The sequence below is a fragment of the Falsiroseomonas selenitidurans genome (genome assembly GCF_012103215.1).
GTDB lineage: Bacteria > Pseudomonadota > Alphaproteobacteria > Acetobacterales > Acetobacteraceae > Falsiroseomonas > Falsiroseomonas selenitidurans.
In genome coordinates this window covers 54342-111497 of sequence record NZ_JAAVNE010000014.1, presented here as the reverse complement: position 1 = coordinate 111497, position 57156 = coordinate 54342, and the positions used below count along the sequence as shown (strand labels likewise).

50 protein-coding genes and 3 tRNA genes (2 of these 53 running past the window's edge) are annotated in these 57156 nt (G+C 69.9%); 9 read left to right on the top strand and 44 right to left on the bottom strand.

The window, feature by feature from the left end; genetic code table 11:
* Positions 1–338: the 5' portion of a beta-1,6-N-acetylglucosaminyltransferase gene (locus HEQ75_RS10950; protein WP_168030268.1), read on the bottom strand. 544 nt of this gene lie to the left of the window's left edge; 338 of the gene's 882 nt are visible here — the first part of the coding sequence; the start codon lies at positions 336–338; the stop codon falls past the left edge of the window.
* Between the two features lie 64 nt (positions 339–402).
* Positions 403–1260 (bottom strand): polysaccharide pyruvyl transferase family protein, encoded by an 858-nt coding sequence (locus HEQ75_RS10945; protein WP_168030266.1) that lies wholly within the window; start codon positions 1258–1260, stop codon positions 403–405.
* 215 nt (positions 1261–1475) lie between these two features.
* On the opposite strand from HEQ75_RS10945, the gene HEQ75_RS10940 reads away from it, so the two are divergent.
* From HEQ75_RS10940 to HEQ75_RS10925, 4 genes are read left to right on the top strand one after another with little or no spacing between them, the layout of a single operon-like run.
* Positions 1476–2993 (top strand): hypothetical protein, encoded by a 1518-nt coding sequence (locus tag HEQ75_RS10940; protein ID WP_168030264.1) that lies wholly within the window; start codon positions 1476–1478, stop codon positions 2991–2993.
* A complete protein-coding gene (locus tag HEQ75_RS10935; RefSeq protein ID WP_168030262.1) occupies positions 2986–4260 on the top strand; it encodes a glycosyltransferase in 1275 nt (424 codons plus the stop codon). Before HEQ75_RS10940 ends, HEQ75_RS10935 begins: the two co-directional genes overlap by 8 nt.
* 21 nt (positions 4261–4281) lie before the next feature.
* Entirely contained in the window at positions 4282–5313 is a 1032-nt protein-coding gene (locus HEQ75_RS10930) for a glycosyltransferase (protein WP_168030260.1), read from the top strand.
* Positions 5314–5360: 47 nt separating this feature from the next.
* Positions 5361–6311, top strand: a complete 951-nt coding sequence (locus HEQ75_RS10925; RefSeq protein ID WP_168030256.1) for an alpha/beta fold hydrolase — start codon at positions 5361–5363, stop codon at positions 6309–6311.
* A 22-nt stretch (positions 6312–6333) separates the two neighbouring features.
* Here HEQ75_RS10925 and HEQ75_RS10920 read toward each other — a convergent pair whose 3' ends face one another.
* The 3 genes from HEQ75_RS10920 to dnaE all read right to left on the bottom strand — a co-directional run bounded on the left by HEQ75_RS10920 (position 6334) and on the right by dnaE (position 11749).
* Entirely contained in the window at positions 6334–7488 is a 1155-nt protein-coding gene (locus tag HEQ75_RS10920) for a hypothetical protein (RefSeq protein ID WP_168030254.1), read from the bottom strand.
* Between the two features lie 2 nt (positions 7489–7490).
* Positions 7491–8225, bottom strand: a complete 735-nt coding sequence (locus HEQ75_RS10915; protein WP_168030251.1) for a hypothetical protein — start codon at positions 8223–8225, stop codon at positions 7491–7493.
* Positions 8226–8311: 86 nt separating this feature from the next.
* On the bottom strand, positions 8312–11749 hold the full coding sequence (gene dnaE / locus HEQ75_RS10910; protein ID WP_168030248.1) for a DNA polymerase III subunit alpha: 3438 nt from the start codon (positions 11747–11749) through the stop codon (positions 8312–8314).
* A 33-nt stretch (positions 11750–11782) separates the two neighbouring features.
* Here dnaE and HEQ75_RS10905 point away from each other — a divergent pair, with 33 nt between their 5' ends.
* Complete coding sequence (locus HEQ75_RS10905; RefSeq protein WP_168030245.1) at positions 11783–12250, top strand: nucleoside deaminase; 468 nt, start codon at positions 11783–11785, stop codon at positions 12248–12250.
* Positions 12251–12257: 7 nt separating this feature from the next.
* Here the strand turns inward: HEQ75_RS10905 and HEQ75_RS10900 are convergent, their stop codons facing one another.
* From HEQ75_RS10900 to HEQ75_RS10735, 34 genes are all read right to left on the bottom strand, one after another.
* Complete coding sequence (locus HEQ75_RS10900; RefSeq protein ID WP_168030243.1) at positions 12258–12941, bottom strand: ABC transporter ATP-binding protein; 684 nt, start codon at positions 12939–12941, stop codon at positions 12258–12260.
* A complete protein-coding gene (locus tag HEQ75_RS10895) occupies positions 12934–14184 on the bottom strand; it encodes a lipoprotein-releasing ABC transporter permease subunit (protein WP_168030240.1) in 1251 nt (416 codons plus the stop codon). Before HEQ75_RS10895 ends, HEQ75_RS10900 begins: the two co-directional genes overlap by 8 nt.
* Before the next feature lie 2 nt (positions 14185–14186).
* A complete protein-coding gene (proS, locus tag HEQ75_RS10890; RefSeq protein WP_168030238.1) occupies positions 14187–15491 on the bottom strand; it encodes a proline--tRNA ligase in 1305 nt (434 codons plus the stop codon).
* A gap of 462 nt (positions 15492–15953) precedes the next feature.
* Complete coding sequence (locus HEQ75_RS10885) at positions 15954–16262, bottom strand: DUF1467 family protein (RefSeq protein WP_168030235.1); 309 nt, start codon at positions 16260–16262, stop codon at positions 15954–15956.
* A gap of 26 nt (positions 16263–16288) precedes the next feature.
* Positions 16289–17926: a ribonuclease J gene (locus HEQ75_RS10880; RefSeq protein WP_168030233.1), complete on the bottom strand. Its 1638-nt coding sequence runs from the start codon at positions 17924–17926 to the stop codon at positions 16289–16291.
* A 106-nt stretch (positions 17927–18032) separates the two neighbouring features.
* Positions 18033–18848 carry a type III pantothenate kinase gene (locus HEQ75_RS10875; RefSeq protein WP_168030231.1) on the bottom strand — a complete coding sequence of 272 codons (816 nt, stop codon included), beginning with the start codon at positions 18846–18848 and terminating at the stop codon, positions 18033–18035.
* Positions 18849–18854: 6 nt separating this feature from the next.
* Complete coding sequence (locus HEQ75_RS10870; RefSeq protein ID WP_168030228.1) at positions 18855–19592, bottom strand: biotin--[acetyl-CoA-carboxylase] ligase; 738 nt, start codon at positions 19590–19592, stop codon at positions 18855–18857.
* A gap of 4 nt (positions 19593–19596) precedes the next feature.
* On the bottom strand, positions 19597–21018 hold the full coding sequence (nuoN, locus tag HEQ75_RS10865; RefSeq protein WP_168030226.1) for an NADH-quinone oxidoreductase subunit NuoN: 1422 nt from the start codon (positions 21016–21018) through the stop codon (positions 19597–19599).
* A 5-nt stretch (positions 21019–21023) separates the two neighbouring features.
* Positions 21024–22535 carry an NADH-quinone oxidoreductase subunit M gene (locus HEQ75_RS10860; RefSeq protein ID WP_168030223.1) on the bottom strand — a complete coding sequence of 504 codons (1512 nt, stop codon included), beginning with the start codon at positions 22533–22535 and terminating at the stop codon, positions 21024–21026.
* The gene (nuoL, locus tag HEQ75_RS10855) at positions 22532–24448 is read right to left on the bottom strand and encodes an NADH-quinone oxidoreductase subunit L (protein ID WP_168030221.1); all 1917 of its coding nucleotides are present in this window, start codon (positions 24446–24448) and stop codon (positions 22532–22534) included. Before nuoL ends, HEQ75_RS10860 begins: the two co-directional genes overlap by 4 nt.
* 4 nt (positions 24449–24452) lie before the next feature.
* Positions 24453–24764 (bottom strand): NADH-quinone oxidoreductase subunit NuoK, encoded by a 312-nt coding sequence (gene nuoK / locus HEQ75_RS10850; protein WP_209318486.1) that lies wholly within the window; start codon positions 24762–24764, stop codon positions 24453–24455.
* Complete coding sequence (locus tag HEQ75_RS10845; RefSeq protein WP_168030218.1) at positions 24764–25444, bottom strand: NADH-quinone oxidoreductase subunit J; 681 nt, start codon at positions 25442–25444, stop codon at positions 24764–24766. The genes nuoK and HEQ75_RS10845 overlap by 1 nt, the downstream gene beginning before the upstream one ends.
* Positions 25445–25455: 11 nt before the next feature.
* A complete protein-coding gene (nuoI, locus tag HEQ75_RS10840; protein ID WP_168030215.1) occupies positions 25456–25944 on the bottom strand; it encodes an NADH-quinone oxidoreductase subunit NuoI in 489 nt (162 codons plus the stop codon).
* A gap of 3 nt (positions 25945–25947) precedes the next feature.
* The gene (gene nuoH, locus HEQ75_RS10835; RefSeq protein ID WP_168030212.1) at positions 25948–26955 is read right to left on the bottom strand and encodes an NADH-quinone oxidoreductase subunit NuoH; all 1008 of its coding nucleotides are present in this window, start codon (positions 26953–26955) and stop codon (positions 25948–25950) included.
* Positions 26956–26961: 6 nt separating this feature from the next.
* Positions 26962–29019, bottom strand: coding sequence for an NADH-quinone oxidoreductase subunit NuoG (nuoG, locus tag HEQ75_RS10830; protein WP_168030209.1), 2058 nt, complete (start codon positions 29017–29019; stop codon positions 26962–26964).
* Entirely contained in the window at positions 29019–29288 is a 270-nt protein-coding gene (locus tag HEQ75_RS10825) for a pentapeptide repeat-containing protein (RefSeq protein ID WP_168030207.1), read from the bottom strand. Before HEQ75_RS10825 ends, nuoG begins: the two co-directional genes overlap by 1 nt.
* Positions 29288–30598, bottom strand: a complete 1311-nt coding sequence (gene nuoF / locus HEQ75_RS10820; RefSeq protein ID WP_168030205.1) for an NADH-quinone oxidoreductase subunit NuoF — start codon at positions 30596–30598, stop codon at positions 29288–29290. Before nuoF ends, HEQ75_RS10825 begins: the two co-directional genes overlap by 1 nt.
* 3 nt (positions 30599–30601) lie before the next feature.
* Positions 30602–31210, bottom strand: coding sequence for a complex I 24 kDa subunit family protein (locus HEQ75_RS10815; protein ID WP_168030203.1), 609 nt, complete (start codon positions 31208–31210; stop codon positions 30602–30604).
* Positions 31207–32412: an NADH-quinone oxidoreductase subunit D gene (locus HEQ75_RS10810; RefSeq protein WP_209318488.1), complete on the bottom strand. Its 1206-nt coding sequence runs from the start codon at positions 32410–32412 to the stop codon at positions 31207–31209. The genes HEQ75_RS10815 and HEQ75_RS10810 overlap by 4 nt, the downstream gene beginning before the upstream one ends.
* Positions 32413–32441: 29 nt before the next feature.
* Complete coding sequence (locus HEQ75_RS10805; protein ID WP_328733529.1) at positions 32442–33089, bottom strand: NADH-quinone oxidoreductase subunit C; 648 nt, start codon at positions 33087–33089, stop codon at positions 32442–32444.
* On the bottom strand, positions 33082–33642 hold the full coding sequence (locus HEQ75_RS10800; protein WP_168030199.1) for a NuoB/complex I 20 kDa subunit family protein: 561 nt from the start codon (positions 33640–33642) through the stop codon (positions 33082–33084). The genes HEQ75_RS10805 and HEQ75_RS10800 overlap by 8 nt, the downstream gene beginning before the upstream one ends.
* Positions 33643–33682: 40 nt before the next feature.
* Positions 33683–34051 (bottom strand): NADH-quinone oxidoreductase subunit A, encoded by a 369-nt coding sequence (locus HEQ75_RS10795; protein WP_168030197.1) that lies wholly within the window; start codon positions 34049–34051, stop codon positions 33683–33685.
* Between the two features lie 285 nt (positions 34052–34336).
* Positions 34337–34413, bottom strand: a tRNA-Asp gene (locus HEQ75_RS10790).
* A gap of 51 nt (positions 34414–34464) precedes the next feature.
* Positions 34465–35427 carry a tetratricopeptide repeat protein gene (locus tag HEQ75_RS10785; protein ID WP_168030195.1) on the bottom strand — a complete coding sequence of 321 codons (963 nt, stop codon included), beginning with the start codon at positions 35425–35427 and terminating at the stop codon, positions 34465–34467.
* Positions 35427–36263, bottom strand: a complete 837-nt coding sequence (locus HEQ75_RS10780; protein WP_235961492.1) for a penicillin-binding protein activator LpoB — start codon at positions 36261–36263, stop codon at positions 35427–35429. Before HEQ75_RS10780 ends, HEQ75_RS10785 begins: the two co-directional genes overlap by 1 nt.
* A 391-nt stretch (positions 36264–36654) precedes the next feature.
* Positions 36655–36726, bottom strand: a tRNA-Val gene (locus tag HEQ75_RS10775).
* Between the two features lie 110 nt (positions 36727–36836).
* Positions 36837–37109: an HU family DNA-binding protein gene (locus HEQ75_RS10770; protein ID WP_168030193.1), complete on the bottom strand. Its 273-nt coding sequence runs from the start codon at positions 37107–37109 to the stop codon at positions 36837–36839.
* A gap of 277 nt (positions 37110–37386) precedes the next feature.
* Entirely contained in the window at positions 37387–39807 is a 2421-nt protein-coding gene (gene lon, locus HEQ75_RS10765; protein WP_168030191.1) for an endopeptidase La, read from the bottom strand.
* Between the two features lie 192 nt (positions 39808–39999).
* Positions 40000–41256, bottom strand: a complete 1257-nt coding sequence (gene clpX / locus HEQ75_RS10760) for an ATP-dependent Clp protease ATP-binding subunit ClpX (RefSeq protein WP_168030189.1) — start codon at positions 41254–41256, stop codon at positions 40000–40002.
* Positions 41257–41479: 223 nt separating this feature from the next.
* On the bottom strand, positions 41480–42124 hold the full coding sequence (gene clpP, locus HEQ75_RS10755) for an ATP-dependent Clp endopeptidase proteolytic subunit ClpP (RefSeq protein WP_168030187.1): 645 nt from the start codon (positions 42122–42124) through the stop codon (positions 41480–41482).
* A gap of 311 nt (positions 42125–42435) precedes the next feature.
* Positions 42436–43776 (bottom strand): trigger factor, encoded by a 1341-nt coding sequence (gene tig, locus HEQ75_RS10750; RefSeq protein ID WP_168030185.1) that lies wholly within the window; start codon positions 43774–43776, stop codon positions 42436–42438.
* Positions 43777–43918: 142 nt separating this feature from the next.
* Positions 43919–43999, bottom strand: a tRNA-Leu gene (locus tag HEQ75_RS10745).
* Positions 44000–44045: 46 nt separating this feature from the next.
* The gene (locus HEQ75_RS10740; protein WP_168030183.1) at positions 44046–45074 is read right to left on the bottom strand and encodes a class I SAM-dependent methyltransferase; all 1029 of its coding nucleotides are present in this window, start codon (positions 45072–45074) and stop codon (positions 44046–44048) included.
* Positions 45071–47464, bottom strand: coding sequence for a 1-deoxy-D-xylulose-5-phosphate synthase N-terminal domain-containing protein (locus HEQ75_RS10735; RefSeq protein ID WP_168030181.1), 2394 nt, complete (start codon positions 47462–47464; stop codon positions 45071–45073). The genes HEQ75_RS10740 and HEQ75_RS10735 overlap by 4 nt, the downstream gene beginning before the upstream one ends.
* Before the next feature lie 200 nt (positions 47465–47664).
* Between HEQ75_RS10735 and HEQ75_RS10730 the strand changes: the two genes are divergently transcribed.
* Genes HEQ75_RS10730 through HEQ75_RS10720 form a run of 3 tightly spaced genes read left to right on the top strand, consistent with a single transcriptional unit; the run spans position 47665 to position 50650 of the window.
* On the top strand, positions 47665–49179 hold the full coding sequence (locus HEQ75_RS10730; protein WP_168030179.1) for a sensor histidine kinase: 1515 nt from the start codon (positions 47665–47667) through the stop codon (positions 49177–49179).
* A complete protein-coding gene (locus tag HEQ75_RS10725; protein WP_168030177.1) occupies positions 49176–49613 on the top strand; it encodes a response regulator in 438 nt (145 codons plus the stop codon). The genes HEQ75_RS10730 and HEQ75_RS10725 overlap by 4 nt, the downstream gene beginning before the upstream one ends.
* Entirely contained in the window at positions 49610–50650 is a 1041-nt protein-coding gene (locus tag HEQ75_RS10720; RefSeq protein WP_168030175.1) for a sensor histidine kinase, read from the top strand. The genes HEQ75_RS10725 and HEQ75_RS10720 overlap by 4 nt, the downstream gene beginning before the upstream one ends.
* A gap of 30 nt (positions 50651–50680) precedes the next feature.
* Here HEQ75_RS10720 and HEQ75_RS10715 read toward each other — a convergent pair whose 3' ends face one another.
* The 5 genes from HEQ75_RS10715 to HEQ75_RS10695 form a co-directional block, all read right to left on the bottom strand.
* Complete coding sequence (locus HEQ75_RS10715; protein ID WP_168030173.1) at positions 50681–51670, bottom strand: isopenicillin N synthase family dioxygenase; 990 nt, start codon at positions 51668–51670, stop codon at positions 50681–50683.
* A gap of 63 nt (positions 51671–51733) precedes the next feature.
* Entirely contained in the window at positions 51734–52705 is a 972-nt protein-coding gene (locus HEQ75_RS10710; protein WP_168030171.1) for a tripartite tricarboxylate transporter substrate binding protein, read from the bottom strand.
* 76 nt (positions 52706–52781) lie between these two features.
* On the bottom strand, positions 52782–53978 hold the full coding sequence (locus tag HEQ75_RS10705; RefSeq protein WP_168030169.1) for an MFS transporter: 1197 nt from the start codon (positions 53976–53978) through the stop codon (positions 52782–52784).
* A 78-nt stretch (positions 53979–54056) separates the two neighbouring features.
* Positions 54057–55514 carry a malonyl-CoA decarboxylase gene (locus tag HEQ75_RS10700; RefSeq protein ID WP_328733515.1) on the bottom strand — a complete coding sequence of 486 codons (1458 nt, stop codon included), beginning with the start codon at positions 55512–55514 and terminating at the stop codon, positions 54057–54059.
* Positions 55515–55517: 3 nt separating this feature from the next.
* Entirely contained in the window at positions 55518–56972 is a 1455-nt protein-coding gene (locus HEQ75_RS10695; RefSeq protein ID WP_168030167.1) for an NAD(P)H-hydrate dehydratase, read from the bottom strand.
* Between the two features lie 82 nt (positions 56973–57054).
* Between HEQ75_RS10695 and HEQ75_RS10690 the strand changes: the two genes are divergently transcribed.
* Positions 57055–57156: the beginning of a hypothetical protein gene (locus HEQ75_RS10690; RefSeq protein WP_168030165.1), read on the top strand. Its footprint extends 264 nt past the window's final position; only the first 102 of its 366 coding nucleotides appear in the window; it begins with the start codon at positions 57055–57057; its stop codon lies beyond the right edge, outside the window.

The window sequence follows — 57156 nt, the reverse complement described above, 5'->3', positions numbered from 1 at the left end:
AGCATGGCGTGGATGGCGGCATCCGGCTGCACCGGGTAGCTGTCGCCGGACAGCAGCGTGAAGCGCGCATAGGGCTCGGCGTGCTGCGCATCCTCCAGCAGGTCCAGCGTCGCCTGGACCATGGCGAAGGAACCCCAGCGGATATCGGCGCGGCGGTTGGCCAGAAAAACCTCGCCCAGCCCCTCGGCCACGTCCTCCGGCGGCGGGGCGAAGGGTTCGGCCGCCACCTTCTGGTCGACATGGAGATAGACGTCGCCCATCGGCCGCAGCCGGCCGATCAGGCGCCGGCACAGCGCCGGCGCACGATGCGCCAGCACCAGAAAGGCGTTGCGCTTCAAGCCGTGATTCCTCCCCTGGGGGCCGACGCCCTGGGGCAGCCGCGCCGCACCTGGTTCATTGCGTTCAGGTCTTCGCCTTGAAGGCGACATGCGGGAAATGGTGACGAAGGCTGTGCCGCCAAACCCCCGCATTCTTCCCATAGTTGTTGTCGTGCAGGACGCAGTCCTTGCCCAGCAGGGCGGCGCCGATGCCGACATGCAGCCGGTCCGTCTCGATCGGCGGGGAGGTGCGGATCATTTCCAGCAGCGCCCAGGCGGCACCCTGCGCCTTGCCCGGCCAGGTGCCGAAGGCGAAGATCTGCGAGATGTCGGCGTCCGCGCCGCCGATACGCCCGGCGCTTTCGCCGTCGTGCCGGGCATAGAAGACCCGCGCCTTGCGCTGCAGCGCGGGCAGGTCGACCTTGGCCTTCTCCAGCGCCTCCACGAAGGCGGGCTGGTAGCTGGCGGCCGCCTCGGTCGAATCGAGCAGGCGCGGCAGGTCGGTGTGGAAGGCCATGTCATGGCCCAGCAGGACCAGCGCCTGCGCCGCATGGGTCGCCGCGTGCTGATAGCTTTCGACGTCGCGGCAGATCAACGTCACGTTCCGGCCCATCCGCGCCAGCAAATCCTCGTTGCCGCGCACCGTGTGCGGCAGCAGGATGATCTCCTTCGCCTTGTCGAGGAAATCGGTGAAGGCATTGCGAATCGTGGCATAGGCCGGGATGAAGTTGCCGCCGCCGCCCAGCAGCACCGTCCGCCCGGCGACGTTGGCGCCGACGCCCACCGCCTCGAACCGGATGCCGAGCCGGTCAAAGCAGTGCAGCGTGGCCAGGTTGATCAGCGAATCGCCCGCATTGCCCGAATTCGGCAGGAAACAGACCGAGCGGTTCCGCAACGGGCGGAGCACCTCCTCGACGAGCATCCGGTGGTAGGGCAGGGTCATTCCGGGTCCAATCTGGGTTCAGGCCCGTCCGGCGGGCCCGCGCGCCACGCCGGGAAGGGTCCCGGCGCGACGCGGAAAGGCTATCCCTTTATCCTGCCGGCGCGGCGATAGGCAATCGGCCGGGCGACGGCATCGGCTCCGGTTGACTCGCCGCCGCTTAGCACGTTTCAGAGGCCGCGGGCGGGCCGCACGGCCCGGGGACAGGAGGCTGCCGCTTGGCCGTCGCGGATGAGACGCTGCAACTGGGCCTGGATTGCGTGGCGGAGCTGCCGGGACGGCGCGTGCTGGCGCTGGGCTGGGCGATCGCCCGGGCCGGCGAAGCCGCCGAGCTCTCGGTCCAGGCCGGCGAGATCGCCCTCCCCATCCTGCATTGCGGCTTCCACCCGCGGTCGAACCTGGCGGCCGGGCCCGACGCGGTGGCGCATGGCTTCGTCCTGCTGCTGGCAGAGCCTGAAGCCGCCGAAGGCAACTCGGCCGGGCCCTCCGGCCCGGCCACCGCGCCGGAGGTGAGGCTCGCCACCGGGCCGGCGCTGCGGCGCAGCCGGCTGCGCGACACCGATTTGCCGGGCGACCTGCCGCGGGCGCTGGCCGAAGCGCCGGAGGCGGCCTTCGCCCTGCTGCGCGACGCCGGCGCCAACCCGGAGCTGGACGCCCTGCTGCAGGCCGGCGCGCCGCCCTTCGGCGCCTTCGCGGAGGTGCTGGCCCGGCTGCCGGCGGTGCGCGGCCGCGCCGTGGAGGGCGCGCCGCCGCTAGAGGAGCTGGAGGTGCTGACCTCCGCCGCCGGGGAGCTGCTGGTGGTGCTGCGTGCCGGCGCGCCGCTGCCGCCGGAGGCGCGGCTGGAGGTGGCGTTGCTGGGCCTGGGCGGCGCCCGCGCCGTGGCGGTGCCGCTGCCGCCGATGCGGACCAGCCTGCTGCCCCAGGCCCTGGTCGCCTATGGCCGCTTCGACCCTGCCTGGCTGGACCGGCTGGTGGCGATGGAGCTGGTGGCGATGGTGCAGCCGGCCGCGGGTGAAAGGCTGCATCTGCGCGCCCGCCCCCGCCCGGCCGCGACGCCGGATTTCCTGGACGCGATCTGCCGCGCCGCGCCCTTCGCGGAGGCCGCCACCAGTGCCGGCCTGGCCGTGCTGCGCCAGGTGATCGCCTGGCGGGAGGCGAGCTTCCTGCCCACCCTGGCCTCGCTGGCGGTGGCGCCGGGCCCGGCGGGGGCGGATCGCCTGCCGCGCATCGGCCTGCTGCTGGGCGCCGACGAAGCCCTCGCCGCACGGCTGTTCCAGGTGACGGCGGCGGAGTTCGAGCGGCGCTGCGAGCAGCTGCTGATCCTGGGCGAGGCAGCGGAGGAGGTGGCGCAGCCCTTCCTGCGGCGCGGCCGCCTGCCGGTGCTGCTGGGGGCGGAGGCGCTGGCGGCCCTGCGGGAGGCAGCCGGCCGCGCCGGCATCCTGGCGGTGGATGCCGCCGGCTTCGCCGAGGCGGTGGGCCGCAACCGGCCGGAGGATGCCTTCGCCCAGAGTCTCGGCGCGCCGGAGCTGGCGCTGCTGCTGGCGCTGCACGCCACGGCGGGGGCGGAGACGGCGCTGGCGGACACGCTGGCCCGGCTGCTGCGGCAGCGCCGCGCGGCGCCGGGCACGGGTGGCTTCCAGCCGGTGCAGCGCGGCTGGTCCAGCCCGCATGCCGCGGCGGCGGTGAACGAACATCTGGCGCGGCTCTGGGCCGCCGGAGCTGGTGCGCATGGCTGAGACCCGGGGCGGCGTCTGCATCGTCGTCCATTCGCATCCCGATTTCTCCAAGGGCGGCGGCGAGCTGGCGGCATGGCGGCAGTTCGAGGCGATGCGCGCGGCCGGCCGCCGGGTGACCTTCGTCGGCGCCTGCGAGGTCGGCAGCCTCTATGCCGAGACGCGGCCGATGGAGACGGTGGTGCCCTTCGGCGCCGATGAATACGTGTTCTCCTTCGCCGGCATGACGGAGGACCGGCTGGCCTGGGAGGATCCGTTCCGGCGCGACACGCTGGTGCAGTTCCTGGCCGGTCTCGATTGCGAGGTCTATCACTTCCACCACTACTGGCGGCTGGGCGTCGACCTGATCGACGCGCTGATGGAAGCAAGGCCGGATGCACGCTTCGTGCTGACGCTGCACGAGATGCTGGCGATCTGCTTGCATCATGGCCAGATGGTGAAGACGCGGTCGCGCGAATTGTGCCGGCGCGAATCGCCACTGCGCTGCCTGGCCTGCTTCCCCGACCAGACGCTGGAGCGCTTCGCCTATCGCAAGGCGACGCTGATGGCGGTGCTGTCGCGCTTCGACAGCGTGATCCACCCCAGCGACTTCATCCGCGACCGCTACCGCGACTGGGGCCTGACCACGCCGCGCGACCCGGTGATCGAGAACTACCTGGGCGACGCCATGCTGGCGCAACCCCGCATCCCGGGGGACCCGGCGGCCATGGCCTCCCGCTTCGGGTTCTTCGGCCAGCCGACCAGCTTCAAGGGGCTGGACGTGTTGCTGCGCGCGCTGCCCATGGCGCTGCGCGGCAACCCGGATATCGTGCTGACCATCTTCGGCGCGGAGCGGGAGGATGCGCTGCGCCTGTTCCCGACGCTGGAGCCGATGATCGAGGCCGCCGGCCCCAGCCTGACCTTCGCCGGCCGCTACGACCCGCTGGACGCGGTGGAGTTGATGCGCAGCGTCGGCTGGGTGGTGGTGCCCTCCATCTGGTGGGAGAATTCGCCGGTGGTGATCCAGGAGGCACGGCGCGCCGGCACGCCGCTGATCGTCTCCGACATCGGCGGCATGGCGGAGAAGGTGTTGCGGGATGTGGACGGGCTGCATTTCAAGCGCGCCGCGCCGGTGGACCTGGCCCGGGTGATGAACCAGGCGGCGCGGCCGGAGGTGCGGGCGGCACTCGGCGCCAGCGTGCGGGACGTGATGGGCCGGGAGGAATTCCTGGCGGCGCTGGACGCCGCCTATGCGCCGCGCCCGCCCAGGCTGGCCGGCGCGGCGGAGTGACGTGAGCGCGGCCTGTCGGGCATGAAGCCGCCGCGCATCGCGGTGGTGATCGCCCATGCCGGGCGCGGCATGGCCGGGCCGCTGCGTGACGTGAAGCTCGCCGCGGCGCTGCGGGCGCTGGGCGCGACGGTCTGCCTGTTCCGCCTGCAGCCGGACCCGGGCACCGAACGGCTGGTGCTGGAGGGCGACGTGCCCGCGGTGCTCTGCGGCGCCGACAACCCGGCCGAGATCCCGCACCGGCAGGTGGCGGCGGCGCTGCGGGCGGAGGTCGCCGCCTTCGCGCCGGAGGTGCTGCTGTGCAAGGGCCTCGGCTACCGGGTGAATGCCGACCTGCTGGCGGCCCTGCCGGCCGCCACCCGCCTGGTGCTGGCGATCGGCGGCGGGGTGACGGACCCCGTGGTGGCGCGGGCGGAGGCGGTGCTGGCGGAATATGCCGAACAGGGCGCCCGGCACTTCCCCGCCCTGGCCGAAGCCGGGCGGGTGCTGGTGCTGCCGAAGCACCTGGACCTCGCCCGCCTGGGTCCCGGCATCCCGGTGGCGGCGGAGGAGGCCGCCTTCGACATCGCCAATGTCGGCAATTTCGTCGAGCCGCGGAAGAACCAGGCGGCGCTGCTCGGCCTGGCGGCGCGGCACCGCGTGGTGTGCATCGGCGACGGCCCGCTGCTGGCCGGGCTGCGCGCCGCGGCGCCCGCCGGCGCGCGCCTGACACTGCCGGGGCGGCTGCCCCATCCGCAGGTCTTCGCGCATCTCCGCCGCAGCCGGATCATGGTCCATCCGGCGACGGCGGAGGGCCTGCCGCGCGCGATGGTGGAGGCGATGGGCTGCGGCCTGCCGGTGCTGGCAGCGCGGGAGGTCATCCTCGGCGGCATCCCGCCGGAAGCCGGGCTGCTGGTGCCGATGGCGGCGCTGGAGGACGCGGCGGAGGCCCTGCTGGCCGACGATGCGCGGCGCCTGGCGATGGGCCGCGCCGCCCGCGCCCATGCAGAGGCCACCCACGGCCCGGCCGGGCTGGCGGCCTGCGCCGCGGCGCTGCTGCGCCTGCTGGCGGCTTGACCCACCGTTCCGCCCGGCGAACCCTGCCGGCCGGAGGACAACGCCCCATGACCGAGACCCGACCCGAGTCGCAGCCGCCCAGCGCGGTGGCGGCCGCCCTGCTGCCCGGCTTCCGCCACACCCGCATCACCACCTCCGGCACCGAGATCCTGGCCGCCATCGGCGGGTCCGGCCCGCCGCTGCTGCTGATCCACGGCAACCCGCTGACGCATGTGAGCTGGCACCGCGTGGCGCCACAGCTGGCCGAGCGCTTCACCGTCGTTGCCATCGACCTGCGCGGCTATGGCGACAGCGGCAAGCCGGAGGGCGGCGAGGACCACGCCGCCTATTCCTTCCGCGCCATGGCGCTGGACGGGGTGGAGGTAATGCAGGCGCTGGGCTTCGCCCGCTTCGGCGTCGCCGGCCATGACCGCGGCGCACGCGTCGCCTTCCGCATGGCGCTGGACCATCCGGAGAAGGTCACCGCGCTGGCCTCGTTGGACATCGTGCCGACCTACCACCTGCTGTCCAACATCACGCTGGGCTGGGGGCTGGAGAGCTACCACTGGTTCTTCATGGCGCAGAAGGCGCCCTTCCCGGAGCGGCTGCTCTGTGCCGACCTCGACTATTACATCAACTACAAGCTGAACAAGAAAGGCGTCGGGCTTTCGATCTTCTCGCCCGAGGCCTTCTCCGAATACGCGCGCTGCACCACGCCGGCGCAGATCCATGCGGTGTGCGAAGACTACCGCGCCACCGTCTCCCTCGATCTGGCGATGGACCGGGAGGATTTTGGCCGCAAGCGCATCGCCTGCCCGGTGCTGGCGCTGTGGGGCAGCAACAGCCATGTCGGCCGGCACCTGGCGGTGATGGAGGCCTGGGCCCCCTGGGCGCCGGATCTGCGCGGCTGGGCGATCCCGACCGGCCACTACCCCTCCGAACAGCGCCCCGACCTGGTGCTGGAGGCCTTCCTGCCCTTCTTCAGCGGCGACGAGCCGAAGCCCTACGCGGCAGGCTGAGCGGCGGCCGGCCGGGCGGGCTTCAGCCCGCCCGTTCGCGCACCCGGGTCTGCGCCAGATCCCAGGGCAGCTGGAAGAAGATCTCGTCCCAGCCCCAGAACTGCCGCAGCGAGGTGCGCAGCGCGTTCGGCGGCAGCACCGGGCGGCGGCCGTCGCGCGCCGTCACGGCCAGCACCGGCGCCAGCAGGTCGCGCCAGAAATCAGCAGACAGCCAGGCATCCACCACGCTGGCGTGCAGCCCCGGCCGCAGCGCGGCGCGGCTAGGGGCGATGCGCATCGGCGGCGTGCCGAGGAAGACGCCCTCCTTGCCGAAGAAGCGCGCCTCCGCCACGACCGAGGAGGAGACGCCGAGCACGCGGCGGATGCCCGGCTGCGCCAGCAGCACATAGACATTCTCCCGCGTCTCCCGGATCCGGGAAAGGCGCAGGCCGACATGGTGCAGGCCGAAGCCGTCGGCATTGTAGGGGTGCGGCTTGTACAGCACCGTCGCCTCCGGCCCGATCGCGCCATGCAGCGCGGCGCCGAAATGCGACAGGTCCAGCAACCGGCCGTCGCGGATCAGCGCGCGGTCCACTTGCGTCTGGCCGACCAGCAGCACCGCCTCCTCCACCGGGCGGCGCGGCGGCATCTTGACCGCGGTCGCCGCCAACAGGTCCGCCCAGGGCTCGAAATCCGCATCCTCGGCATGGTGCGGCAGCAGACGGGCCAGGATTTCCGGATGGTCCGTGGCGATGGCGAACAGCACGTCCGGGCCGAAGCGATAGGGGTGGATGTTCACATCCACCCAGGGCACGCCGACCAGTGTCAACAGCCGCTTCTGCAACTCCGTCAGCTCGAACCCCACCACCGCGGCGCATTCCCGGAACGGCGCGGCCAGGGCGGCGGCGGCGTCGCGCGGCAGATCAAGGGCATCGAACAGGCCGATCCAGCCCTCGATATCCGGCTGCGCGCCGGCGGCGGCATAGAAGGCCGGCGTGTCGAAGCCCTGCACATCCCCGCCCGGCGGCGCCAGCCCCGGCTCGTCCCAGAGCAGCGCCTCCACCGGCAGGCCGCTGGCCGCGGTGAGCGGCCGGCGCACCAGCCGGTGGAACCACTGGATGTTGCCGTTCTGCGAGGGCTTGAAGACCTTGTCCTGCGGCCGCAGCAGGTCGCCGGTGACGAGGATGCGTCGCGCCATCCTCAGGCCGCGCGCTCGATCCGTACCCAGCCGAGCCCGAGCCCGAGCTGGCGCGTGTCGCGCAGCGGACCGGTGGCGGGGTCGGCGTAGCGCGCGCCCTGCAGCAGCAGCGCGACGCGGGAGCCCGCCGGCAGCGGCCCCAGGATGGCGGTGCCGCGGCAGACGGAAACCGGGCCGTCGCGGGACAGCACCTCCAGCTCCAGCTTCATGCCGTCGAGGAAGACATCCTGCTCGCCGAGGTCCAGTTCCACGCCGAAGGGCGCGCGCAGCGCCAGGGTGACGGCAAGCTGGCCGCCGCCCAGGCCCGGCAGCTGCACCGTGGCGCAACGCCCGGCACCCGACCAGCGCAGCGCGCCGGCATCGGTCGGCTCCGCCGGATACCAGCCGAAGCCGATGAAATCCTCGGACGCCACATCGGCCGCGAAGGGCCCGGATTCGGGCTGCGGCGCCGGGCCGGCGGCGGCATCCTGCCGCGCGGCGGGGATGAAGGGCAGCGGATCGATCCGCAGCCGCTCGGCGCGCGACAGCGCCTCCGCCTGCTGCAACTGCGCCATCGCCTGTACCTCGGCGGAGAGACGGGCGATCTCCTCCACCAGGTATTCGCCGAACAGCCGGCTATCGGCATCGAGCCGCGCCAGGAAGGGGCCGGCGGCTTCCCGCATCCGGGCGGCCTGCGCGTGCTGCAGCCCGGCCTCGGCCAGCGTGGCGGCCAGGCGGTCGGGAGAGAGGTCGAGCAAGGGGTGATGGCCGTGCGACAGGACAAGCCTCCTCCTGAAGGCGCAACAGAATTAGCCGAGGCCGCGGGGCCAGGCGAGAGGCGGGATCAGAGTTCCGCCACCTCCGACACGCCCGGCAGCACCTTCATCGCCTGCATCAGCCGGGGCGAGACGTTGAACCGGCCGGGCAGGATGATCTCCACCTCCTGCCCCGGGCCGGTGATGGGCACCAGTCGCACCTCGCCGCGGCCGCCGCCTTCGCGCGCCAGCACCTGGCGGATGTGGTCCACCGCCGCGGTCTGGTCCAGCCATAGCCGGATGCCCTGGCCGATGCCCTGCGCCACCTTGTCCAGCGCCTCCACCTCCTGCGCCGTCAGGCGCACGGTGTCGCCATCCAGCCGCACCTCCGTGGTCACCAGCAGCGCGGTGCCTTCCGCCAGCAGGCCGTCGGCGCGGGCCAGGGTCTCGCTGAAGAAGGTGACCTCGAAGCTGCCCTCGGCGTCGGAGAAGCGGACCCAGGCCATCTTGTTGCCCGACTTGGTGCGGCCGGATTTCACCGCCACCACCGTGCCGGCCAGCTTCATCCGCCCCGCCCCGGCGCGGGCGCGTTCCTCGATGCGGGCGGAGGAGACCGCCTGGAGCTTGGCCAGCGCGCTCCTGTAGGTGTCCAGCGGATGCGCCGAGAGGTGGAAGCCCACCGCCTCCGCCTCGAAGGACAGCTTCTCGAGTTCCGGCCAGTCCTGCACCTCCGGCAGGCGCAGCGGCGGCGGGGCGGTCTCGGCGCCGAACATGTCGCGCGTCGGGTTGGCGCGGCGCTCCGCGGCTTCCTGCGCCGCGCGCAGCACCTGCTCCACCCCCTGCACCATGCGGGCGCGGTTGCCCTCCAGGCTGTCGAAGGCGCCGGCGCGGGCCAGGTTTTCCAGCTGCATCTTGTTCAGCAGCTTCGGATCGACGCGCCCGGCGAAATCCGACAGCGAGGCGAAGGGCGCGGAGGCATCGCGCGCCGCGACCAGATCCTGCATCGCCGCCAGGCCCACGCGCTTCACCGCGGCCAGGGCGAAGCGGATGGCCGGCGTGCCGTCCTGCTTCGCCTCGATGCTGAACGCCGCGGCGCTGCGGTTGATGTCCGGCGGCAGCACGGGAATGCCGAGGCGCGACGCCTCCTGCATGTGGCCCGCCAGCTTGTCCGTGTTGCCGAGGTCGAGCGACATGGAGGCGGCGAGGAAGGCGACGGGATAATTCGCCTTCAGCCAGGCGGTCTGGTAGCTGACCAGCGCATAGGCGGCGGCGTGCGACTTGTTGAAGCCGTATTCCGCGAACTTCTCCATCAGGTCGAAGATCTCGCCGGCCTTGGCATCCGGCACGCCGTTCCTGGTGGCGCCCTCCACGAAGATCTTGCGCTGCGCCTCCATCTCGGAGCGGATCTTCTTGCCCATGGCGCGGCGCAGCAGGTCGGCGCCGCCCAGCGTGTAGCCGGCCAGCTCCTGGCTGATCTGCATGACCTGCTCCTGGTAGACCAGGATGCCGTAGGTCTCCTCCACGATCGCCGCCATCTTCGGGTGCGGCGCCGCCCAGGGCTCGCCATGCTTGCGCTGGCAATAGGCGGGGATGTTCGCCATCGGGCCCGGCCGGTACAGCGACACCGCCGCGATCAGATCCTCGAACCGGTCGGGGCGCATCATGCGCAGGCAGTCGCGCATGCCCTGGCCTTCGAACTGGAACACCCCCGCCGCATCGCCGCGCGCCAGCATGGCGTAGGTCTTGGCGTCATCCAGCGGGATGCGGTCCAGCGCGATCGTCACCCCCTGCCCGGCCAGCAGCTGTACGGCGCGCTGCAGCACCGTGAGGGTTTTCAGGCCCAGGAAGTCGAACTTCACCAGGCTCGCCTGCTCCACGTATTTCATGGAGTACTGGGTGATGAGCGAGGGGCTGCGCGGGTCGCGGTACAGCGGCACGATATCCACCAGCGGCCGCCGGCCGATCACTACGCCAGCGGCGTGGGTGGAGGCGTTGCGGTACAGCCCCTCCAGCTCCTGCGCCACTTCCAGCAGGCGGTGCACCTGTTCGTCGCCGCGCTGCATCTCCTGCAGCTTCGGCTCGCCCGCGATGGCCTGGCCCAGGGTCACCGGCTTGGCCGGGTTGAAGGGGATCAGGCTGGCGATTCGGTCCACCTGGCCATAGGGCAGGCCCATCACGCGGCCGACGTCGCGCACCGCCGCCTTGGCCTGCAGCTTGCCGAAGGTGATGATCTGCGCCACGCGATCGGCGCCGTATTCGCGCTTCACGTAGTCGATCACCTCGTCCCGCCGGTCCTGGCAGAAGTCGATGTCGAAATCCGGCATGGACACGCGCTCGGGGTTCAGGAAGCGCTCGAACAGCAGGCCCCAGCGCATCGGGTCCAGGTCGGTGATGAGCAGCGCCCAGGCGGCGACGGACCCGGCGCCGGAACCGCGCCCCGGCCCCACCGGGATGTCCTGCGCCTTCGCCCATTGGATGAAGTCGGCGACGATCAGGAAATAGCCGGAAAAGCCCATGCTCTCGATGACGGTGAGCTCATAGGCCAGGCGGTCGCGGTAGGCGGCGCGGTCGGCCTCAGCCACGCCCAGCGCGTCCAGCCTCCCCTCCAGCCCGGTGCGGGCCATCTGGGCGACGGTCTCGGCCTCCGTCATGCCGGGCATGACCTTGGGGCAGACGGGCAGTTCGGGCTTCTTCGATTCCGCCATCACGGCGCAGCGTTGCGCGATCGCCAGCGTGTTGTCGCAGGCCTCCGGCAGGTCCGCGAACAGCGCCCGCATCGCCTCCGTCGGTTTGAAGAAATGTTCGGCGGTGACGCGGCGGCGGTCCGGCTCCGCGATCACGCGGCCCTCGGCGATGCACAGCAGCGCATCATGCGCGGCATGCATCGCGGCTTCGGCGAAATACACGTCGTTGGTGGCGACGATGGGCAGGCCGGCCTCCTCGGCCAGGGCCAGCAGCCCGGCCTCCACCACCTTTTCCTGCGCCAGGCCATGGCGCTGCAATTCCACCACCAGGTCGTCCGGCCCGAAGATCTCTCGCAACTGCGCCAGCAGGCGGGAGGCCGCGTCGCGGCGGCCCTCGGCCAGCAGGCGGCCGACCGGGCCCAGCGTCCCGCCGGTCAGCAGGATCAGCCCGGCCGCATGGGCGCCCAGCGTCTCCAGCCCGATGCAGGGCAGGCCGGAGATGTCGGCGCCGAGGAACCCGGCGGAGGACAGGCGCTGCAGGTTGTCGAAGCCCGTCGCATCCCGCGCCAGGGCCACGATGGGGTCCGGCCGCTGCCGCGCCGGGTCCCGCCCCTGGTCATCCGCCGCGCGGCCGAGGAAGAACTGGCAGCCCAGGATCGGCTGGATGCCTTTGCCCGTGCAGGCCTGGGAGAATTCCAGCGCGCCGAACAGATTCCCCGAATCGGTCAGCGCCACCGCCGGCATGCCGGCGGCCCGCGCCAGAGCGGGCAGCTTCTCCGCCTTGATCGCCCCCTCGCTGAGCGAGTAGGCGGAATGGGTGTGCAGGTGGATGAAGGGGCGCATGGCCCGGTCCTACCATGCGCGGAGGGGCATGGCATGGCGGATGACGAAACCCTGCTGCGACGGGCGATTGCGCTGGCCGGGGAAGCCCGTGCGGCGGGCCAGCACCCCTTCGCCGCGCTGCTGGCCGATTCGGACGGGCGCGTGCTGATGGAGCAGGGCAACGGCTTTGCCCCGCACGGCGACGGCACCGCCCATGCCGAGCGCCTGATCGCCACCCGCGCCTGCCTGGAATTGTCGCCGGACCAACGCGCCGCCGCCACCCTGTTCACCAGCGCCGAGCCCTGCGCCATGTGCGCCGGCGCGATCTACTGGGCCGGGATCGGAAGGGTGGTGTTCGGGCTTTCAGAGCGCCGCCTGAAGGCGCTGATCGGCCCGCACCCGGAGAATCTGACCCTGGACCTGCCCTGCCGGGAGGTTTTTGCCGCCGGCCAGCGGCAGATCGCGGTGGTGGGGCCGATGCTGGAGGAGGAGGCAGAGGTGGCGCATCGGGGGGCGTGGTAGGCGCTGCCTAGCCAGCCACCACTTTCCCTTCGGACAAGGTCACCACCCGGTCCATGCGCCGCGCCAGGTCCGGATTGTGCGTGGCGATCAGCGCCGCCATCCCCTGCCCGCGCACGGCTTCCAGCAATTCGGCGAAGACGCGGTCCGAGGTGCCGACATCGAGGTTGCCGGTGGGCTCGTCCGCCAGCAGCACGCGCGGGCGGTTGGCGAGCGCGCGGGCGATGGCCACCCGCTGCTGCTCGCCACCCGAAAGCCTGCCGGGGCGATGCGCCTCCCGCCCCGCCAGGCCGAAATCGGCCAGCAGGCTGCGGGCACGGGCATCGGCGGCCGATTTCGCCACGCCGGCCGCCATCTGCGGCAGGGCGATGTTCTCCAGCGCGGAGAATTCGGGCAGCAGGTGGTGGAACTGGTAGACGAAGCCGATGCCGGTGCGGCGGATGGCGGTGCGCGCATCGTCGCCCAGCGTGCCGGCGGGCTGGCCGGCGAAGAACACCTCGCCCGCATCCGGCCGTTCCAGCAGCCCGGCCAGGTGCAGCAGGGTGGATTTGCCGGTGCCGGAGGGCGCAACCAGCGCCACGATCTCACCGGCCGCCAGGGTGAGGTCGGCGCCGGTCAGCACCTCCAGCGCGCCGGCTTCGGTCTTGAAGCGGCGCGTGACGGCGCGCAATTCGAGAGGGGCCGGGTCACTCATTGCGCAGCGCCACCACCGGATCCGTCTTCGCCGCGCGCCAGCTGGGATAGATTGTCGCCAGCAGCGACAGGCCGAGGCCCATGCCCACCACCTGCGCGACCTCCTTCGGGTCCACCACCGCCGGGAGGCGGGTCAGGAAATAGACCTCGGCGTTGAACAGCTCGGTGCCCGACAGCGACTGGATCGCCTGGCGGATGGCCTCGATGTTCAGGCAGAAGACCAGGCCGACGGTGAAGCCGATCACCGTGCCCAGCACGCCGACGGAAGCGCCGCACAGCAGGAAGACGCGCAGGATGGACCCGCGCGTGGCGCCCATGGTGCGCAGCACCGCGATGTCCCGCCCCTTGTCCTTCACCAGCATGATGAGCGAGGAGACGATGTTGAAGGCGGCGACGATGATGATCAGCGTCAGGATCAGGAACATCACGTTCCGTTCCACCTGCACCGCAGCGAAGAAGCTGGAATTCGCGTCCTGCCAGTCCAGGATGCGCACCGGCGTGCCGGACAGCGCCGCGCGGATCTCCCGCGTCACGGCGCGCACCGCGGTGGGGTCGCTGACGAAGACCTCCACCTGCGTCGCGGCATCGCCGGTCTGGAAGAACAGCTGCGCCGCCGGCATGGGCAGGAAGACGAAGCTGCTGTCGTATTCCTGCATCCCCACCTGGAACAGCGCCACCACCGTATAGGCGCGCACCCGCGGCACCGTGCCGAACACCGTGGTGCGGCCCTGCGGCGAGACCAGCGTGATGCGATCCCCCACCGTGATGCGCAGCCGCTGCGCCAGGCGCGTGCCGATGACGATGGAATCCTCGCCCTCGAAGCGGTCCAGCGAGCCGGCCTGGATGTTCTCCGCCACCAGGCCACGGGCGCGCAGATCCGCGGGCTTGATGCCGCGGGCCAGGCCGCCGGCGGCGCCGCCCTGCTCGCTGGTCAGCAGCACCTGGCCTTCGACGATGGGGGTGGCGGAGACCACGCCGGGCAGGGCGCGGATGCGGCCGGCCACCGCATCATAGTCACTGATCGGCCGTTCGATCCCATGCACGCCGAGATGGCCGTTCAGCCCGAGGATTCGACCCAGCAATTCGATGCGAAATCCGTTCATCACGGACATCACGATGATCAGCGTGGCGACGCCGAGCGCGATGCCGACGAGCGAGAAGATCGCGATGACCGAGACGAAGCGCTCGCCCTTGCGGGCGCGCAGGTAGCGGAAGGCGATGGCGCGTTCGAAGGCGTTGAACATGCTCAGCCGAGGATTTTTGCCAGAGCATCCTCGGGGGAGACTTCCATCTTTTCCCCCGTGGCACGGCGCTTGAGCTCGACCACGCCATTCGCAGCGCCACGGGGGCCGACCACCACCTGCCAGGGATGGCCCATCAGGTCCGCATCGGCGAATTTCGGGCCGGCGCGCTCGGCGCGGTCGTCATACAGCGCCTCGGGGATCGCGGCGTACATCCGCTCGCTCAGCGCGTCGCAGGCGGCGTCACCCTGCTTCAGGTTGATCACCACCGCCTTGAAGGGCGCGACGGCGTCCGGCCATTTGATGCCGGCCTCGTCGTGGTTCGCCTCGATGGTGGCGCCGACCAGGCGGGAGACGCCGATGCCGTAGCTGCCCATCTCCGGCACCACCGGCTTGCCATCGGCGCCCTGCACCGACAGGCCCATGGTCGCGGAGTATTTGGTGCCGAAATAGAAGATGTGGCCGACCTCGATGCCGCGCGCGGAGACCCGCTTGGCTTCCGGCACCTGTTCCCAGGCGGCGGGGTCGTGCATTTCCTCGGTGGCGGCGTAGTGGCTGGTCCAGGCATCCACCGCCGGGGCCAGGTCGGCTTGGTAGTCCGGCGCGCCTTCCAGCGCGTTCATGTCGAGCAGATCCTGGCTGACGAAGACCTGGGACTCGCCGGTCTCGGCCAGGATGATGAATTCATGGGACAGGTTTCCGCCGATCGGGCCGGTGTCGGCGCGCATCGGCACCGCCTTCAGCCCCATCCGGGCGAAGGTGCGGAGATAGGCCAGGAACATCTGGCGGTAGCTGTGCTGGGCGCCTTCCTTGGTGACGTCGAAGGAATAGGCGTCCTTCATCAGGAATTCGCGCCCGCGCATCACGCCGAAGCGGGGCCGCACCTCGTCCCGGAACTTCCACTGGATATGGTAGAGATTCCGGGGAAGATCGCGGTAGCTCTTCGCGAAGCCGCGGAAGATGTCGGTGACCATCTCCTCATTGGTCGGGCCGAACAGCATCTCCCGGTCGTGCCGGTCGCGCAGGCGCAGCATCTCCGGCCCATAGGCGTCGTAGCGGCCGGACTGGCGCCACAGCTCGGCAGACTGGATGGTCGGCATCAGGATTTCCTGCGCGCCGGCGCGGTCCTGCTCCTCCCGCACGATCTGCTCGATCTTCTGCAGCACGCGCCAGCCGAGCGGCAGCCAGGCATAGATGCCGGCGGAGGTCTGCCGCACCAGCCCGGCGCGGAGCATGAGGCGGTGCGAGGCGATGGTCGCCTCGGCCGGGGTTTCCTTCAGGGTCGGCAGGAACGCACGGGAGAGGCGCAAGACGCGGCTCCTCAAAGGGATAGGGTGAGGGAACCTAGTGCCCGGCCGGCGCCGACGCCAGGGATGGCGTGGCGGCATTCTCCCGCCCGCGGCGGGCCGGTGGCGCGGCGCGCGATCTGCGCCCTGGGGCGGGTGCTGCACCGCAGCAACAAAACTGCGCAGACCCCGCCATTCGGGCAAGGAAAGAGCGAAAATTCGCCCCGCCCATTAAGAAAACGCTTGCAAGACCGTGCCGAGCGGTTAAAAAAGAAGGGCCGCACCCGCAAGGGTACGGCCCAAGTTTAGGGAGGAAACGCCAGTCACACGGCAGAAAGAGGATCAACCTCTCTCTGGAACCTAGATTGGCCTCGGCACCCAAGGCGGCACAACAGCAAACGCCGCTGCCGGAAGCCAAAAAACAGGCTTCCAAAACTGATGTGGCTGTTTTTAGGGCGGCACCCGCGGGGAGGCGGGTTTGCCGCCCTAATTTTGTGCAGGCGAAGCGGAGAGCCCCGGCAAGGGCGCCGCGCTGCCCGGGCCGGTATAGGCCCACCAGCCATCCCGGAAGCTGATCCAGCCGCTCTCCACCACCCCCCAGACCCCAAGCCAGAGAATCGCCGCCAGCACCGTGGTGCCGATCAGCTTGCGGCCGAGCAGCGGCTTCTCCGGCGCGCCGCGCCAGCCGCCATCCTCCACCGCCGCATCCACCGGCCGCGTGCCGATGGGCAGCACGATGAACAGCGCCGTCCACCAGATCAGCAGGTAGACCACCGCGCCCGCAAACCAGCCCATCGCCGAACCCCTTCCCGCCCGCTGCCTCAGACCCGCATCAGATGCACCTCGACCGCAGGCCGCTTGCGCAGGCGGCGGCCGACGGCCTTGCGGACGGCGGTGCGCGCGGCTTCCCGCAGCAGCCCATCCTCCCGCTTCAGATTGCCTGGCAGGTCACCCACGGCGCGGGCCAGGTCGGCGGCGATCTGCCCCGATTCCTCGCCCGTCTCCTCGAACAGCCCCGGCGCCGAGATCTGCGGCTTGCCGAGGACCCGGCCATTGCCGTCCACCACGAAGCTGGCAACGATGACGCCGTTCATCAGCATCTTCTTGCGCGCCGCCAGCACGTCGCCGTCCAGGCGCAGCAATCGGTCGCCGTCGATCGCAAGCCGCCCCACCGGCACGCTTTCCAGCACATCCGGCTTGCCGGGCGACAGCTTCAGCACGTCGCCATCCTCGATCACATAGGCCACGGCCCCCAGCGTCTCCGCCAGGTTCGCGTGCTCGTTCATGTGGCGCCATTCGCCATGCACCGGCACGGCGTATTTCGGCCGCACCAGCTGGTACAGCCGCTTCAGCTCGTCCCGCGCCGGGTGGCCGGAGACATGGACCATGTGGTCATCCGCCGTCATCACCCGCACGCCGGCCCGGCTGAGCTCGTCCTGCACGCGCAGGATCGCCCGCTCATTCCCCGGGATCATGCGGGAGGAGTAGATCACCGTGTCCCCCTCGCCGAGCGAGATATGCGGGTGGGTGTCGGCGGCGATCTTGGTCAGCGCGCTGCGCGGTTCGCCCTGGCTGCCGGTGCAGATCACCAGCAGCCGGTCATCCGGCACGTCCTCCGCCTCATCCTCGCTCAGGAAGGGCGCGATGCCGCGCAGATAGCCGCATTCACGCGCCGAGGCATCAGCGTTGCGCAGGCTGCGGCCGAACAGCGCCACCTGCCGCCCCGCCCCCTTTGCGGCCAGCGCGATGGATTCGATGCGCGCCAGGTTGGTGGAGAAGCAGGACACCGCGACGCGGCCCTTCAGCCCCTTGATCAGGGCGGCCATGTTGCGCCGCACCTCCGCCTCGCTGCCCGAATGGCCCTCCACCATGGCATTGGTGCTGTCACAGACCATGGCCAGCACGCCCTCGTCGCCCAGGCGGCCGAAGGCGGCTTCATCCGTCGGCGGGCCGATCAGCGGGTTGGGGTCCAGCTTCCAGTCGCCGGTGTGCAGGATGGTGCCATGCCGGGTGCGGATGGCCAGCGCCTGGGGCTCGGGGATCGAGTGCGCAACCCGGAGGAATTCCAGGTCGAAGGGCGGCAGCTTCCAGCGCCCGCCCAGCGGCTGGACGATGATTTCCGCCTGCTGCGCCAGCCCGGCCTCGCCCAGCTTGCGTCGCAGGACGGAGGCGGTGAAGGGGCTGGCATGGATGGGGCAACGCAGCTTCGGCCACAGATGCGCGACGGCGCCCACATGGTCCTCATGCGCATGGGTGATCACGAGGGCCACGAGCTTGTCGCGGCGTTCGGCCAGCCAGGTGGGGTCGGGGACCATCACCTCGACCTCCGGATGCTCCGATCCGCCGAAGCCGAGGCCGCAATCCACCGCGAGCAGCGCCCCATCGCAGCGGTAGACGTTGAGGTTGAGTCCGATTTCCCCCGTCCCGCCGAGCGGGATGAAGGCGAGGTCACCAGTCATTGATCTTGTTTCCAGTCGTTCTACAGCGTGAATCGTCTCGGGGTGCCGCGCGCGTCCCGCTGTAACCAACGCCCCGTCGCCAAGCCAGGCGCCAGGGGCGGAGAGGTCAGGGGTCGTCGCGCCGCACGGTCCGGGTGAAGATGGGGGCTGGGTTGCGCAGCGCCAACAGGCGCAGCCCATCCAAGGTTGTATCCTGATCGGTCGTTTCGATCACCGTGGTGCCTTCCGCGAACAGCGGCGCCAGCCCGCCCGTCGCGATCACCTTCAGCTTGCGGGCGGCCCGTTCATCCTGTTCGGCGCGGATGCGGGCGACGATGCCCTCGATCAACCCGACATAGCCCCAATAGATGCCGGACTGCATGGCCGCAACAGTATTGCGCCCGACCACCGATTGCGGCCGACCGATGCCGATGCGCGGCAGCCGGGCCGCGGCGCGGTGCAGCGCCTCGATCGACAGATTGATGCCCGGCGCGATGACGCCGCCCAGATAGGCGCCGTCCAGGCCCACCACATCGAAGGTGGTGGCCGTGCCGAAATCGATCACGATCAACGGCCCGCCATAGGATTGATGCGCCGCCAGCGCGTTCAGCAGGCGGTCGGCGCCCACCTCATGCGGCGCGTCCACCCGGATCTCGAAACCCCAATCGAGGCTGGCGCGGGCGACCAGCGGCTCACAGTCGAACCATTCGCGGGACAGGCGGCGCAGATTATAGAGCGCGGCCGGCACCACCGTGCCGATCACGCTGCGGGTGATGTCGGAGGGGCGCAGGCCGGAATGCTGCAGCAGCGCCAGCAGCCACACCGCGTATTCGTCCGAGGTGCGTTCCGCATCCGTGCGGATGCGCCAGCGGCCCCGCCATTCGGTGCCGTCATGCACCGCGAAGACCACGTTCGTGTTACCCGCATCCACCGCCAGCAGCATGGGCTTTCAATCCGCCTCCCGATCCGCGACTTCGCCGGTCGCGACGGCCAGCACGCGCCCTTCCCGGGCCAGCAGCAGGCAGCCATCCTCGGCCAGCCCCGCATAGCGCCCGCTGGTGCCGCCGCGCAGCGCCAGCGGCGCATCCGGCGCCGGGCCGCGCGCCATCCAGGCGGCGCGGACCACGCCGAAGCCTTCTGCGCGCCAGGCGGCACGGAAGCGCTCCAGTTCCTCCAGCATCGCCACCGCCACCTGTTCCGGCGGCACCGCGCCGAGCCCGGCGGTCGGCCGGTCCGCCAGCGCCGGCGGGGCGGCCAGATTGGCGCCGATGCCCATGATGAACCAGTCCAGCCGGCCATCCGCGGCGGTTGCACCCTCGCACAGCACCCCGGCCAGCTTGGCGCCGCCCAGCAGCACGTCGTTCGGCCATTTCACCCGGATCGCGGCGGGGTCACCCGCGAAGCGCGCCAGCCCCTCCGCCATCACCACCGCGGCCAGTAGCGCCCATTGCCCGGATTCGCGCGCCGGCCCGCCGGGGCGCAGCAGCAGGGAAAGATAGAGGTTTCCCGCGGGGCTTTCCCAGGCACGGCCATCCCGCCCCCGCCCGCCGGTCTGCCGGCGTGCCATGATGGCCAGCCCTTCCGGCTCTCCGGCGACGGCCAGGCGCTGCAGCAGGTCGGAGGTCGAGGGCAGGCTTTCGTGGATGCGCAGGCGCCACCCCGGCGGTGGCGCAGCGGCTCCGGTCACGAGGTCATCCGAGCAGGGCGGCCACGGCGGCCTGGGCGGCGGCGATGATCGGCGCCGGGAACAGGAAGAACAGCACCGTCAGCAGGCCTGTGGCAGACATCACCACCGTCAGCCCGGCCGGCCGTGCATCCAGCGGCGCGGTGCCGGCATCGAAATACATCACCTTGATGATGCGCAGGTAGTAGTAGGTGGCGACGACGCTGGTGCCGATGCCGACCGCGGCCAGCACCCAGTAGCCGCCCTGCACGGCCGCCAGGAAGACGTAGAGCTTGCCGAAGAACCCGGCGAGCGGCGGGATGCCGGCCATGGAGAACATGAACACCGCCATCCACATCGCCATGGCCGGGTCCGTGCGGCCGATGCCGGCCAAATCGTCCACCTGTTCCAGCGCGCGGCCGTTGCGGCGCATCGCCACCAGCACGGCGAAGGTGCCGACGGAGGTGACCATGTAGATCGCCATGTACACCAGCACGCCGCGCAGCCCGCTGTCGCTGGCCACCGCCAGCCCCATCAGCGCGTAGCCGACATGGCCGATGGAGGAATAGGCCATCAGCCGCTTGATGTTGCGCTGGCCGATGGCGGCGAAGGCGCCGAGCAGCATGGAGCCCACCGAGGCCACCCAGATCACCTGCTGCCACTGCGCCGCCACATCGGCAAAGGGCCCGGCCAGCACGCGCATCAGCAGCGCGATGGCCGCCACCTTCGGCGCCGTGGCGAAGAAGGCCGTCACCGGGGTCGGCGCGCCCTCATACACGTCGGGCGTCCACATGTGGAACGGCACGGCGGAGATCTTGAAGCAGAGCCCGGCCAGCACGAACACCAGGCCGACGATCAGCCCGACGCCGGCCGGCACATCGCCCGACAGCGCATCCGCGATGCGGTCGAAATTGGTGGTGCCGGCGAAACCATAGACCAGGGAGGCGCCGTACAGCAGCAGGCCGGAGGCCAGGGCGCCCAGCACGAAATACTTCAAGCCGGCTTCAGCGCTGCGCGGGTTGTCGCGGTCGAAGGCCGCGATGACATAGAGCGAGAGGGACAGCAGTTCGAGCCCGATATACAGCGACATCAGGTCGTTGGCCGAGACCATGACCATCATGCCGAGCGTCGCGAACAGCATCAGCACGGCGTATTCGAAGCGGCCGATGCCGGCCTTCTCGTTGAAGTCCAGCGCCAGCACCAGGCCGAGCGCGGCGCCGAGCAGGATCAGAACCTTGGCGAAGCGGCTGAAGGCGTCCGACACATATTGCCCGGCGAAGGCCGTGCCTTCCCCCTGCCCCAGCACCAGCACCGCGGTCAGCACGAAGGCGCCGATGACGGCCATGGAGACGGGGAAGAAGGTCTCCTTCTTCGGCATCACGCCGCCGGCCAGCGCCAGCAACCCGGCGAGGGCGAGGAGGATTTCCGGGGTCGCGAGGGTCCAGTTCATCGGGCTCACATCCCAGCCAGTCGCGCGGCGCCGAGGGCGGCTTCATGGCGCGCAATCAGCGCGGCCACCGTCGCCTCGAAGAAGTTGAGGAAGGAGGACGGGTAGATGCCCATCCAGAGGGTCAGCAGGATCAGCGGCGCAAAGGTGGCGTATTCGCGCGGGCTGAGATCGAGCAGCGCCTTCAGGTCCTGCCGCACGATCTTGCCGAAGATGACCCGGCGGTAGAGGTACAGCGCATAGGCCGCGCCGAGGATCATGCCCATGGCGGCCCCCAGCGCCACCCAGGGGTTGACCTTGAAGGCACCGACGATCACCAGCAGCTCGCCCGGGAAGCCCGCCAGGCCCGGTAGGGCGACGGAGGCCATGGTGAACACCATGAACACCAGCGCATAGGCCGGCATCACCTTCGCCACCCCGCCATAGCGCGCGATCTCCCGCGAATGGACGCGGTCGTAGAGCACGCCGACGCAGAGGAACAGCGCGCCGGAGACGACGCCATGGCTCAGCATGGTGAACAGCGCGCCCGACAGGCCCTGTGCCGTGAAGGTGAAGATGCCGAGCGTGACGATGCCCATATGCGCGATGGAGGAATAGGCGATCAGCTTCTTCATGTCCTCCTGCGCCAGGGCCACGAGCGAGGTGTAGACCACGGCGATGACGGACAGCGCGAAGATCAGCGGCGCGAAATCCGCGGAGGCTTCGGGCAGCAGCGGCAGGGAGAAGCGCAGGAAGCCATAGGCGCCCATCTTCAGCAGCACGCCGGCCAGGATGACGGAGCCCGCGGTCGGTGCCTCCACATGCGCATCCGGCAGCCAGGTGTGCACCGGCCACATCGGCACCTTCACGGCGAAGGAGGCGAAGAAGGCCAGGAACAGCCAGAACTGCATGGAGGGCGGGAAGGCGGTTTCCATCAGCGTCGGGATGTCGGTGGTGCCGGCGTGATACCAGACGGCCAGGATCGCCAGCAGCATCAGCAGGCTGCCCGCCAGCGTGTAGAGGAAGAACTTCAGCGCCGCGTACACCCGCCGCGCGCCGCCCCAGATGCCGATGATGAGGAACATCGGGATCAGCACGGCTTCGAAGAAGATGTAGAACAGCACGAAGTCCAGCGCCGCGAACATGCCGATCATCATGGCTTCGAGCACGAGGAAGGCGACCATGTATTCGCGCACCCGCGTGGTCACGCTTTCCCAGGAGGCCAGGATGCAGAGCGGCGTCAGGATGGTGGACAGCAGGATGAACAGCACGGAGATGCCGTCCACGCCCATGTGGTAGCCGACGCCGAATTCCGGCAGCCACTCCGCCTGCTCGACGAACTGGAAATCCGCGGTGGTCTGGTCGAAGCCCACCCAGAGCAGCAGCGACAGCGCGAGCGTGACCAGGCTGGCCCAGAGCGCCGTCCAGCGCGCGTTGCGGGCGACCACCGCCTCCTCGCCCCGCACCGTCATGATGATCAGGGCGCCCAGCAGCGGCAGGAAGGTGACGAGGCTGAGCAGGGGAAAGCCGGCGGCGTTCATCGGGGCATCCCCACCAGGAGCAGGCTCACGAACAGGACCAATCCGATGATCATGGTGAAGGCGTAGCTGGCCACGCGGCCGGATTGCAGGCGCACCGCGCCATCGGCGACATCCACCGCCAGGGCGGCGACGCCGTTCGGCATACCGTCGATCAGCCGGGCATCGCCGGTTTTCCACAGCGCATCGGCGATGCGCATCGCCGGGCGGACGAAGATGGCGTCGTACAGCTCGTCGAAATACCACTTGTTCAGCAGGAAGCGGTGCACCGCCGGGAAGGCGCCGGCCAGCTTGCCCGGCAGCGCGGGGACGAACATGTACATCAGGTAGGCCAGCGCGATGCCGGCCAAGCCCACCACCGTCGGCGCCAGCGGCACCCAGTCCGGCACATGGTGCGCGTGTTCCAGGATCTGGTTGTGCGCGGCGGTGAAGATGGCGCCGTTCCAGAAATGCGCCTGGTGGTGGCCGACGAAGAACTCGTAGAAGCTGAAGCCCGTCACCACCGCGCCGCCCGAGAGCACCAGCAGCGGCACCGCCATGGTCCAGGGGCTTTCGTGCACATGCTCCATCGTGTGGTGGTCGGCCCGCGGCGCGCCGTGGAAGGTCAGGATGATCAGGCGCCAGGAATAGAAGGCGGTGAGGAAGGCGGCCAGCAGGCCCATGGCGAAGGCGTAGGTCCCTGCCCCGCTATGCGCCGCATAGGCCACCTCCAGCACCATGTCCTTGGAGTAGTAGCCGGCGAAGAAGGGCACGCCGGCCAGCGCCAGGGAGCCGACCCACATCATCACATAGGTGAGCGGGATCTTCTTCCAGATGCCGCCCATGCGGCGGATGTCCTGTTCGTCCGACATCGCGTGGATCACGGAACCGGCGCCCAGGAACAGCAGCGCCTTGAAGAAGGCGTGGGTGAACAGGTGGAACATCGCCGCCTGGTAGGCGCCCACCCCCACCGCGAAGAACATGTAGCCGAGCTGCGAGCAGGTGGAATAGGCGATGATCCGCTTGATGTCGTTCTGCACGCAGCCGATCGTCGCGGCGAAGATGGCGGTGGAGGCGCCGACGATGGTGATCAGCGCGAGCACGTTCGGCGCGTATTCCAGCACCGGCGACATGCGCACCATCAGGAAGACGCCGGCGGTCACCATCGTCGCCGCATGGATCAGCGCGGAGACCGGCGTCGGCCCTTCCATCGCGTCCGGCAGCCAGGTGTGCAGGCCGAGCTGCGCCGATTTGCCGCAGGCGCCGAGGAACAGCAGCAGCGCGATCACCTCGAGCGAGGGCAGGCCGAGGAAGGTGGCGTCCCGCACCCGGTCCACCGCGGCGAAGATCGTGTCGAACTCCACCGACTGGAAGGTCCAGAAGGTCAGCGCCAGGCCGAGCATGAAGAACAGGTCGCCGACGCGGTTGACGATGAAGGCCTTCATCGCCGCACGGTTGGCGCTTTCGCGCTCATACCAGTAGCCGATCAGCAGGTAGCTCGCGAGGCCCACGCCTTCCCAGCCGAAGAACAGCTGCACCAGGTTGTCCGCGGTCACCAGCATCAGCATCATGAAGGTGAACAGCGACAGATAGGCGAAGAAGCGCGGGATGGTCGCGTCATGCGACATGTAGCCCACGGAATACAGGTGGATGAGCGTGGAGATGAAGGTGACCATGGCCACCATCACCACGCTCAGCGTGTCGTAGCGCAGCGCCCAGGAAACCTCGAAGCCGCCGACATCGATGAAGGTGAAGATGGGCTGCACCAGCGGCTGGCTGCCAAGCGCCACCTGCGCGAAGGCCCCGATGCCGCAGACGGCCGCCAGCGCCATGCAGGCGACGGTGACCCATTGCGCGGCCCGGTCGCCGATCCAGCGGCCGAGGAAGCCCGCGATGCTCGCGCCGAGGAGCGGGAAGAAGATGGCGCCGACATACATGGGCTCAGCCCTTCAGGGTGGACACGTCGTCCACCTCGATCGTGCCGCGGTTGCGGTAGTGGATGACGACGATGGCGAGCCCGATGGCGGCTTCCGCGGCCGCGACGGTCAGGATCAGCATGGCGAAGATCTGGCCGGTGAGGTCGTTGAGCCGGGCCGAGAAGGCGACCAGGTTCAAATTCACCGACAGCAGGATCAGCTCCACCGACATCAGGATGACGATGATGTTCTTCCGGTTCAGGAAGATGCCGAGGATGCCCAGCACGAAGAGGACGGCGCCCACCGTCAGGTAGTGCGCAAGGCCGATGGCCAGCATCAGTGGTGCCCCCCGCCATGATGTTCCACCTGCTTCGGCGCCGGCGGCGGGTCCACCGGCGGACGCTCGATGCCGATCTCGGCAAGGCCGGCGCCGCTGCGCACCTGGCGCAGGTTGACACTGCCCAGGCGGTTCACCTGCTTCGAGATGTCCTGCCGCTTCGAGGTGGCGCGGCCGCGCAGCGTCAGCACGATGGCGCCGATCATGGCGACCAGCAGGATCAGCCCGGCCAGCTGGAACAGCCAGACATGGTCCGTGTAGAGGATGCGCCCGATGGCGCGCGTGTTGTCGACGCCGATCGGCATCGGGTTCACCCGCAGCGCCCCGGCCTCCTCGGCGAAGGTCCAGCTGCCGAAGACCAGCACCAGTTCCAGGAACAGGATGGCGCCCACCGCGCCGCCCACCGGCGCGTATTTCTGGAAGCCTTCCCGCACGGCGGAGAAGTCCACGTCCAGCATCATCACGACGAAGAGGAACAGCACGGCGACGGCGCCGACATAGACGATGACCAGGATCATCGCCAGGAACTCGGCACCGGCCAGCAGGAACAGCGCCGCGGCGTTGAAGAAGGCCAGGATCAGGAACAGCACGGAGTGCACGGGATTGCGGCTGGTCACCACCATGACCGCGCTGGCGATCAGCACGGCGGCGAACAGGTAGAAGGCGATGGCGGCGATCATGGACCGGCCCTTCAGCGATACGGCGCGTCGAGGGTGAGGCGCTGGGCCAGGATGGCTTCCCACCTGTCCCCGTTATCCAGCAGCCGGTTCTTGTCGTAGATCAGTTCCGACCGCGTCTCGGTGGCGAATTCCAGGTTCGGCCCCTCGACGATCGCATCCACCGGGCAGGCTTCCTCGCATAGGCCGCAATAGATGCACTTCGTCATGTCGATGTCGTAGCGCGTGGTGCGACGGGACCCGTCCTCGCGCGGCTCGGCCTCGATGGTGATGGCCTGGGCGGGGCAGATCGCCTCGCACAGCTTGCAGGCGATGCAGCGTTCCTCGCCATTCGGGTAGCGGCGCAGCGCGTGCTCCCCCTTGAAGCGCGGCGAGAGCGGCGCCTTCTCATGCGGGTAGTTGATGGTCGCCTTCGGGCTGAAGAACTGCTTCAGCGTCAGCCACATGCCCCCGGCGAGTTCCGCCATCAGCAGGCTGCGCGCCATCCGGTCCAGACTTGCCATGGCTCACACTCCTCCCGGCAGCCAGCCGAAGATCTTCAGCGCCGCAGCGGTGATCACCAGCCACACCAGGCTGAACGGCAGGAACACCTTCCAGCCCAGCCGCATGAGCTGGTCGTAGCGGTAGCGCGGGAAGGTGGCGCGCACCCAGACGAAGACGAACAGGCAGAAGCAGATCTTCAGCACGAACCATAGCGGCCCGAGCGCCGGCAGCAGCCCGAAGGGCCCGTACCAGCCGCCGAGGAACAGGATGGTGATGAGCGCGCTCATCAGGATCATGTTCGCGTATTCGCCGAGGAAGAACAGCGCGAAGGACATCGAGCTGTATTCGACGAAGAAGCCCGCCACCAGCTCGGACTCGCCTTCCGGCAGGTCGAAGGGCGCGCGGTTGGTCTCGGCCAGGGCGCTGATGAACATGATGATGAACATCGGGAAGAGCGGGATGATGAACCACATCCCCTCCTGCGCCCGCACGATCTCGGACAGGTTCAGCGAGCCGACGCAGAGCAGCACGGTGACGATGACGAAGCCCATGGAGACCTCGTAGCTCACCATCTGCGCCGCCGACCGCAGCGCGCCGAGGAAGGCGTATTTCGAGTTCGACGCCCAGCCGGCGATGATGATCCCATAGACGCCGAGCGAGGAGATCGCGAACAGGTACAGGATGCCGACATTGATGTCGGCGATCGCCCAGCCATCATTCACCGGGATCACCGCCCAGGCCAGCATGGCCAGGGTGAAGGTGATCATCGGCGCCATGATGAACAGCGCGCGCGACGCGCCGGAAGGAATGATGGTCTCCTTCATCAGCATCTTCAGCGCATCCGCGAAGGGCTGCAGCATGCCGAAGGGACCGACCACGTTGGGGCCCTTGCGCATCTGCATGGCGCCCAGGATCTTGCGCTCCGCCCAGGTCAGGTAGGCGACGCCGATCAGCAGCGGCACCAGCAGCGCCATCGCCTGCGCGACGGTCAGCGCCAGCACGCCGACGGGGGTTGCAAGGAAGGCATCCATCCCGGACTACTCCGCCGCCGCCACGGCAACGGCCGTGTCGAAACTCGCCTCGCCATAGGTCGTCGCGCATTGCGCCATCACGGCGCTGGCGCGGGAGATCACATCGGCCTGGTGGTAGTTGGCCAGGTTCGGCGCGAAGGGTGCATCCGACAGGGCGGCGGGATCGCCGGCCGGCCCGGCCGCATCCGCCGCGAAGCCGCGTACCAGGCCCTCGGCCAGCGGCATCGCCGCGCGCAGCTGCGCCAGGCTGTCGAAGGGCAGCGTCGCCCCCAGCGCCTCGCTTGCCGCACGGATGATCCGCCAATCCTCCCGCGCCTCGCCCGGCGGGTAGATGGCCAGGTGGCTGCGCTGCACGCGGCCCTCGGTGTTCACCCAGGTGCCGTCCTTCTCGGTATAGGCGGCGCCGGGCAGGATCACGTCGGCGCGCGACGCGCCGCGGTCGCCATGATGGCCCTGGTAGATGACGAAGGTCTCGGGCGGCATCGCCGCCGGGTCGATCCCATCCGCCCCCAGCAGCCACAGCACATCCACCCCGCCGCCGAGCATCGCGCCGAGGTCCTTGGCCCCCTCGCCCGGCAGGAAGCCGAGCGCCAGCGCGCCGACCTGGCCGCCGAACAGGTGCAGCAGGTTGAAGCCGTGCCAATCGGGCCGCAGCGCATCGGCGCCGGCCGCGATCTGCCAGGCGGCAGCAAGCACCGCGGCGCCATCCGGCCGCGCCAGCGCGCCGCGGCCCAGCAGCACCATCGGCTTCTTCGCGGCGCGGAACGCCTCGGTGAACCAATGCGTGCCGTCCAGCAGGGTGCGCAGCGTCGCCGGCCCCTCGCCGAGATGCTGGTGCGGATAGGTCAGATCCACGCCTGCCGGCCCGATGCGCCCGACCGGGAAGCGCCCGGCGGTCCAGCGCTTGCGGATCCGCGCATTGATCACCGGCGCCTCATGGCGCGGGTTGGACCCGATGATGAGCAGCGCGTCGGCCTCGTCGATGCCGCCGATGGTGGTGTTGAAGCGGTAGAAATCCGGCCGCGAGGCGTCGATCGCCGCGCCATCCTGGCGGCAGTCGAGATTGGCCGAACCCAGCCGCGCCATCAGCGCCTTCAGCGCGAACAGGCTTTCGGCTTCCACCAGATCGCCGGCCACGGCGCCGATGCGATCGCCGGGCAGTCCCTTCAGCCGGGCGGCGATGGCGGCAAAGGCTTCGCCCCAGCTCACCGGCTTCAGCTTGCCGTCGACCCGCAGCCAGGGACGGTCAAGCCGGCGGCGCTTCAGGCCGTCGAAGGAGAAGCGGCCACGATCGGCCATCCACTCCTCGTTCACCTCCTCATTGATGCGCGGCAGGATGCGCAGCACCTCCGGCCCCCGCGTGTCGATGCGGATGTTGGTGCCGGTGGCGTCCTGGACGTCGATGCCCTCGGTCTTGCGCAGCTCCCAGGGGCGGGAGACGAAGGCGTAGGGCCGGCTGGTCAGCGCGCCCACCGGGCAGATGTCGATCAAATTGCCGGACAGCTCGCTGGTCAGCGCCTTCTCGACATAGGTGCCGATTTCCATATTCTCGCCGCGGTTGGTCGCACCGAGTTCCGGCACGCCGGCGACCTCGGCCGCGAAGCGGACGCAGCGCGTGCACTGGATGCAGCGCGTCATGATCGTCTTGATCAGCGGGCCGACATACTTGTCCTTCACCGACCGCTTGGCCTCGCGGTAGCGGCTGTGGTCCATGCCGTAGCCCACGGCCTGGTCCTGCAGGTCGCACTCGCCGCCCTGGTCGCAGATCGGGCAGTCCAGCGGGTGGTTGATCAGCAGGAATTCCATGACGCCCCTACGTGCGTTCCGCACGATGGGACTATCCGTCTTCACCACCATGCCGTCCGCCACCGGATAGGCGCAGGAGGCGACGGGCTTCGGCGCCTTCTCCACTTCCACCAGGCACATGCGGCAATTGCCGGCCACGCTCAGCCGCTCATGGTAGCAGAAGCGCGGAATTTCCTTGCCCGCGGCCTCGCAGGCCTGCAGCACCGTGGCGCCGTTCGGGACCTCGACCTCGATCCCGTCAACCGTGACCTTTGCCATCACGCCACCTTCCTGTAGGCCGCGAACAGCGCCTCGACGGCCACGCCATCGATCGTCATGCCCACCAGCCCGGAACCCGTCACCTGCACGCCCGAAAGGTCGCAGGCCTTGAACTGCGCGCCGGCCAGCGTCGCGCCCTCGAACACGGTGCCGCCGAGGTTGCTGCCCTCGATGCGGCTGCCGGTCATCGTCGTGCCCTTCACCAGGCTGCCGGCGGCATTGCAGCCGGCGATGGTGATCGGGCCGGCCTTGCCGGTGATCTCCGCCATCACTCGGCCGCCATCGGCAGCGCGGCCGGGGCCGCGTGGCGCGCCTTGTAGTCCGCGATGCGCGCTTCCATCACCGGGCGGTAGTGGCGGATCAGCCCCTGCACCGGCCAGACGCCGCCATCGGCCAGCGCGCAGATGGTGTGGCCCTCGATGCGCTTGGTCACATCCTCCAGCACGTCGATCTCGGCGATCTCGGCGCGGCCTTCCACCATGCGGTCCATCATGCGGCTGACCCAGCCCATGCCCTCGCGGCACGGCGTGCACTGGCCGCAGCTCTCATGCTTGTAGAAGCGCGACAGGCGGGCGATGGCGCGGACGATGTCGGTGGACTTGTCCATGACGATGACGCCCGCCGTGCCGAGGCCCGATTTGTGCTCGCGCAGCGCATCGAAGTCCATCAGCACGTCGTCGCAGATGTGTTTCGGGAGTAGCGGCGTCGACGAACCACCGGGAATCACGCACATCAGGTTGTCCCAGCCGCCGCGCACGCCACCCGCATGGCGCTCGATGAGCTCCCGCATCGGGATGCTCATTTCCTCCTCCACATTGCAGGGCTTGTTCACATGGCCCTGGATGCAGAAGATCTTCGTGCCGGAATTCTTCGGCCGGCCGAAGCCGGCGAACCACGCCGCGCCGCGACGCAGGATGGTCGGCACCACGGCGATGGTCTCGACATTGTTCACCGTGGTCGGGCAGCCATAGAGGCCAACGGCGGCGGGGAATGGCGGCTTCAGCCGCGGCATGCCCTTCTTGCCCTCCAGGCTCTCGATCAGCGCCGTCTCTTCGCCGCAGATGTACGCTCCCGCGCCGCGATGCACATACAGGTCGAAATCCCAGCCCGAGCCGGCGGCGTTCCTGCCGAGCAACCCGGCCGCATAGGCCTCGTCGATCGCCGCATCCAGCACGCGGCTCTCATTGTAGTATTCGCCGCGAATGTAGATGTAGCCCGCATGCGCGCCCATCGCGAAGCCGGCGATCAGGCAGCCCTCGATCAGCGTGTGCGGATCGTGGCGGATGATGTCGCGGTCCTTGCAGGTGCCGGGCTCGGATTCGTCGGCGTTCACCACCAGGTAGTGCGGCCGCTCGCTCGCCTGCTTCGGCATGAAGGACCACTTCATGCCGGTGGGGAAGCCGGCGCCGCCGCGGCCACGCAGGCCGGAGGATTTCATCTCCTCGATGATCCAGTCACGGCCCTTGCCCAGGATGCCGCCCGTGCCGTCCCAGTTGCCGCGCTTCTGCGCCGCCGCCAGGCGCCAGTCCTGCAACCCGTAGAGGTTGGTGAAGATGCGGTCCTTGTCGGAGAGTGCCATGGCCTATTCCCCCCCCACGTCGATCAGCGTCAGTGGCCCGCCTTCCGGCGCGCTGGTCTGCCGGCCGATGCTGCTGCCGGGCGCCGGACGCTCGCCGCGCTTCAGCGCCTCGATCAGCGCCACGGTACGGTCGTAGTCGAGATCCTCGTAGTAGTCGTCATCAACCTGCAGCACCGGCGCGTTCACGCAGGCGCCGAGGCATTCCACCTCGGTCAGCGTGAACAGCCCATCCGAGCTGCTCTGCCCCGGCCGGATGCCCGCCGCGTCGTGGCACGCGCGCATCACGTCATCCGAGCCGCGCAGCATGCAGGGTGTGGTGCCGCAGAGCTGCAGGTGATGCCGCCCGATCGGCTTCATGTTGAACATGAAGTAGAAGGTCGCGACCTCATACACCCGGATCGGCGGCATGTTCAGGCGCGCGGCGATGACATCCATCGCCACCTTCGGCACCCAGGCGCTGCCGGTGCTGCGGCCCATCTGGCGCTGCACGACATAGAGCAGCGGAATAACGCCGGATGCCTTCTTCGCTTCCGGATACTTCGACAGGATCTTCGCGATCTCCGTCTCGCTGTCGGCGTCGAAGGCGAAGTGCTCGGGCTGTTCGAAACTCACCGGTCGATCTCCCCGAAGACGATGTCGAGGCTGCCGATGATCGCCACGGCATCCGCCAGCATGTGCCCCTTGGAAAGCGCCTCCATCGCCTGGAGATGCGCATAGCCCGGCGCGCGGATCTTGCAGCGATAGGGCCGGTTGGTGCCGTCCGCCACCATGTAGACGCCGAACTCGCCCTTCGGCGCCTCGGTCACCGTGTAGGTGGCGCCGGCGGGCACGTGGTAGCCCTCGGTGTAGAGCTTGAAGTGGTGGATCAGGCTTTCCATCGACCGCTTCATCTCGCCGCGGCTCGGCGGCGCGATCTTGTGGTCGGCGATCTTCACCGGGCCGGGGCGGATATGGTTGAGGCACTGCTCCACCATGCGCAGGCTCTGCCGCATTTCCTGCATGCGGACCAGGTAGCGATCGTAGCAATCGCCCTGCACGCCCACGGGAATCTCGAAGTCGAGCAGCTCGTACATCTCGTAGGGCTGCGCCTTGCGCAGGTCCCAGGCGCAGCCGGAGGCGCGCAGGCAGGGTCCCGAGAAACCCCAGGCCATCGCCTGCTCCGCGCTCATCACGCCGATATCGACGGTGCGCTGCTTGAAGATGCGGTTCTGCGTCAGCAGCCCCTCCAGCTCATCGAGGAACTTCGGAAAGCGCTGGCACCAGGCGCCGATCCGGTCTTCCAGGCCCGCCGGAAGGTCCTTCGCCACGCCGCCGGCGCGGAAGTAGTTCACATGGTAATGGCTGCCGCCGACCTGCTCGTAGAATTCCAGCAAATGCTCACGCTGCTCGAACCCCCAGAGCGAGGGCGTGATGGCGCCGACGTCCAAGGCGTAAGTCGTGACATTGAGGAGGTGATTCAGGATTCGCGTGATCTCCGCGAACATCGTGCGGATCCACTTGGCCCGCAGCGGCACGTCCTTCTCGATGCCGAGCAGCCGCTCCGTCGCCAGGACGAAGCTGTGCTCCATGCACATCGGGCTGACGTAATCCAGCCGGTCCATGTAGGGCATGGCCTGCAGGTAGGTCTTGTACTCGATCAGCTTCTCGGTGCCGCGATGCAGCAGGCCGATATGCGGATCGGCACGCTCCACCACCTCGCCCTTCATCTCCAGGATCAGGCGCAGCACGCCATGCGCCGCCGGGTGCTGCGGGCCGAAATTGATCGTGTGCGTGTCCGCGTCGAACAGCTTCTGCGAGGCGTTCGGGCCATCCATCTGCGGCAGGCCGGAGACCAGTTCGGTGCTCATGATTGGGGCCCCTCGATCTGCCCGCGTTCGCTGCGGATCTGGTGCACCTTCTCGTCACCCGGCAGCGTGGTCATGCCTTCCCAGGGGCTCAGGAAGTCAAACGAACGGAAATCCTGCGTCAGCGTGACAGGCTCGTTCACAACCTGCTTGCGGCTTTCGTCGTAGCGGACCTGCACATGCCCGGTCAGCGGGAAGTCCTTGCGCAGCGGATGGCCCTCGAAGCCGTAATCCGTCAGCAGGCGGCGCAGGTCGGTCTGCCCGGCGAAGACGATGCCGTACATGTCCCAGGCCTCGCGCTCATACCAGGTGGCGGCGGGCCACACGCCGATCAGGCTCGGCACCGGCGTCTGCTCGTCGGTCGCGACCAGCACGCGGAGGCGACGGTTCAGCGACAGGCTCAGCAGGTTGTAGACCACCTCGAAGCGCTCCGCGCGCTCGGGCCAGTCCACGCCGCAGATATCCATCACCTGCTCGAAGGCGAAGCGCGGGTCGTCGCGCAGCAGCAGCATCAGCGGCACCAGCGTGTCGCGCCCGGTGCGCAGCACCAGCTCCGCGCCCCGCTCCACGAACACCTCCTGCACTGCGGGTCCCGCGGCTTCGGCGATGGCGGCGCCCAGCGCCTGAAGGTTGGTTGCGTCAGCCACGGAGGATGGTTCCCGTCCGGCGGATCTTCTTCTGCAATTGCAGGATTCCGTAGACCAGCGCTTCCGCCGTCGGCGGGCAGCCGGGGACATAGACATCCACCGGCACCACGCGGTCGCAGCCGCGCACCACGGCATAGCTGTAGTGGTAGTAGCCGCCGCCATTGGCGCAGGAGCCCATGGAGATGACCCAGCGCGGCTCCGACATCTGGTCGTAGACCTTGCGCAGCGCCGGGGCCATCTTGTTGGTCAGCGTGCCGGCCACGATCATCACATCCGACTGCCGCGGCGATCCGCGCGGGATGATGCCGAAGCGGTCCAGGTCATAGCGCGCCATGTAGGCGTGGATCATCGGCACCGCGCAGCAGGCCAGGCCGAAGGTCATCGGCCAGAGGCTACCGGTCCGGGCCCAGTTCACCACCTTGTCGAGGTTGGCGATGACGAAGCCTTTTTCCTCGATCTCACCGGTGATGCCGCGCACCACCGAATCCTGCGCCGGGCCCGGGGGCAGAGCCTCCCGGTTCCAGGCGAAGCCGTCTGCGTTCGTACCGCTCATGCCATTCTCCGGGCGCCCCGCCGGCGTCCCCTAAAAGGCTTCATTCCCAGTCCAGCGCGCCCTTGCGCCACTCATAGATGAAGCCGACCGTCAGCACGCCCAGAAACCCCATCATGGACAGGAAGCCGAACCAGCCGATCTCGCCAAGCGTCACCGCCCAGGGAAACAGGAAGGCCACTTCCAGGTCGAAGATGATGAACAGGATGGCGACCAGGTAGAATCGCACATCGAAGCGCCGGCGCGTGTCGTCGAACGGCTCGAAGCCGCATTCATAGGCCGAGAGCTTCTCGGCGTAGGGTTTCTGGCGCGCCGCGAGCAGCGCGCCGCCCACCATCGCGCACGCAATGGCGGCGGCGATGCCCAGGAAGACCAGGATCGGGAAGTATTCCGCCAGCAGCGGCTGGGTCATGGTGCCTCGGCTGTCCTTGCCCCGGCGTGCCCTGCGGCCGCCGGGATGATCCATCTTCGCGCCAAGAGAGAGCCTCTGCGCCAATCCCGCAGGCCCCTTCCATGTCGCGTTGCAGCGCAGCGCAGATTAGCCGCGCCGCGCCCGCTCCGCCATAGGGCCTCTGCGTGATGGAAGCGTTGACATGCAGAGGATCAACCCCGGCGCTCCGCTGTCAAACGCATATGGGGCGCGCACGAACAACGTGCACGCCCTGGATCGCCTGGAAAAGGGGAAAAACTGTTCGCGTGGCGCGAGTGACGGGGCTCGAACCCGCGACCTCCGGCGTGACAGGCCGGCGCTCTAACCAACTGAGCTACACCCGCACGCGAACAGTGGACCGGGAATACGGGCGGGGCCGGGTGGTGTCAACACCCTCACCAGCGGGAATAAACAACCACCGGCGGGGGCGCGAGCATAGCGGCCAGCGCGACCGAGGCGAACAAGGCGGCCGTCTGGTTGGCCTGCGCCTGGAGCTGCCGGCGATAGGCTTCCTGCTCCCGCTCCGCCCGCTCGATCTCCCGCATCCAGGCGCGCGCCTGGCTGTCGCCGGCCGCGGCGGCCAGGCTCATGAAGGTCCGCGCCTCCCGGAGGTCCTGCCGCATGGTGTCGAGCCCGGTCATGTAGAGCCGCCCGACCGCACGCTGCGCGGGCACATAGCCGCTTTCCGCCGCGCGCCGCATGAATTGCAGCGCATCATACAATTGCTGGGGCACGCCCTCCCCCCGGTAGTAGAGCAGGCCGAGATTGTACTGGGCTTCCGGCACCCCTTCCTCGGCCGCGAGGCGCAGCCAGCGCCCGGCTTCCTGGGCGTCGCGCATCACCCCCTGCCCGGCCAGATGCATCATGCCCAGGTTGTAGGCCGCCTGGGCCACACCGCCGCGGGCACTGGCCGCGGTCAGCTCGATGATGCGGCCATTGTCGCGGCGTCCGGCCGGCGCCCGGCCGAGTGCCTCCGCCAGGCGGAACTGCGCCCAGGGCAGGCCGGCCTGCGCGGCCACCCCGTACCAGCGCAGCGCCTCCGCCGGCTGACGGGCGGACCCGCCCAGGCCGAATTCGGCCGCCTGCCCCAGCTTGTAGGCGGCACGCGCATCGCCCGATTCCGCCGCCGCGCGCAGCTGCGCCACATTCTCACCCCGGTAGAGATCGGGGTCCGATTGCCGTTCGCCGCGCCGGTCCGTCTGCGGCTCGCCGCTCCGCGCCTCCGCATTGGAGACGACGCGGCAATCCGCGCCCTGGCAGATGCGGACATCCGGCCCGAAGCCGCCGACCGTGGGCGGCGGCGCGCAGCCGGCCAGGCCCAGGGCCAGGCCGAGCGCAGGAGCGAGCGCCGCGCGCATCAGTTCACGCGCAGCCGGCCGCCGGTGCCCGCGCCGCCGCGGATTTCCTGCGCCCGGTAGTTGCGCACCGCGACCACCAGCTTGTTGTACGCATCGACGAAGGCGGCAACGGTCGCCCGGCCCTGCGGCGTGCGGTCATAGGCGCTCAGCGCCGCGCCGCCGGTGTTGATCCCGAGCCCCGCCAGGGTGCGCGACAACTCGCTGGAGGTGGAACTGCCCTCCGAGGCGGCGATCTGCACGCCGGCACGGATGCTGAACAGCGACATGTTCACGGAGGTCGAGCTCTGCCGCAGCGCCGCGCGCGCCACACCCACCGCAAGGTTGCCGAAGATGCCCCCCTGCCCGCCAAGCCCGCCGACCAGGCTGTCGCCGCTCGTCGTCTCCCCGGCAAACAGGATCGTCGGCTCCAGGTAGTAATCGGCGGCAACCCGCTGGCCCGGCCCCTGGCGCGAGCCGACGCGGAACTCGCCGCTCCGCTGCTGGCGCGTGATCGCGGTCATCCGATCGTTCAGCCGGCTGTTGCCGACGGAGGTGATCTGGAAGCAGTTAGATTGCTGCACGATCAGCCGCACCATCGGCTCGATCGAGGTGATCTGCGTGTTGCGGGTGAAGTCACCCCACCAGGCCCGTTCGCGCCCATCATCGATGGCGAGCGTGCCCAGCGTCTCCGGGCAGCGCTGCAGGTTGGAATCAGCGCCCACGCTGGTGGCACCGCCGGCGGAGCCGGTGACCGGGCCGCTGGCGGTGCCCTGCGTCACGCCTTCAACGCAGCCAGCGAGCGTCATCAGCAGGAAAAGGCCACACAGCGCCGCGCCGGTTCGGGAGAATCGAGACAAGTTCCTCACTCCATGCATGACCACAGGGCGCGGCTGCACCGCGCCCTTCCAGCCTAACAGGAACGATTCGTCTTCGGAAGTCGCAATGAATCGATTCAGTATTCAACGCCGCCGCCCGCCGCAACGCCCCTGGACGGCCGCCTCGCGCATCGGCGGTGAGGGCGGCGCGCTGACCGAGCGCTTTCCTGCCGCCGCTGCCGCGTTGCCGGTTGCGCCTGCGGCGGTGTCGCACGGTGCGCTCATACCCGGTGTCGGGCGGGCCGCCCCCGCGGCCCCTGGCTCCGCGGCCCTGCCGCGGCCCGCTTTCGCGCGCCTGGCCCATCGGGCCGGAGCCTTGTGCGGCACGCATCACGGATCGTTACGTGGGGGCGCCCGCCTGGCGGCGGGCGAATGGGCGCTGACGGGATCGAACCGCCGACCACCTGTGTGTAAGACAGGCGCTCTACCGCTGAGCTAAGCGCCCTCGCGCAGCCCCTGCCCTACAAGCCCGGCGGCCGGCCGCCAAGGCCCAAACAGCGAAAGGGCCGGCCCCAGCGGGACCGGCCCCTCACCAACCCTGGCGGCGTGGTCGGCTCAGTTCACGGCGTCCTTCAGGCCCTTGCCGGCCTTGAAGCGCACCGTGGTCGTCGCCGGGATCTTGATCTCCTCGCCCGTGCGCGGGTTGCGGCCCTTGCCGGCCTTGCGCTTGGAGGTGCTGAAGGTCCCGAAGCCCACCAGCCGGACCTCCGCCTTTTCCTTCAGCGCCGCCTCGATCGCCTGGAACACCGCGTCCAGCACGTCGCTGGCCTTGGCCTTGGGCAGATCCGCAGCCTCCGCGACGACGGCGACCAAATCCTGCTTGTTCATGTGGGACCCCCCTTCAGGTTCCTGTGCATAGCGCGTGGTGGAACGAACCCGAATCCCGGTCCGCCGTGCGGCACACTAGGAGCCGCGTTTCTGCGGCGTCAACGTCGCCAGCCCGGATTCCTGGCGGATATCCGCCATTCGTGCGGCGCATGCGGTGGAAAGGCCCCAGCCGGCCATCCCGCCCGCCGGTGCCTGGGAAAGCCACGCCTGGGCGGGCCCGCATGCGAAAGGGGCGCCCGCCTCGCGGCGGACGCCCCTCTGCAAATGGGCCAGAACCTCAGTGCGGGCGGACGGTCGCGCCGTCATCCTTGCCGCCGCCGGAAGCCGCCGTGGCGGGCTCGGCCGGCTCCTCCCAGGTGATCGCCTCGGGCTTGCGCACCAGGGCCTGGGAGATCACCTCGTCGGCATGGCTGACCGCCAGGATGGTCAGGTTCTTCTTCACATTGTCCGGGATCTCGGCGAGATCCTTTTCATTCTCCTTCGGGATGAACACCGTGGTGACGCCGGCCCGCAGCGCCGCCAGCAGCTTCTCCTTCAACCCGCCGATCGGCAGGATCCGCCCCCGCAGCGTGATCTCGCCGGTCATCGCGATGTCCCGGCGCACCGGGATGCCGGTGAGGACGGAGACGATGGAGGTCGCCATCGCCACGCCGGCGGAAGGCCCATCCTTCGGCGTCGCACCTTCCGGCACGTGCACATGGATGTCCCGCTTCTCGAAGATCGTCGGCTTGATGCCGAAGGTGATCGAGCGGCTTCGCACATAGGACAGCGCGGCCGAGACGCTCTCCTGCATGACGTCACCCAGCTTGCCGGTGGTCTTCGTCGCGCCCTTGCCCGGCACGACGACGGATTCGATGGTCAAGATCTCGCCGCCCACCTCGGTCCAGGCCAGGCCGGTGACGACGCCCACCATGTCCTCCGCCTCGGCCTCGCCGTAGCGGTACTTCCGCACGCCCGCGAACTTGTCCAGGTTCTTGATGGTGACCGCCACCTTCTTGGACTTCTTCGAGACGATCTCCTTCACCGCCTTGCGGGCGATGCCGGCCAGTTCGCGCTCCAGGTTGCGCACGCCCGCCTCGCGCGTGTGGTAGCGCACCAGGTCGCGCAGCGCCTCCTCGGAGATGCTCCACTCCAGCGTCTTCAGGCCATTCGCCTCGCTGACCTTGGGGATCAGGTGGCGCTTGGCGATCTCCACCTTCTCATCCTCGGTGTAGCCGGGGATGCGGATGATCTCCATGCGGTCCAGCAGCGGCTGCGGCATGCGCAGGCTGTTGGCCGTGGTCACGAACATCACGTCCGACAGGTCGTAATCGACCTCCAGGTAATGGTCGTTGAAGGTGCCGTTCTGCTCCGGGTCCAGCACTTCGAGCAGGGCGGAGGACGGGTCGCCGCGCCAGTCGGCGCCCAGCTTGTCGATCTCATCCAGCAGGAACAGCGGGTTGGAGGACTTCGCCTTCTTCATCCCCTGCAGCACCTTGCCGGGCATGGAGCCGATATAGGTCCGCCGGTGGCCGCGCACCTCCGCCTCGTCCCGCACGCCGCCGAGGCTCATGCGCACGAAGTTGCGGCCGGTCGCCTTGGCGATAGACTTGCCGAGCGAGGTCTTGCCCACGCCGGGCGGGCCGACCAGGCACAGAATGGGGCCGCGGATCTTCGGGCTGCGGGTCTGCACCGCCAAGTACTCGATGATCCGTTCCTTGATCTTCTCAAGGCCGTAGTGGTCCGCGTCCAGCACCTGCTCCGCCGCGACGATGTCGTTGCGGATCTTGGTCTTCTTCTTCCACGGGATGGACAGCATCCAGTCGAGGTAGTTGCGGACCACGGTCGCCTCGGCCGACATCGGGCTCATGGTCTTGAGCTTCTTCAGCTCGGCCATCGCCTTCTCGCGGGCCTCCTTCGACAGCTTGGTGGCCTTGATCCGGGCCTCCAGCTCCGCCGATTCGTCCTTGCCCTCCTCGCCCTCGCCCAGCTCCTTCTGGATCGCCTTCAGCTGCTCGTTCAGGTAGTACTCGCGCTGCGTCTTCTCCATCTGGCGCTTGACGCGCGAGCGGATGCGCTTCTCCACCTGCAGGACGCCGATCTCGGATTCCATGTGGGCGAAGACGCGTTCGAGCCGCGGGCCGACGCCCTCGATCTCCAGCAGTTCCTGCTTCTCGGAGATCTTGAGGTTCAGGTGGCTCGCCACCGTGTCGGCCAGCTTGGCCGGCTCCTCGATCTGGTTGATCGAGACCAGCACCTCCGGCGCGATCTTCTTGTTCAGCTTGATGTACTGCTCGAACTGCGCGACCACGGTGCGGGCCAGCGCCTCCAGCTCACGTCCCTCCGGCTTCACCTCCTCCGTCGTGGCGGCGAAGGCTTCGAAGTAGGGATCGGTGCCCTTGTAGGCGGCGATGCGGGCGCGCTTGCCGCCTTCCACCAGCACCTTCACCGTGCCGTCGGGCAGCTTCAGCAATTGCAGCACGGTGGAGACGGTGCCGACCTGGTACAGGTCCTCCGCCCCCGGGTCGTCCTGCGCGGCGTTCTTCTGCGCGACAAGCAGGATCTGCTTGTCGTCGCGCATCACCGCTTCCAGCGCGCGGACGGATTTCTCGCGGCCGACGAAGAGCGGCACGATCATATGGGGAAACACGACGATATCGCGCAGCGGCAGGACGGGAAGCAGTTCGCCGCGCACGGGTTCAGTGGGATTGGCCGCCATTTCGGACCTCGCATGGGACGATCGGCGCGGGAGCCGCCCCCAGGCCGACCCACCATGGGAGGCCTGGTTCTCGGCACGGCCCCCGACGCCACGGGATTGTCAAATCAGATGGTCCCCCGAGGGCGATGCCACAAGGCGCGACATCCAACCCCCGGAAGGGCCTGGGCGGCAGAAGGGGCGCGCCCCGGGAGATCACCCGGCGGACTGCTCCGCCGGCCGCTCGCCATAGATGTAGAGCGGGCTGGCGCGGCCCTCCGCCACTTCGCGGTTCACCACCACCTCCTCGATATCCTCGAGGCCGGGCAGGTCGAACATGGTGGAGAGCAGGATCGCCTCCATGATCGAACGCAGCCCGCGCGCGCCGGTGCGGCGCTGGATGGCCCGGATCGCCACGGACTTCATGGCATCCTCGGTGAAGGTGAGCTTCGCGCCCTCCATCTCGAACAGCCGCTGGTACTGCTTGACCAGCGCGTTCTTCGGCTTGGTCAGGATCTCGATCAGCGCCTTCTCGTCCAGGTCCTCGAGCGTCGCGACCACCGGCAGGCGGCCGATGAATTCGGGGATCAGGCCGAACTTCAGCAGGTCCTCGGGCTCCACCTCACGCAGGATGGCCCCCGTGCGGCGCTCATCCGGGGCGCGGACCTCGGAGCCGAAGCCGATGCCCGAGCCCTTGCCGCGGGCGGAGATGATCTTCTCCAGCCCCGCGAAGGCGCCGCCGCAGATGAACAGGATGTTGGTCGTGTCCACCTGCAGGAATTCCTGCTGCGGATGCTTGCGCCCGCCCTGCGGCGGCACGGAGGCGACGGTGCCTTCCATGATCTTCAGCAGGGCCTGCTGCACGCCCTCCCCGCTCACGTCGCGGGTGATGGAGGGATTGTCCGACTTGCGGCTGATCTTGTCGACCTCGTCGATGTAGACGATGCCGCGCTGGGCGCGTTCCACATTGTAGTCGGCGGCCTGCAGCAGCTTGAGGATGATGTTCTCGACATCCTCGCCCACATAGCCGGCCTCCGTCAGCGTGGTCGCGTCCGCCATGGTGAAGGGCACGTCGAGGATGCGGGCGAGGGTCTGCGCCAGCAGCGTCTTGCCCGAACCGGTGGGGCCGACCAGCATGATGTTGGACTTGGCGATCTCGACCTCGCCGGTCTTGCCGCCATGCGCCAGCCGCTTGTAGTGGTTGTGCACTGCGACGGAGAGAACCCGCTTGGCGTGGTCCTGCCCGATCACGTAGTCATCCAGCACCTTGCAGATCTCGCGCGGCGTCGGCACGCCGTCGCGCGACTTCACGAGGTGCGTCTTGTGCTCCTCGCGGATGATGTCCATGCAAAGCTCGACGCATTCGTCGCAGATGAACACGGTGGGCCCGGCGATGAGCTTCCGGACCTCGTGCTGCGACTTGCCGCAGAACGAGCAATACAGGGTGTTCTTCGAGTCGCCGGACTTGCTCATGCGCGCTCCGAAAGCCTCTATCCGGGACCCGCAGGCAAGCGGCGGTCCGGGACACCCGCCCCCCGGCCGGGGGGAGGGCAACATGTGAGTGTAATCCCGCATCGCTGCGGGGGAAAGTGCAACCCGCCCCGGGGCGGGGCGCCCCGGGCCAGGCCAGGCACGGCAATCCGACCGGTGCCGGGGGCGGCGCGGAATCCGCCCCTGCCGGCCCCGGTCGCCGGCTTCAGATCTTGGCCGGGTCGGCGGGCGGCACCGGCCGCTGTTCCACCACCTGGTCGATCAGCCCGAAGGCCCGCGCCTCCTCGGCCGACAGATAGGTGTCGCGCTCCATCTTGCGCTCGATCTCCTCGATCGGCTGGCCGGTATGGTGCACGTAGATCTGGTTCAGCCGCGCGCGGGTCTTGAGGATCTCGCGCGCCTGGATCTCGATGTCCGTCGCCTGGCCCTGGGCGCCGCCGGAGGGCTGGTGGATCATCACCTGGCTGTTCGGAAGGGCGTAGCGCTTGCCCTTGGCACCCGCCGTCAGCAGCAGGCTGCCGGCGGAAGCCGCCATGCCGATGCAGACGGTGGAGACCGGGCTGCGGATGTACTGCATCGTGTCGTACATCGCGAGGCCGGCCGTCACCACGCCGCCCGGGCTGTTGATGTAGAAGGCGATGTCCTTGTTCGGGTTCTCGCTTTCCAGGAACAGCAGCTGTGCACAGATGAGCGACGCAACCTGGTCGTAGATCGGCCCGGTCAGGAAGATGATCCGCTCCTTCAGCAGGCGCGAATAGATGTCGTAGGCCCGCTCGCCGCGCGCCGTCTGTTCGACGACCATCGGGACGAGCGAGTTGTTGTAGATCTCGACCGGATCGCGGTCACGCATCGGTGGTCCCTTTCATGCCCCTCCGTTGCCGGTCGGGGCGCAATCGCGCGGTCCGGGGCCGCAGCCACCCCGAGCCTGACAGCGAATCTCTGCCATTCCCTTTAAGATGGGCAAACCGGGGCGACCCGCAAAGCCCCCCCTTCTTCAACCGCCCCACTTCCGCGGTTCCCGCCGCCCGGTTCACGGTGGCGGCACCGGGGCGCTCAACTGGGGCGGCGGCAGGCGAAAAGCAAGCAGGGGCGGCCCCGAAGGTGCCGCCCCGCTTGCCGCGATCGATGACCGGTGCCGGCTCGCAACCCCGGCCCGGCGCCTCAGCCGGCCGCCTGGGCCGTCAGTTCGGCCGGGGCGATCGGCGTCTCGGTCACCTGGGCCAGTTCCAGCACGTAGTCGACGACCTTCTCCTCGAAGATCGGCGCCCGCAGGCTTTCGACGGCTTGCGGGTTCTTGCGGAAATACTCCAGCACCTGCTTTTCCTGGCCCTGGTAGCGGCTGGCCTCCTGGCGCATCGCCTGGCCCAGCTCGTCATTGGTCACCTGGATGTTGTTGCTGCGGCCGATCTCGGACAGCAGCAGGCCCAGGCGGATGCGGCGCTCGGCGATGGCGCGGTAGTCCGCCTTCAGCGTCTCCTCATCCTTGCCCTTGTCGTCCTCGTCCAGGCGGCCGGCCTTGAGGTCCTGTTCAACGCGCTGCCAGATCTGCTCGAACTCGGCCGCCACCATGCCCGGCGGCACCTCGAACACCGCCTTCTCGGCCAGCGCGTCCAGCAGGGCGCGCTTCACCTTCATGCGGGCCAGCGCGTCGTATTCGCCCTGCAGGTTCTCCGCCACCTTGCCGCGCAGGGTGGCGATGTCGTCCAGGCCGACGCGCTTGGCGAATTCATCGTCCATCACCGGCAGCACCTTCACCTTCAGCGCCTTGGCGCTGATGGCGAAGACCGCATCCTTGCCGGCCAGCTCGGCGGAGCCGTATTCGGCCGGGAAGGACACCTGGATGTCCTTCTGCTCGCCCGGCGCCATGCCTTCCAGCTGCTCGGTGAAGCCGGGGATGAAGCCCTCGCCCGCCACCTCGATCGGGGTGTCCGTGGCGGTGCCGCCCGGGAAGGGCTCGGACAGGCTGCCATCCTCGTTCCTGGTGCGGCCTTCGAAATCCACCACCAGCATCTCGCCCTTCGCGGCGGGGCGGGGTTCCGCCACATCCTCGAGATTGGCCAGGCGGCCGGCCATGGTGGCCAGGAAGGCGTCGATCTCGGCCTCGCCCGGGGTCGCCTTCTGGCGCTCCAGCACGATGGCGGCGAAATCCGGCATCGCGATCTCGGGCAGCAGCTCCAGGTCGATCTTGTATTCCAGATCGGCGCCTTCGCTGTAGTTCACCAGCTCGATCTTCGGCTGCGTCGCCGGGCGCAGGCCGCGATCGGCGATCACCTGGCGGGTCGCGTCATCCACCGACTGTTCCAGCACCTCGCCGGCCACGGCCTGGCCATAGCGCTGCTTGACCACGGCGGTGGGCACCTTGCCGGGCCGGAAGCCGGGCAGGCGGAGGTCCGCCCCAAGCTCCTTCAGGCGCTTGTCGCGCTTTTCAGCGAGGCTGGCCGCCGGGACGACGACCTGGAACGCCCTTTTCAGCCCCTCGGCGGGAAGCTCGGTGACCTGCATTTCGAACCTTCTTCATGCACAGAGGCGCCCATGACGGGCGCAAGACGCTTTGAGGCCCGCCCCGTTACCGCCCGCAGGCGCCCGGGGCAATGGGGAGGGACCCGAAACCGGACCGTCGGCCCCGGCCGGAGCAGCGGGAAAATGCGGGCGGAGGGACTCGAACCCCCATGGCTTGCGCCACTGGTACCTAAAACCAGCGTGTCTACCATTCCACCACGCCCGCGTGGTCCGGCTTTAGCGTGAAGCCGGCCGCCGCGCCAAGCCGCACCTCACGCCGGGCGGCGCAGGACGAACAGGTTGGAGAGCCAGGACGCGGCATTGCGGCTCACCACATGGCTGTCCTCCCGCACCTCCAGAACCTGCAGCCCGGCCTCGGCCGCCAGGGCGAAGACGCTGGCCTGCGGGATCACATGCATCTCCATGCTGACCGGCGCGGTCTGCGCCAGGTACTCGGCGACGCGGAACCGGTAGCCCAGGCAGTGCGTCGGCACCTGGAAGATGGCGACGCCGCCCGGCGCCAGGCCCGCGAAGGCCCGGCGCAGCAGCATGGCGATCACCGGCGGCGGGTTGTGCTGCAGCACGATCCGCGAATACCAGAAATCCCAGCGTGCCTCGGGCATCGGCATGGCCATGGTGCTGCGGTGCCAGGACAGGTTGGTGGCGCCCCGTGCCGCGGCTTCCTGCCGCGCCAGTTCCAGATGCGGCGGCGAGATGTCGCAGCCCGTCACCTGCCGGAAGATCCGGCCCAGGGCCAGCGTCACCCGGCCGACGCCGCAGCCGAATTCCAGGCAGCGCGGCAGCGAGTCCGGCGCAATCCCCTGGCGCGCCAGCAGCGCCACTATCAGATCGGCGTCATAGCGGGCGGAGGCGTAGAAGGCCTCCTTCGTCTCCGCAATCCGTTCCGGGAGGAAGCGCTGGTCGGTCAGGACCGACCAATGCGGCGCCTCCGCGCCGATGCGCTCCCAATAGCCCCCGATCCGCGCCAGCATCGCCGCCATCGGCCCGGGGTCCGCCGCCACCTCCACCGCCAGCGGCGGCGCCGTCAGCGGCAGCAGCGGCGGTGGCGGCGGCGCGCCGCTGGCGATGAACTCGTCGGAGCGGGCGAAGCGCTGGGTCAGCGCGGCGAAGCTGGGCGAGGCCGCAAGGTGGCGTTCCAGCACGCCGGCATTCTCCGGCTCCCGGTTCAGGAACAACCGGTAGGCGGCGCGCACATCCTCCAGCGTCGGCGGCGGCAGGTCGCGCTTCTTCGGCAGGATGCTGGCCGGTGGCACCGCCGCTGGGCCGGGCTGCCCGCTCATCGGCCCAGCACCGCCGCGGCGCAGGCATCGAGGATGGCGGCGGAGTCCAGCCCATAGGCGGCATAGAGATCCGGCAGGTCACCGGCCTGGCCGAAGCGATCCACCCCCAGCGGCACCACGCGCTGGCCGCGCACCGCCCCCAGCCAGGCATGGGCGGCCGGATGGCCGTCCAGGATCGTCACCAGCGCCGCGTCGCGATCCAGCGGCGCCAGCAGCCGCTCGATCGCGGCGATCTCGCCGGCCCGGCCCTGGCGCTGCCTGCGCCGGCTTTCCAGCCAGCCGGCCTGCAGCCGGTCCGGGCTGGTCACCGCCAGCAGCCCGGCCTCCGGCACATCCTCCCGCACCGCATCGAAAGCCTCCCGCACCTCCGGCGCCACCGGGCCCTGATAGGCGATGGCGAGCCTGGCACCCGGGCCGGGCGGCACCACCCAGTAGCCACCGGCGATCACGCCCGCCGCATCCAGGCGGCGGTCGGGCTGCGCCAGGGCGCGGGTGGAGAGGCGCAACCAGACGGCACTGCCATCCGGCTTCTGCATGTGGTCGAAGGCAAAACGCATCAGCACCGCCAACTCATCCGCATAGGCCGGTTCATAGGCCACCAGCCGGTCCTGAGCGATGCCGATCAGCGGCGTGTTCACCGACTGGTGCTGGCCGCCTTCCGGGGCGAGAGTAAGGCCGGAGGGTGTTGATACCAAAAGAAACCGCGCATCCTGGTAGCAGCCATAGATCAGCGCATCCAGGCCGCGGTTGACGAAGGGATCATACACCGTCCCCACCGGCAGCAGCCGCGCCCCATACAGGGAATGGGACAGGCCGAGCGCGCCCAGCAGCAGGAACAGGTTCTGCTCGGCGATGCCGAGCTCGATGTGCTGCCCCTCCGGCCCCATGCCCCAGCGCTGCGCACTCGCCAGCTTGGCATCGCGGAAAACGTCGTTCTTCAGATGCCGGTCGAAAATGCCGCGGCGGTTCACCCAGGGGCCGAGATTGGTCGAGACGGTGACATCCGGGCTGGTGGTGACGATGCGCTCCGCCAGCCGGGCATTCTCCCCCTGCCCGCGGCCGATCTCGGCCAGGATCTCGCCGAAGGCGGCCTGGGTCGACATCATCCGCCCCGGCGGGATGCGTGGCGCCGGCAGGCTGGCCGGCACCGGGATCACCGGCGCCTGCAACTGGCGGCCCTCCGGCGCCAGGGCGCGGGCGAAGGGGATGCCGGCGAGGAAGCGCTCGAGATCGGGCGCCGGTTCGGACAGGCCCTCGAAACGGTCCCATTCATGGCCGTCGCGGATTCCCATGGCGGCCTTGAAGCTCGCCATCTGCTCCTTCGTCATCAGCCCGGCATGGTTGTCCTTGTGGCCGGCGAAGGGCAGGCCCATGCCCTTGATGGTGTAGGCGATGAAGCAGGTAGGCTGGTCGCCCTCCGCATCCGCGGCCCGGAACGCCTCGGTCAGCGTCTCGATGTCGTGGCCGCCGAGGTTGGTCATCAGCGCGGCCAATTCGTCATCGGTCAGCGGGTCGATGATGGCGCGCAGGCCGGGCACCCGGCCAAGCTCCGCCAGCAGGGCGTGGCGGAAGGCGGCGCCCCCCTGGAAGGTGAGCGCGGCATAGAGGCTGTTCGGGCAGTCGTCGATCCAGCGGCGCAGCGCCTCCCCATCCGGGCGGGCGAAGGCGGCTTCCAGGCGACGACCGTATTTCAGGGTGACGACGTTCCACCCCATGTCGCGGAACAGCCCCTCGATCCGACCGAACAGCCGGTCCGGCACCACGCTGTCCAGGCTCTGGCGATTGTAGTCCACCACCCACCAGACGTTGCGGACATCGTGCTTCCAGCCTTCCAGCAGGGCCTCGTAGATGTTGCCCTCGTCCAGCTCGGCATCGCCGACAATCGCCACATGGCGCCCGGCGGGGATCTCCGGCCGGCCGAAGCCGTGCAGCTTCACATAATCCTGCACCAGGGACCCGAAGGTGGTCAGCGCCACGCCGAGGCCGACGGAGCCGGTGGAGAAATCCACCTCCGCCCCGTCCTTCACCCGGCTGGGATAGGGCTGGATGCCGCCGAACTGCCGCAGGGTGGAAAGCTTGTCGCGGTCCTGGCGGCCCAGCAGGTAGTTGATGGCGTGGAACACCGGCCCGGCATGCGGCTTCACCGCGACGCGATCCTCCGGCCGCAGCATCTCGAAATACAGCGCCGCGAGGATGGAGACGGAGGAGGCGCAGGAGGCCTGGTGCCCGCCCACCTTCAACCCGTCCCGGTTCGGGCGGATGTGGTTGGCGTGGTGGATCATCCAGGCGGAAAGCCACAGCAGCTTGCGCTCCAGCGCATGCAGCAGCCGCAGGCGCTGGCCCGGGTCCCGGTCCAGGGCGGGTGGATGGAGCGGGCGTTCGGCAGTCATGCGGCGCCTCCGTCAGGGACTGCTTCCCAGGATAGGCTGGCCGAGGCCCGCCGCGAAGCCGCACCCCGGCGGCCGGGCGCGTCACGCCGAAGTGAAGCGCGCCTGCGCATCGGTTGCCGCCACGCTCTTGTGCAAGGCTCGCTGGCGCGGCGATGTGGCCGCCCCCCCCTTCGCGCCCCGATTGAAACCGAAACGGATCCATGACCTGGACTCAGGCCGCCTTCGGCCGCATCACCCTCGGCCTGAAGATGCTGGGCTTCCTGGTCCTGCTGGGGCTTGCGGCCAGCTTCGTCTGGATGGTGCAGGAAACCCGGCGCTATGCCGACGCCGTGGTGGCGACGCAGGAGGTGCGGGTGGCGGCGGCGCAGTTGCTGGGCTCGCTGCAGGATGCGGAAACCGGCCAGCGCGGCTTCCTGCTGACCGGCGATGCCGCCTACCTCGCGCCCTTCGAGGAATCGGAGCAGGCGCTGGAATCGGACCTGCCCGAACTCGGCGCCCGGCTTGCCGCCGAGGGCGGCAACCCGGCGCTGGAGGCGACGCTGGACGGGCTGATCACGGCCAAGCTGGCGGAGATCCGCCGCACCATCGCCCTGGCGCAGCAGGACGAGCTGGCGGGCGCCATCGACGTGGTGCGCGAGGGCCGCGGCAAGGCGCTGATGGACCAGATCCGCGGCCTGCTGCAGGGCATCGAGGCCCGCGCCCTGGCCCGGCTGCAGGACCGCAGCGCGACGCTGGAGCGCGCCGGCGGCGTGCTGCTGGCCGCGGCGCTGGGCGGCTGCGCCCTGGTGGCGCTGCTCGGCCTTGCCACCCTGACCATCGCCATGCGCTATACCCGGGACCTGGATTCCGCCCAGGCCGCGCTGAAGCGCGCCAATGCCAGCCTGGAACAGCGGGTGCAGGCGCGCACCGGGTCGCTGGTGGCGGCGAATGAGGAGATCCAGCGCTTCGCCTACATCGTCTCCCACGACCTGCGCGCGCCGCTGGTCAATGTGATGGGCTTCACCCAGGAGCTGGAGACCGCGCTGGTCGCGGTGCGGGAGGCGATGGACCGCGCCGAGATCGAGGCCCCCGCCCTGGTGACCCCGGCGCTGCGCGAGGCGGTGCGGGAGGATATCCCGGAAGCGATCGGCTTCATCCGCTCCTCCACCAACCGCATGGACCGCTTGATCGGCGCCATCCTGGCGCTGTCGCGCGAAGGCCGCCGGCGGCTGGTGGCGGAGCCGGTGCCGCTGGGGGCGACATTGGAATCCCTGGCCGGCAGCCTGGCGCACCAGCTGGACGCCAGGGGCGCGGAGCTGCGCCTGCAGCCGCCCTTCCCGACGCTGGAAAGCGACCGGCTGGCGCTGGAACAGATCCTCGGCAACCTGCTCGACAACGCCCTGAAATACCTGGAGCCGACCCGGCCCGGCCGCATCCTGGTGCGCGCACGGCGGGAGGCCGGGATGCATGCGATCGACGTCGTGGACAATGGCCGCGGCATCGCCGCCCGCGACCATGGGCGGGTGTTCGAGCTGTTCCGCCGCTCCGGCCCGCAGGACCAGCCGGGCGAGGGCATCGGCCTTGCGCATGTGCGGGCGCTCGCCCGCCGCATGGGCGGCGACATCCGCCTGACCTCCCGCCTCGGCGAGGGATCCGTCTTCACCCTGCTGCTGCCGGACAAGCTGCCGGCTGCCGACCCGGCGCTGCAGCCGAGCCCCGAGGAGCAGCCCGCATGAACGTCTCCGCCCAGGCCGTCACCATCGTCATGATCGAGGATGACGAGGGCCACGCCCGCCTGATCGAGAAGAATCTGAAGCGCGCCGGCGTCTACAACGAGGTGCTGCACCTCGCCTCCGGCACCGCCGCGATGGACCACCTGTTCGGCCCGCACCGCCAGGGCGGCCCGCCGGTGCTGGTGCTGCTCGACCTCAACCTGCCGGATATGAGCGGCATCGACATCCTGGCGCGGCTGAAAGCAGACCCGGTGCTGAAGCTCGCACCGGTGATCGTGCTGACCACGACCGATGACGACCGGGAGATCCGGCGCTGCTACGACCTGGGCTGCTCAGTCTACATCACCAAGCCGGTGAACTACGAAACCTTCGCCCAGGCGGTGCGCCAGCTCGGCCTGTTCCTCGCGGTGATCCAGGTGCCGCCCACCGCGCCATGAGCGAACCGGCTTCCCGCATCCTCTACATCGACGACGACCAGGCCCTGTGCCGCCTGGTGCAGCGGGCCCTCGGGCGGATGGGCCGGCAGGTGGTGACGGCGCATGATGGCGATGCGGGCGTGCGGCTCGCCCGGCAGGGCGGCTTCGATGCCATCTGCCTCGATCACTACATGCCCGGCGCCGATGGGCTGGAGACGCTGGGCCTGCTGCGCGACCAGCCGGCGCCGGTCATCTTCGTCACCGGCGCGGACGAGACGCGCGTCGCCGTGGCGGCGCTGCGCGCGGGGGCCGAGGATTTCGTGGTCAAGACGCCGGGCGAGAGCTTCCTGCTGCTGCTGCAACGCGCCATCGACGGCGCGGTGGACCGCGCCGCGATGCGCCGCCGGCAGACGGAGGCCGAGGCGCAGGTGCGCGCGGCGCTGGACCGGGCGGAGGAGCTGGCGGCCAGCCGGGCGCTGCTGCTGCAGGAGGTGAACCACCGCGTTGCCAACAGCCTTCAGATCATCGCCAGCCTGACGCGGCTGCAGGAAGGCGCGGTCGCGGACCCGGCGGCGCGCGCGGCGCTGGCCGCCGTGCGGCACCGCATCGCCGCCGTTGCCCAGGTGCATCGCCGGCTTTACACCTCGGCCGATGTGCGCGCGGTGGCGCTGAACGATTATCTGGGCGGCCTGCTGACGGAAATCGGCCGCAGCGTGGAGACGGCGCGCATCGACTTCACCGGCGCCGACCTGCAGGTGCCGCCGGACCGCGCCGTCTCGCTCGGCGTCATCCTCTCCGAGCTGGTGACGAATGCGCTGAAATACGCCTATCCCGACCTGCCCCAGGGCGGGCCGATCCGCGTCACGTTGACCGAGGAGGATGGTGCCGGCGTGCTGCGGGTGGAGGATGACGGCATCGGCGGCGCCGGCGCCCATGCCCCCGCCGGCACCGGGCTCGGCGGGCGGATCGTGCAGGCGATGGCGCAGACCATCGGCGGGCTGGTGGAATTCGCCGGCGGCCCGGGGTCCCGCATCACCGTCCGCTTCGCCCTGAACTGACCAAGGTTCAACTGACCGATAGGGCGCGCTTCAGGCCCCCTGCATCGCCACCTTCTCCGCCTTGTCGTCCGCCGCATGGTGGAAGTTGCTGCGCTGGTAGCCGGTCATGAAGTCGGGATAGGTGATCGGCGGTTCCCGCCCCGCGCTGCCATCCTCGGTGATCGGCGCCATCACCGCGCGGTAGCCGGCATCCATGAAGAAGGGGATGGCGTAGCGTTCCTGACCGGAGCGGTTGATCACCCGGTGCGGCGTGGCCAGGAAGCGCTTGTCGGTCCAGCGGCGCAGCATCATGCCGCCATTGATCAGCAGCGCGCCCTCCGGCGCCGGCGCATCGACCCAGTCGCCGCCCGGCATCCGCAGCGACAGGCCCGGGATGCGGTTCTGCGCCAGGATGGTCATGAAGCTGGTGTCCACATGCGGCGCGATGCCGAACTCGTTCTCCGGCGCCGTGGGGGCCTGCTGCGGGTAGTGCGACATCCGCAGCGTGTACATCGGCTCCTTGAAATGGGGCGCGAAGAAATCCGCCGGCAGGCCGAGCGCGCGGGCGTAGAGCGGCAGCAGGCGCAGGCCGAGACCCTCGAAGGCATCGCAGGCGGCCAGCACCTGCGCCCGGAAGCCGGGCAGGTCCGGCCATTGGTTCAGGCCGCGGAAGCGCACCCGGCCCACCACGTCAGGATGGTCCGCCGGCAATTCGCGCTTGAAGAAGATGGCCTCGTTCGCGTTCGGCAGCGCCACCTCGCCCACCGCGTTCACCCGCGTGGTGGCGCCGCGCATCGGCATGTAGCCGATGTTGTGCTCATTGATCTTCAGCGCCAGCTTCGCCTCGATCGGCTGCGCGTGGAAGCGTTCCGCGGCGGCGAAGGTCTCGTCCAGCAGCGCCTGCGGAATGCCGTGGTTGCGCACGAAGTAGAAGCCCACCTCGGTGAAGGCGCGGCGCAGTTCCTCCCCCAGCCGGTCCAGCGCGCCCGGCGTGCCATCCCGCAGCGGCGCCAGGTCCAGGACGGGAATGCTGTCGCTCATCACGATCCTCCACGGTCTCTTGCGGCAAAGGCTTGCACCCGGTGCGGCCGGGTGCAACCCGCGTCACGCCGGCAGCAGGTTCAACCGGCCGAGCAGCGCCCGTTCATCGACCATCGCCTGCTGCATGGAGGCGCGATAGGCGGCGCCATCGGCCAGCATCAGCGGCTGGTCCAGCCGGGCCAGGAATTCGACATGGCGCGGGTCCTGCGCGGCCGCGCGGAACGCATCGGCCAGCACCTTCACCACATCCGCATCCATGCCGCGCGGCCCGATCAGCCCGCCGGGACTGTCGATGACGATGTCCATGCCGAGGTCGCGCAGCGTCGGCACATCCGGGAAGCGCGCGGCGCGGGCGGAGCTGTACAGCGCCAGCAGCCGCAACTGCCCGCTCAGCACCAGCGGTGCCCAGCCGGAGGATTCGGAGGCGAAGTGGATCTCCCCGCCCAGCAGCGCGCGCAGCGTGTCCGAGGTGCCGCGATAGGGCACATGCTGCCAGGTGACGCCGCTGGCCAGGCCGATCCGCTCCATCGCCAGGTGCTGGGTGGAGCCGATGCCGAGCGTGCCGAAGTTCAGCTTGCCGGGGTTGGCGCGCGCATGGTCCAGCAGTTCGGGCAGCGTCTTCCACGGCGCATCGGCGCGCACCACCGTGCCCATGACGAAGCCGGTGATCTGCAGGATGTAGGTGAGGTCGTCGATGGGATGGTAGGGCGGGCGCGGGTTCAGCAGCATCTGCCGCACCACGCCCATATGCATCTGGGAGATGGTGGTGCCATCCGGCCGCGCCTCCTTCAACGCCATGGCGCCGAGGATGCCGGCGGCGCCGGGCTTGTTCTCCACGATCACGGACTGGCCGAGCTTCTGCCCCACCAGCTCCGCCAGGATGCGGAAGCCGCCATCGGCCGGGCCGCCCGGCGTCCAGGGAATGATCAGCCGGATCGGACGGTCCGGAAAGCGCGCCTGCGCCGAAGCGGGCAGGCCCAGCGCGGGAAGGGCAAGCCCGGCCGCCAGCGCGGCGCGGCGCGTGATGCGTTGCATCGTTGATGCCTCCTGTTTGTCACGACATTTGGCCGAGGCCGGCGCGGCGGCGCAAGCGTCTTGACGTGGCCGGCGGTCAGCCGCGCCACAGCCGGCGCGTCAGCACCAGCGCCAGCACGCCCTCCGCGCCGATCAGCACGGTTGCCGCCGGCGCGCCCAGCCAGTTCGCCATCGCACCGAGGTGCAGGAAGCCCACCAGCCCCAGCCCGATGCAGGCGGACAGCACGCCAAGGGCGCGGGAGCGCATCTCGGGCGGTGCCGTGGTGTAGACCAACGTGGCCTGCATCGCCGCGAAGCCGGCATTGCCGATGCCCACCAGCAGCAGCGCCAGCGCCGCCGGGAGGGCATGCGGCATCAGCGCGAAGACCGCGAACAGGCCGCAATAGAGCGCTGTGCCGCCGGCATAGATGTTCCGATACCAGGCCGGCCGCACCAGTGGCACCAGCAGCGCCGCGCCCAGCAGCGCGCCGATGCCGTCCATCGCCGCGATCAACCCGACGCCCTCCGCCCCCAGCCCCAGCCTCTCCTGGCCGATGACCGGGATCATGGACGAAAGCGGCCAGCCGAAGACGTTGAAGATCAGCGTCACCACCATCACGCCGGCCATGCCGGGCGTGCGCAGCACCAGGCCGAAGCTGTCACGCATGTCGCGCCACACGCCGGCGCGGCGCGGTGCGATCTCGCTGCGGAAATCAAGCCGCAGCGCGACGGCGCCGGCGAAGCCGTAGAACAGCGCGCAGACCAGGAAGGCCGGGCCGAGCCCGAAGGCGGCGAGCAGCGTGCCGCCCACCGCCGGCCCGGCGATGCGGCTGGCATTGTTCACCACGACATCGAGCGAAATGGCCCGCGCCATCCGCGCCGCGCCCACCACCTCCCCCAGCATCATCCGGCGCACCGGGTTGTCGGCCGCCCAGACGAAGCCGCCGACGAAGCTCGCCACCGCCAGGTGCCAGGCGTCCAGCACCCCGGCCAGGGCGAGGCCGCCGAGCACGGAAGCGGTCGCCACCTGCACCGCCAGCATCGCCAGCAGCGCCGCGCGCCGCTGCACCCGGTCTGCCGCCACGCCCAGGAAGGCGCCGAACAGCCCCATGGGCAGCAGCCGCAGCAGCGTCATCATGGCGACCAGGAAGGCGGATTGCGTCTGCTGCCAGACCACCACGCCGACCACCAGCATCTCCAGCCAGCGGGCGACGGAGACCAGCAACCCCACCGCCAGGATGCGCCGGGCATCCGGCACGCCCAGCACGCCGCCGCCCATCCCCCCGATCTGCACCCTGACGCCCCGACGTTTCCCCGGCGATCCTTGCAGGCGCGGCGCGGCTTCTCAAGCCGGGGCCGGAAGGGCCGGGGCCTACAGGAAGCTCTTGGCCAGCTTGCGCAGCGCGGGCGAGGCGGCGCGCTTGCCCTCGCCGGCATATTGCTCGTGGTAGTCCTCGATGTTCGCGGGGTCGTAGCGGTAGTTCACCATCAGCCCGCAGGCCTCCCTGAACCCCTTCTCCGAGGTGTCGCCCCGCCAGTTCAGCCGTTCCACCCGGGCGCCGTTGGACAAGTGGAAATGCGCCACCGGGTCGCGCGCGCGGCGGCCGCCGCGGCCGGATTCCGCCAGCAGGTAGCGGGCGCAGGCGCGGGTCAGGATTGGCTCCAGCTGGCGGGACGCCGCCTCCACCCGCGCCCAGCCGCGCCGCGCGATCAGCCGGCGCAGCGTCTGGCCCGGCGTCTCCGCCACCGCAACGCCCGCCTCCGCCCCCGGGGCGGCCAGCGCCGGGTCAGGCGGCGCCACCAGGCGCAGGGCCTGGGCTTCCTCCTCCGTGACCAGCGTGGTGTCGCCGGCCTCCAGCTTCTCATCCAGCCAGGCGCGGAAGCCGGGGATGGGGGAGAGGGTGGCGAAGCAGCTCAGATTGCCGAACTCCGCGCTCAGCACCTCCACCACCCGCTTGATCAGGAAATTGCCGAACGAGATGCCATCCAGCCCGCGCTGGCAGTTGTTGATCGAGTAGAACACCGCGGTGTCCGCCTTGCGCGCATCCAGCAGCGGTGCCTTTTCGTCCAGCAGCCCCTGCACGCTGGCGGCCATGCCTTCCACCAGCGCGACCTCGACGAAGATCAGCGGCTCGTCCGGCATGCGCGGGTGGAAGAAGGCGTAGCAGCGGCGGTCGGAATCCAACCGGTTCTTCAGGTCGCGCCAGGTGCGGATGCGGTGCACCGCCTCATACCCCACCAGCTTCTCCAGCAATTCGGCCGGGGAGGTCCAGTCGATGCGCCGCAGCTCCAGGAAGCCCACATCGAACCAGCTGGCCAGCAGGCCGCGCAGGTCCGCCTCCAGCGCCTGCAGCAGCGGCTCCCCCTTCATCCGCGCCATCAGGTCGGCGCGCAGCTCCACCAGGAACTTCACCCCGTCCGGGATGGTGGTGAACTGCGTCATCAGGCGCAGGCGCGGCGGCTCCAGCACCCGGCGCAGCCTTGCCTTGGCGCCGGCGCGGGCGGCGGCATCCGGCGCGGCAGCCACCGCCTCCCACGCCTCGGCCACCGCCGCGGCGTCCGAATCGAAGCCGGCGAGGGCGAGCAGGAATTCGCCGCGCGCCGCATGGTCCGCCGCCAGGTAGCTCTGCGCCAGCCGCGCGGCGCGGGAGCGGGCGGAAACCTCGCCGCCGCGGGCCTCCAGGCAGGCGCGCATCTGCGCGGCGATGCCATCCGCTTCCGCCGGGGTGGAGGAAGCGATGTCGCGCCACAACGCGGTGACGCGGCGCAGGGCACGGTCGATCAGGCCCGGCGGTGCGGCCACATCCGACATCACGGAACCTTTCAGCATGTTTCAGAAATCATGCCCGAAGTGAGGCGGGGCGTCGAGCAACATCGGCGCCAGCAGCCCCGGCAGCGCGGCGGGCAGATCCTCCGCCAGCAGGCCGGGGCCCAGCCGCGTGGCGGCGGCGCCGTGCAGGTGGCAGGCGGCGCAGGCGGCCTCGAAAGGCGGCATGCCCTGTGCCAGCAGCCCCGCCACCATCCCCGCCAGCACATCCCCGGTGCCGCCGGTGGCCAGCCAGGGTGGCGCATTGCTGTTGATGGCGAGCCGCCCATCCGGCGCCGCCACCAGGCTGTCCGCGCCCTTCAGCAGCACCACGGTGCCGGTGGCGCGCGCCGCGGCGCGGACGGCGGCGGGGCGGTCCGCACCGGGCGGGCCGAACAGCGCGGCGAATTCCCCGGCATGGGGTGTCAGCACGGCGCAGCCGGCCAGCGCCACGGGGCGGCCGGCGGCGGCCCGCAGCGCGCCGGCATCGGCCACCACCTGCCGCCCGGCCGCCACCGCCTGGCGCAGCAGGTCCAGCGTCGCGGCCAGGGGCGGCAGGCCGGGGCCGATCACCCAGGCGCCGATCCGCGCATCGGCCAGCAGTTCAGCCGGCGCCCCGGTGGCCACCATCACCCCGGCCTCCGCGGTGCGCAGCACGGCGGCGGTCGCGGCATCGGGGGCGAGAATGGTCAGCAGCCCGGCGCCGATGCGGCGCGCCCCGGCGGCGACCAGGCGGGCGGCGCCGGTCATCCCCGGGCCGGCCGCCACCGCGACATGGCCGCGCGCGTATTTGTGCGCCTCCGCCCCCGGCACCGGCAGCCGCCACAACGCCGGGCCGTTGCGGAAGGCGCGCGGGCCGATCGCCGGCAGCACCGCCGCCGGCAGGCCGATATCGGCCAGCACCAATTCGCCGCAGAGCCCGCGCCCGGGATACAGCAGGTGGCCCGGCTTCAGGCGGAAGAAGGTGACGGTGAGTGCCGCCCGGGGCGCAAAGCCGGCGACGGCGCCGGTTGCACCGTCGACGCCGCTTGGCATGTCCACCGCCACCAGCGGGCCCCGCGCCGCCGCCAGCACCGCCGCCACCAGGCCTTCGACCGGGCGGGAAAGGCCGGCGCCGAACACCGCATCCACCACCAGCCCGGCGCGGCCGGCTTCCGCCGCGTTGAAGGGGCGGGTCGGCCCGCGCCAGCGCGCCGCCATCGCCGCGGCATCGCCACCGGGCGCGGGCGGCGCCAGCGCGGCGACCGCCACCGGCCAGCCAGCCTGCTCCAGCAGCCGGGCCACCACATAACCGTCGCCGCCATTGTTGCCCGGCCCGGCCAGCACCAGCGTCGGGGCCGGGCGGAAGCGCCGGCGGATGGCGCGGGCCACGGCGGTGCCGGCGGCTTCCATCAGGCGCAGGCCGGGAAGGCCGCCGGCGATCGCCGCCGCATCGGCGCGGGCCATCTCGGCGGGCGTCAGCAATTCGGGCGGCCATTCCATGCCGGCAGGATAGGCCGCCTGCCGGCCGCGGCGAACCCATCGGCCGCTGCCGCGCTATCGGGGCATGCGAAACGTCACTCTGTTGACCCTCACCCTGCTGCTGCCGCTGGGCATGGCCAAGCCGGCCGCGGCGCAGAACCTGCTGCAGGGCGGCCCCGCCGCCAATGCGGTGCCACCGGCCACC

Bases quoted from the DNA above. Each gene is read 5' to 3' on its own strand.
- HEQ75_RS10710 (WP_168030171.1), bottom strand. From the start codon at position 52,705: ATGCAACGCATCACGCGCCGCGCCGCGCTGGCGGCCGGGCTTGCCCTT.
- lon (WP_168030191.1), bottom strand. From the start codon at position 39,807: ATGGCGGCCAATCCCACTGAACCCGTGCGCGGCGAACTGCTTCCCGTC.
- HEQ75_RS10800 (WP_168030199.1), bottom strand. From the start codon at position 33,642: ATGAGCGGTACGAACGCAGACGGCTTCGCCTGGAACCGGGAGGCTCTG.
- tig (WP_168030185.1), bottom strand. From the start codon at position 43,776: ATGCAGGTCACCGAGCTTCCCGCCGAGGGGCTGAAAAGGGCGTTCCAG.
- HEQ75_RS10810 (WP_209318488.1), bottom strand. From the start codon at position 32,412: ATGGATGGCCCGAACGCCTCGCAGAAGCTGTTCGACGCGGACACGCAC.
- HEQ75_RS10845 (WP_168030218.1), bottom strand. From the start codon at position 25,444: ATGATCGCCGCCATCGCCTTCTACCTGTTCGCCGCCGTGCTGATCGCC.
- nuoF (WP_168030205.1), bottom strand. From the start codon at position 30,598: ATGGCACTCTCCGACAAGGACCGCATCTTCACCAACCTCTACGGGTTG.
- HEQ75_RS10700 (WP_328733515.1), bottom strand. From the start codon at position 55,514: ATGCTGAAAGGTTCCGTGATGTCGGATGTGGCCGCACCGCCGGGCCTG.
- HEQ75_RS10695 (WP_168030167.1), bottom strand. From the start codon at position 56,972: ATGGAATGGCCGCCCGAATTGCTGACGCCCGCCGAGATGGCCCGCGCC.
- HEQ75_RS10730 (WP_168030179.1), top strand. From the start codon at position 47,665: ATGACCTGGACTCAGGCCGCCTTCGGCCGCATCACCCTCGGCCTGAAG.
- HEQ75_RS10825 (WP_168030207.1), bottom strand. From the start codon at position 29,288: ATGGCGGAGATCACCGGCAAGGCCGGCCCGATCACCATCGCCGGCTGC.
- HEQ75_RS10795 (WP_168030197.1), bottom strand. From the start codon at position 34,051: ATGACCCAGCCGCTGCTGGCGGAATACTTCCCGATCCTGGTCTTCCTG.
- clpX (WP_168030189.1), bottom strand. From the start codon at position 41,256: ATGAGCAAGTCCGGCGACTCGAAGAACACCCTGTATTGCTCGTTCTGC.
- HEQ75_RS10860 (WP_168030223.1), bottom strand. From the start codon at position 22,535: ATGAACGCCGCCGGCTTTCCCCTGCTCAGCCTCGTCACCTTCCTGCCG.
- HEQ75_RS10785 (WP_168030195.1), bottom strand. From the start codon at position 35,427: ATGCGCGCGGCGCTCGCTCCTGCGCTCGGCCTGGCCCTGGGCCTGGCC.
- HEQ75_RS10920 (WP_168030254.1), bottom strand. From the start codon at position 7,488: ATGGCGCGACGCATCCTCGTCACCGGCGACCTGCTGCGGCCGCAGGAC.
- HEQ75_RS10930 (WP_168030260.1), top strand. From the start codon at position 4,282: ATGAAGCCGCCGCGCATCGCGGTGGTGATCGCCCATGCCGGGCGCGGC.
- HEQ75_RS10720 (WP_168030175.1), top strand. From the start codon at position 49,610: ATGAGCGAACCGGCTTCCCGCATCCTCTACATCGACGACGACCAGGCC.
- HEQ75_RS10885 (WP_168030235.1), bottom strand. From the start codon at position 16,262: ATGGGCTGGTTTGCGGGCGCGGTGGTCTACCTGCTGATCTGGTGGACG.
- HEQ75_RS10935 (WP_168030262.1), top strand. From the start codon at position 2,986: ATGGCTGAGACCCGGGGCGGCGTCTGCATCGTCGTCCATTCGCATCCC.
- HEQ75_RS10895 (WP_168030240.1), bottom strand. From the start codon at position 14,184: ATGTTCAACGCCTTCGAACGCGCCATCGCCTTCCGCTACCTGCGCGCC.
- nuoH (WP_168030212.1), bottom strand. From the start codon at position 26,955: ATGGATGCCTTCCTTGCAACCCCCGTCGGCGTGCTGGCGCTGACCGTC.
- dnaE (WP_168030248.1), bottom strand. From the start codon at position 11,749: ATGCGCCCCTTCATCCACCTGCACACCCATTCCGCCTACTCGCTCAGC.
- nuoL (WP_168030221.1), bottom strand. From the start codon at position 24,448: ATGTATGTCGGCGCCATCTTCTTCCCGCTCCTCGGCGCGAGCATCGCG.
- HEQ75_RS10875 (WP_168030231.1), bottom strand. From the start codon at position 18,848: ATGCTGCTGGCGGTGGATGCGGGTAACACGAACGTGGTCTTCGCGGTG.
- HEQ75_RS10945 (WP_168030266.1), bottom strand. From the start codon at position 1,260: ATGACCCTGCCCTACCACCGGATGCTCGTCGAGGAGGTGCTCCGCCCG.
- HEQ75_RS10905 (WP_168030245.1), top strand. From the start codon at position 11,783: ATGGCGGATGACGAAACCCTGCTGCGACGGGCGATTGCGCTGGCCGGG.
- HEQ75_RS10740 (WP_168030183.1), bottom strand. From the start codon at position 45,074: ATGAGCGGGCAGCCCGGCCCAGCGGCGGTGCCACCGGCCAGCATCCTG.
- HEQ75_RS10770 (WP_168030193.1), bottom strand. From the start codon at position 37,109: ATGAACAAGCAGGATTTGGTCGCCGTCGTCGCGGAGGCTGCGGATCTG.
- nuoG (WP_168030209.1), bottom strand. From the start codon at position 29,019: ATGGCAAAGGTCACGGTTGACGGGATCGAGGTCGAGGTCCCGAACGGC.
- HEQ75_RS10735 (WP_168030181.1), bottom strand. From the start codon at position 47,464: ATGACTGCCGAACGCCCGCTCCATCCACCCGCCCTGGACCGGGACCCG.
- nuoI (WP_168030215.1), bottom strand. From the start codon at position 25,944: ATGGCAAGTCTGGACCGGATGGCGCGCAGCCTGCTGATGGCGGAACTC.
- HEQ75_RS10925 (WP_168030256.1), top strand. From the start codon at position 5,361: ATGACCGAGACCCGACCCGAGTCGCAGCCGCCCAGCGCGGTGGCGGCC.
- nuoN (WP_168030226.1), bottom strand. From the start codon at position 21,018: ATGAACTGGACCCTCGCGACCCCGGAAATCCTCCTCGCCCTCGCCGGG.
- HEQ75_RS10880 (WP_168030233.1), bottom strand. From the start codon at position 17,926: ATGACTGGTGACCTCGCCTTCATCCCGCTCGGCGGGACGGGGGAAATC.
- HEQ75_RS10900 (WP_168030243.1), bottom strand. From the start codon at position 12,941: ATGAGTGACCCGGCCCCTCTCGAATTGCGCGCCGTCACGCGCCGCTTC.
- nuoK (WP_209318486.1), bottom strand. From the start codon at position 24,764: ATGCTGGCCATCGGCCTTGCGCACTACCTGACGGTGGGCGCCGTCCTC.
- clpP (WP_168030187.1), bottom strand. From the start codon at position 42,124: ATGCGTGACCGCGATCCGGTCGAGATCTACAACAACTCGCTCGTCCCG.
- HEQ75_RS10715 (WP_168030173.1), bottom strand. From the start codon at position 51,670: ATGAGCGACAGCATTCCCGTCCTGGACCTGGCGCCGCTGCGGGATGGC.
- HEQ75_RS10725 (WP_168030177.1), top strand. From the start codon at position 49,176: ATGAACGTCTCCGCCCAGGCCGTCACCATCGTCATGATCGAGGATGAC.